The following is a 56,211-nucleotide window of genomic DNA, read 5'->3' as shown; positions in this document are numbered from 1 at the left end:
GATGATCTCGGTGAACCAGCGGCTGCCCGGCGCACCGAGAAGCGCGGGCGCCACATAGCTGCCGGCGGCCAGCATGAAGGTGAAGACGCAGCCCGTGGCGATTCCGGCCTTGGCATGCGGGATGACGACGCGCCAATGGGTACGCCAGACGGACGCGCCAAGGTCACGTGCTGCCTCGATCTGCGATTTTTCGAGCGATTCGATGGCGTTGTAGATCGGGAAGAGCATGAAGAGGATGTAGGCGTAGGTCATGCCCGCCAGCACGCCGCCGTCGCCATACCAGCGCACAGGCTCGTCGATGACGCCGAGGGCAAGGAGTGCCGCATTGAGCGGTCCACGGAAGGCGAGCAGGATGTACCAGGCGAGCGTGCGCAGCACCTCGTTGATCCAGAAGGGGATGGTGAGCGCGAGGATGGCGATGGCCGTCTGATTGGGCGTGGCGTTTTGCGCCAGCCAATAGGCAAGCGGATAGCAGACCATCAGCGTGACGAAGGCGACCAGCGCGCTCGCCCAGACGGTCTTGAAGAAGATGGCCCGGTGCACGCCCTCATTGGCAAGGTAGAGGACGTTGCTCAGCGAATAGACGTCGCGCGGGCCGCCGATGTCCGCAGGCGGCAGGTTGGGCCTCAGCGCATAGTCGATCATCATCACGTTGGGTGCCAGCACCATACCGGCGAGCCACGCGGCGACCAGCGCAAGAAAGACGGTGCCGAGCCCGCCCCCGAAGCGCTTGTAAAGCTCACCCATCGGGCAGAACCACCGCATTGACGTTTTGGAAGGCGAAGGAGGCACGCGCACCGATCTCCGGCGCCTCGCCGAGTTCCGTGCTGGCAATCGAGGCGATGAGCCGGCTGCCGTCTTCCAACGTGCCATGGGCGAGCGCGAAGGCGCCCTCGAAATCGACGCGCTCAATGGTGGCCATCAGCCGGTTCTCGCCCCGCGCCTTATGCTGCAGCGCCTCCGGGCGGACATAGAGCCTGGCTGCCGCCCCCGCGGAGAGGCCGTCGCCTGCGCGGCCGCTCAGTGGCCCGAAAGCGCTCTCTACCGTGGCGATGCCGTTCTCGATGGCTGCGACCCTGCCGGTGATCGCGTTCGTCTCGCCAACGAAACGGGCAACAAAAGGCGTGGCGGGATTGTCGTAAAGCTCGCGAGGCGCGCCCACCTGCTGCAGCACGCCTTCACTCATCACCGCCACGCGGTCGGACATGGCAAGCGCTTCCGACTGGTCGTGGGTGATGTAGATGAAGGTGACGCCCGTGCGCTTCTGCAGGGCGCGCAGCTCTGCCCGCATATGCTGGCGCAGCTTCAGGTCGAGCGCCGACAGTGGCTCGTCGAGGAGCAGCACCTGCGGCTCCACCGCGAGAGCGCGGGCAATCGCTACGCGCTGCCGCTGCCCGCCGGAAAGCTCGCCCGGCATGCGCTCGCCGAAGCCTTCGAGCGCCACCAGCTTGAGCAGGTCGTTCGCCTTCTTGCGCCGCTCCGCCTTGGCAACGCCGCGCGCCTCGAGGCCGAAGGCGATGTTTTCCCACACCGGCATGAGCGGGAAGAGGGCGAGCGACTGGAAGATCATGGCTGTGGGGCGCTGGTCGGGGCCGAGGCCCTTCATGTCGCGCCCGCCGATCAGCACCCTTCCATCGGTCGGCTCGAGGAAGCCCGCGACAATGCGCAGGATGGTTGTCTTGCCGCAGCCCGACGGCCCGAGAATGGAGAAGAACTCGCCGCCTTCCACGGTGAAGGAGACATCCATGACGGCGCGGGTCTGGCCGAAGGCCATACCGACGTTCTGCAGCTCTACCGAATGCGACATTGTTGCCCGATGAGTGAGAAGGGGCGGGCGAAGAGGTGCGCCCACCCCGGAATATGCGTCAGGCCGAGAGGAACCGGTCCTGATACTCGTTGCGCTTGGCGACGAACCAGCTCTCCTGGATCGGCCACCACCAGAGCTTCTCCAGCGCGTCGCCCGGATACGCGGCGGCGAAGAAGGCCTTGGCCTCGTCCGACGTCAGGTCGGCCGCGCCGACGGCGGTGGAGTTGATGGAGGTGGCGTTGGTGTACATGGCGCCGGCTTCCGGCGTCAGGAACCAGTTGATGAAGGCGTAGGCCTGTTCGATGTTCTCGGCGCCTGACGGGATCGCGACACCCTCCATCCAGGTGAGCGCGCCTTCCTTCGGCGCGATGAAGCCGATGGGCAGGCCCTCCTTGGCAAGGGCGGCCGCCGTCGAATCCCAGGTCTGGCCGATGGCGCAGCCATTGACGCGGAAGGCGCCCTGCGCCTCGTTCTCGTTGTTCCAGAACTGGGCGACATTAGCCTTGCGGGCGATGGCTTCCTCGAGAATGACGTCATAGATCTGCGTCATGTTCTCTTCCGACTTGAAGGCCTCGACCATGGGCATGGGAAGCTTCCCGTCGCCTTCGAGCCACAGGCCGATGCCGACGAGGCCCGAATGGCCGCGTACGGTTGCCTTCCCCGCCATCTCCGGCTTCCAGATGTCGCCGTAGGAGGCCGTGCCGTATTTCAGCGGCGCCTGCTCCTTGTCGAAGGACAGCGCTTCCGTGCCCCAGTCGGTTGGCACCTGATAACGCTTGCCTTCGATAACAGCGCCAAGATTCTCGGAGTTCGACCAGGCGCTTGGCAGGCACTTGTCGACATCGACTTTGCTCTCGTCGATCGGCTGCACGAGGCCGAACTCCACATAATTCGGCACGCGGTCGACCGTCGGCCAGATGATGTCGAAGCCGGCGCCGTTGTTGGCGCGCAGCTGGTTCAGAAGCTCGTCATTAGTGCCGTAGGGCGTATAGTTGGCCTTGATGCCGGTGGCATCCTCGAACTCCGCCAGCATCTCGTCGTTGAGATAGCCCGCCCAAGCGAAGATGTTGACGCTACCCGATGAACCCTGCGCATAGGTGCGCGAAATGAATGGTGCCGCCAGCGAAAGCCCCGCCGCGGAAGCCGCTCCCTTGATGAACGCACGCCGTTTGACCAGTCTCATGTGACTTCTCCCAGTTTCCGTTGCCCTGATTGCGCGCAGCGGTATGCCCTGCATGTTACATCTGGATGAAGGTACGGCAACGGAAAAAGGACACTGGATCAGTGGATTGCAGCCCCGGCCCGATGGCCGGGAAGAGGAGGGAGATGTTCAAACGCATGCCATATGCGCGGCCCATATGCGCGACAGGGTAAGCCGCCACGGAAGCACGAAGATCAGCTTCTCGCGGCGCCTCGCTTGGGCCGGCGGACGGTTCTCACCATCCCACTGTTTCCGCCGCCGCAGAAGAACCGATCGCCGCCATCGGACTCGAGCCCCGACACGCCTACTCCTGGCGGCATCTCGATCCTCTCCAGGACCTCTCCCGTTTGAGGGTCGATTTGCCTCAACTCGCTCTCGTCACCATCCCACGTGCCATGCCAGAGCTCGTTGTCGAGCCAGGTAACTCCGGTGACGAAGCGGTTGGACTCGATGGTGCGGAGGATCGCCCCTGTCTGGGGATCGATTTGATGGATCCTCCGATCCCTATACTGCCCCACCCAGAGCGTCCCTTCGGCCCACGCGAGCCCCGAGTCGCTGCCGCCGCCGGGCGCCGGGATGGTGGCGAGCACATGGCCGGTCTTCGGGTCGATCTTCTGGATGCGGTCCTCGGCGATCTGAAAAAGGTGCTGGCCGTCGAAGGCCGTTCCCGCATGCGCGGCGGCATCGATCGAGCGCAGTGTCCTCTCGTTCGCCGGATCGAACGTGTTCAATTTGTCGCCGGACGCGAACCAGACGTGCTGACCGTCAAAGGTAACCCCGTGCACGTTGTCGACACCGGGAAAGGGTCCGTATTCATGGAGGATTTCGGCCGCTGATCGTTTCATGCTTCCATCCTATACGCTCGGCAGTGGAGCGGGGAGTAACAATGTCGTCGGGAATCCCGGCACGGGCGGGGTCATCCAACGGCGTGCTCGCGCGCGGCCAAAGGACTGCACCTTGCCTGCTGCCGCGAGCTGCTCGAGTGCCCGCTGCACGGTTCGCTGGCTGGCGCCGAGCGCGATCGCCAGAGCCGAGCTCGACCACGACTCGCCGTCGGCGAGAAGGGCGAGCACCACCGCATGATCCTCTTCCACGGGCGGTGCCAACACGACAAACTCGCTCGCCCCGCGCGGCACCAGCTTGAATCCTCGCTTCGTCGCGCTCACCCCGGCCAGCGTCCGAAGCTCCACGCGGAGCCGCCCGATTTCGACCCGCAACCGTGCACGATGCGATTCATCGGCATGCTTGGCTCGAAATGCCCGCGCGAGGAGTGTGCCCCTCGACACATCTCCGGGCCAGGCTTCGCCCAGTGTGCGCGCGAGCGCGAACAATACAGGGCGCGTCGCGAGCGAAACCACCGTGCCAGCATTCCGCACGACATGACGGCACGCGTCTATGACGAGCGCGTTCGATGCCAGCAACGCTTCGACCTCACCAAGCAGGAGGAGCCGTTCCTCGCCGCGTGCCATCAGCCGGGCCGCGGGCGTATTCAGGACGAGGGACGCATTCTCCACTTCCGCCGCCAGCGCGGGGATACCCGCGTGCCGTGCGGCGCGCTCGGCCCGAGCGAGTGCTTCGCGCGCCGCCTTCGTTTGGAGGCGCCGCAGGGCGATCCCCGCGACGACCAACTCGTGGGCGGCCCGCGACGCGGGCGGGAAGGGCGCGGAGTTGAGCTCGGCAAGCCCACGCTCGGCCTCGTCGAGGCGCCCGATCAGGAGCAGGCGCCGGACATCGAGGTACCGCGCATACGCGGCGTTCACCGGGTCGCCGTGCGCTTCGAGCGTCGCCCGCGCCTTCTCGAGCGCCTTCTGAGGCCAGCCGAGGTCGCGCGAGACGAGCGCGATCTCGGCCTCGGCGACGACGCACCGTGCGCGGGCCACGGCCTCCTTCGCGCCGAAGGCGCGCGCCGCACGTCGCAGGAGGGCCTTCGCGCGAACGAGATCGCCGAGCTGCGCCATCGCGATACCGCGAAGCGCCAGCGCCGGCGCGTCCTCGCGCAGGGCGACCCGGTTCAGTGCGCCGAGAGGGTCACCCGCCGCGAGTGCATGTGCTGCGGCCGTGATCAGCGAGTCCATTTAACTCCCGCCACACTCGTCACTCCGACGTTGAATGTGCCGGTCCTACCGCAACTCACGACCACCACCAAGTGGTCTTGAGAACCTGCGTCAGAAGGAGAATCGCCAATGCCGAGCATCTTGCCAGGGGCGGAATCCAAGATTTCATGGCGAACTTCGGCGGCGGTTGTCCTTGAGTTGGCGAGATAAGCGCGCGCTCTGGCCGTCCGGGAACAATCGGCCTTTCGGCGGGTTCAAGCGGGCAGGGGATTCCTGCTATCTGGACCGGAGGAAAGGAGGCAGCTTCCGCAATACGAAGAGACGACCGCTGCCTTCACAAGCAAGATTGGAAGGCACTGGCATGGCCACTGGCAGAAAGGAGAAGGTACTATGAAAGTAAGCGAAGTAATGACGACCAACGTCCGCACTGTGAGCCCCGACCAATCCATCCGCGAGGCGGCGAAGATCATGGCCGAGATCGATGCGGGTGTCGTCCCGGTCGGTGGAGATGACCATCTGGTCGGCATGCTGACCGATCGCGACCTGGCGGTTCGGGCGGTGGCGCAGGGGCGCGGTTCCGACACACAGGTCCGCGAGGTGATGACCCGTGACATCAAATACTGCTTCGAAGATGAGGATACGGATCACGTCGCGCACAATATGGGCGAACAGCAGATCAGACGCATTCCGGTCGTGAATCGGGAAAAGCAGCTGGTCGGTATCCTCTCACTCGGCGACCTGGCGTTCAAGGAAGGGCCGGCACCTGCCGGCGAGGCGCTCCGGGGAGTAGCGCGACCGGGCGGTGTTCATTGCCAATCGGACGATGCGCACGCCTGAGGGATGGCTCTCACCAAGAGGGAAACACGTTCCGTGCTTGTTCTCGGCGGGACGGGATTTCTCGGCCGCCGCGTTGTTCGCCATCTGCTCAGACGCGGCTTCGAAGTCCGTTCAGGATCTCGCCATCCTGAACGGGCGCACAGCATCTTTGGAAAGGCGGCGGTCGAGGCTATCCGTGCCGATGTGACGGATGAGGTCTCGCTCAACGCCGCGCTTGCGCGTTCCGCCAATGTCATCAATGCCGTCAGCCTCTATGTCGAGCACGGCGAGCAAACCTTCGATGCGATCCACGTCAGGGCCGCTGCGCGCGTCGCGCGGGTGGCGCGTGACGTCGGTATGAGGCAACTGGTCCACATATCGGGGATCGGATCCGATCCGCTTTCCAGATCCGACTATATCAGCGCCCGGGGCAGGGGCGAGAACGCCGTGAGGGAAGCTTTCCCCGGCGCGACGATCGTCCGCCCGGCCGTCATGGTTGGGCCGGACGACGCATTCCTGACAACCATCGCCCGCCTCGTTCGGCTGTTGCCGGTCTACCCTTTGTTCGGCGACGGAAAGACGCGCCTGCAGCCGGTTCATGTGGAGGACGTGGCAGAGGCGGTGGCGCGCGTGCTGGATAGCGGGGACAGCGCTCCCTGTTATGAACTGGGCGGGCCGCGCGTCTATCTTTATCGCGATCTCGTCAAAACCGTTGCACGACAGTCTTCTGCGCACACCGTCACAGTGCCGATACCTTTCGTTTTCTGGAGCATGATCGCGCGGCTGGCCGAAGAGCTGCCGAGCGTGCCTCTTACGCGAAACCAGGTCGAGCTTATGCGGCGCGACAACGTCGCCGCCGCCGATTTGCCCGGATTTGCGCAACTCGCGATCGAACCTGCGGCGATCGAAGATGCTATTCAGGAGATGCTTGACCAAAAGTCGCAGAGGTAGGCTGGGTCCGTCTTTCCGCTGGTTCGTCTATAGCGGTCGGTAGCATCATGGTTTCTCATCTTCAGCGTCTACGGGAACATCGGCTACCGGCTGCGGTTAGGAGCGGCAGAACCTAAACCGAGCGGGAGCGGCTTATGCAAATCGCAATGATCGGCGCAGGCTACGTGGGCCTAACGACAGCAACGTGTTTTGCCGAGATGGGCCACGAGGTCGCGTGTCATGACGTGGATGGTGAACGTATCAGGCAACTCGAAGCGGGCGAACTACCCATTTATGAACCCCGTCTCGAGGAGGCCATGCGGCGAGCGGTAGCCTCCGGTAAACTGCGTTTTTCACGTTCAGGCGCTGATTGCGTAGGCGGCGCAGATATCGTGTTTCTCGCCGTCGGTACACCCGCCACGCCCGACGGACGTATAGACCTGTCGCAAGTGGAAGCCGCGGCGCGGCTCGTCAGCCGTTGGCTGAAGCCGGGCGCGGTGGTCGCTATCAAATCGACCGTCGTTGCGGGAACATGCCGGCGTGTTCGCGAGATCATGGCGGAGGAGCGCCAGTCGCTCGATTTCAGCGTTGCGGCGAATCCAGAGTTCCTGCGCGAAGGATCGGCGATGGAGGATTTCCTGTGTCCGGACAGGATCGTCATCGGCTGCGACGACCGCCGGTCCGCTTCATTGCTGTCCGAAGTCTATCGACCGTTGACGGAGCGCGGCGCACCGAAAGTGCTGTCGAGCACCCCAAATGCCGAGCTGATCAAATATGCGGCAAACGCCTTCCTGGCTCTCAAGATCGGCTTCATCAATGAGGTGGCCGACCTGTGCGCGCAGACAGGTGCGGATGTTGGCCCCGTCGCCGAAGGCATTGGCCTCGACCGGCGGATCGGCCCGAGCTTTCTACGGCCGGGGCCGGGCTACGGCGGGTCGTGCTTCCCGAAGGATACATGCATCTTCGCAGCCACCGGTCATGGGCGTGGCGCCCGGCAGTTTCTTATCGAGACCCTGATCGAAAGAAATGAAAAGCGAAAGGTTGCATTGGCAAGGCGGGTCATCGCGCAAGGCGAATTGCGGGAAGGCTCTGTCGTTGCGGTGCTCGGTCTGGCCTTCAAAGCGAACACCGACGATGTCCGCGAGGCCGCCGCCTTAACGATGGTCCCCATCCTGCAAAAGGCAGGGCTTAGGGTGAGGGCACACGACCCGAAGGCCAGGGCAAATGCGCGGCAGTGGCTGCGCGATGTCGAATGGACGGATACCCCCTATGAGGCGGCACATGGTGCGGACGCGGTCGTCATCCTCACGGAATGGGAGGAGTACAAGAACATCGACCTTGGCCGCCTCGCCTGCACGATGTCCCAGCGTGTCGTCTTCGACTATCGGAACTTGCTCGATCCACGGGCGGTCGCGGCCCACGGGTTGACCTATTTCAGCCTTGGCCGACCTCCGGTTTCTCCAGTCGGGAAAAGCACGAGAGGGCGCGTGTCGGCGTTGGCCGGCTCACGCCGACGCGTAGCCGCGCCGGCGCGCGATTAGCTTATCAGGCCAGGCTCTGCGGCCTGCGCCGGTCTCCCGCCGGGTCGCCTCAGCCACGCTCGACCAGTTTATTGAAACGGCTGATACGATCGTCGTCCGTGCGCTCCTGATAGAGGAACGCCAAGTTGCTCTCATCGAATATACGGAAGAAGTCGGCCCAGGTGATCGGTTCCAGTTCCTCTTCGGGCTCGCCGAAATCGATCCTCAATATTCCATCGGGCTTGGTCGCCTTCACACGGGCTGGCCGGCCGCCCCTGGCCTCGGCCCAGTTCCTGATCTCGTCGTGGTCGGTTGTGGTTACTGCCGCGCTCATCGCCTTCTCCTCGTGTGTTTTGGAGCGCCAAACACGCAAAAAGGCCTTCTGTTCCAAATGCCCGCACAGCCGGTAGGAACAAAAGCTTCCTGCTGCGGTTGGAAGACACTGAAGAGCCCGTCTTCGATGTAAGCAGGAGCAATAGTGAAAGATATCGTATTAATCACGGGAGGCGGCGGGTTTATCGGCCGCCGTGTAGCACGTGAACTGCTGGACGGCGGCTTCGAAGTGCGTGTTCTCGACAGCCTCGTCGATCAGGTGCACGGGGGCCGGCCCGCCGTTCTGCCCGACCGAGCAGAGTTCATATGTGGCGACATCCGCGATGCTAATGCGGTGCGGCATGCGCTGAACGGGGTGGGCCTGGTGGTGCATCTTGCGGCCGAAGTCGGTGTTGGCCAATCCATGTACGAGATCGAGCGTTACGTCGGCGCCAACGACTACGGCACGGCCGTCCTGCTTCAGGAAATAGCCGCTCAGCCCGTCCGGCGCATCGTTGTTGCCTCGTCGATGAGTGTTTACGGCGAGGGGCTCTACCGGGACGCGGCAGGCGGTATCCATGACGATGTGCGAAGGGACCGTTCGCGCATACAGGCCAGGCTGTGGGACCCGGCCACGCGCAGCGGCGATCCGCTCCTGCCAGTTCCCACGAACGAGGATAAGCCGGTCGAGCTTGCATCCATCTATGCGCTGACGAAATTCGCACAGGAGCGTGCCGTTCTCATCTTCGCCGAGGCCTATGGCATCGATGCGGTGGCGCTGCGGCTGTTCAACGTCTTCGGGCCGGGCCAGGCGCTATCGAATCCATATACAGGCGTGCTTGCCAACTTCGCCGCGCGCCTGATCAATGGCGAGCCTCCCCTCATCTTCGAGGATGGCGCGCAGCGGCGTGATTTCGTGCATGTGCAAGATGTCGCGCGCGCTTTCGCCTTGGCCCTGCGCAAACCGGAAGCGCGCGGCAACGTTATCAACATAGGCAGCGGTCGCGCGTATACGATCAGCAGCGTCGCGCGGTTGCTGGCTGAGGCGATGGAAGTGCCGGATATGAAGCCGGAGATTCTCGGCAAGGCACGAGTGGGCGACATCCGCCATTGCTTCGCCGATATTTCCCGCGCACGTGCCTTGCTCGACTTTGAGCCTGAGCACCTGCTCGAGGATTCGCTGGTGGAACTGGCCGACTGGGTGCGGCGGTCGGGGGCCGTCGACCGGGGTGCGGAAATGAAACGTCACCTCGAAGAAAGAGGGCTCGTGTCATGACCGGGGCGAAACGTCCCCCCTACAGCGAGCGCAAATTCGGGTTCGTCGAGTGGTTCCGCCCCGGCGAGTACGAGCGCACGGAAACGGTGCTTCCCGAAATTATCGCTTCCGGTGCCTCCTATCTGCGCACACACCTGTCCTGGGCGGAGTATTTCGCCCCAGGGGGGCCGGAGTGGTTCGATTGGCTCTTGCCAAGGCTGGCTGCGAAGTTGGATGTGTTGCCGTGTATCCACTACACCCCACCCTCCATTTCCCGTACGGGCAAGACGTCGGGCGCGCCGCGCCGCCTCCGCGACTATGCTGATTTCGTCGACCACGTGTTGACGCGCTACGGCCATCTCTTCCGTCATATCGAGCTGTGGAACGAACCGAACAACCTTCTCGACTGGGACTGGCGCGAAGACACCGATTTCCAGCTCTTCTGTGAGATGATTGGCGACGCCGCCCATTGGGCCCGGGAACGCGGCTGGGATCCCGTGCTCGGAGGACCGTCGCCTTTCGATCCCTACTGGCTCGACCTGATGGGCGAAAGAGGCGTCCTGGACCGCGTCAGTGCTGTTGGGTTCCATGGTTTTCCAGGTACGTGGGACAGCGAGAAGGGAAGCTGGGGCGGCTGGGATCTGCATATCGGCGAGATGCGGCGCATCGTCGACCGTTACAATAAAGCGGCGGAGATATGGATCACCGAAACCGGCTATTCGACCTGGCGCAACGACGAGGTCGAGCAGGCGCGGCGCTTCATCAGCGCACTCGATGTGCCGGCCGACCGCATGTATTGGTACAGCTGGCGCGACGTGCCGCACGACGTGGCTGTGCAGGAAGGTCTATGGTTCGACGTCCGCCACTATCATCTGGGCGCTGTCGATAATTCCGGTCGGCCGAAGTTGCTGGCGCGGCTTCTGACCGATGGCGGTGTTGAGAAGGTGGCGGAGATCGCACGCCTGGCCGCTCCCTCGATCGGCGCCAGAACAGAGCCCGTTCTGATTACGGGCGGCAGCGGTTTTATCGGCGCCAATCTTGCGGACAGCCTGCTCGAAGACGGCGAGGAGGTGATAGTTCTCGACAATCTGAGCCGTCCCGGTGTCGATGAGAATCTCGGCTGGCTGAAGGAGAGGCACGGCGATCGCGTTCATCCGTTCCTTGCCGACGTGCGCGATTATATGTCGATCTACCCCGCCGTCGCCGACGCCGGCTCGATCTTTCACCTGGCAGCTCAGACAGCCGTTACGAGCAGTCTCCTGCAGCCCTTTGACGACTTCGAGGTCAACGGCCGCGGAACGCTGAACGTGCTGGAGGCGGCCCGCCAGTCGGGGCGGCGCATACCGATCGTTTTCGCCAGCACGAACAAGGTTTACGGGTCACTCGACCACCTGGAGATGATCGAGCTGGAAGACCGTTATATGCCGGCCGACCGGCAGGTGCGCAAATACGGCATCGGCGAGGATTGCAGCCTTCGGTTCTGCACACCCTACGGCTGCTCAAAGGGGGTGGCAGATCAATATGTGCTCGACTACGCCACCTCTTATGGCTTGCCGGCGGCGGTCCTGCGCATGAGTTGCGTCTATGGCCCGCGGCAGTTCGGCACGGAGGATCAGGGTTGGGTCGCTCACTTCCTCATCCGCGCGCTGGAGGACAGTCTCATCACCGTCTTCGGCGACGGCAAGCAGGTTCGCGATGTGCTGCACGTCAGCGATGCCGTGGCCGCCTATCGCCAGATACGGGCCAGTATCGCGGAAGTCAGCGGGGAAGCTTTCAACCTTGGCGGGGGGGCCGCCAACGCGGTTAGTTTGCAGGTCGTCCTGCAGAAGATCGCTCGCCTGAAGGGCAGCAAGCCGCACGTCAGGCGCGAGGACTGGCGGGCCGGCGACCAGCTTTATTTCGTGGCCGACACGCGCTGGCTGCAACGACGCGTTGGCTGGAGCCCTAAAGTGCCCTGGAGCGATGGCCTTGAGGATCTCTTGGGTTGGTTGCGAGCGGAAAGGGTGTCAGTGCCCGTCGACCGCGTCACGGCAAGAAGGATCGCACGATGACGCAGGCTGTTTCCACAACATCGGCACATCGGCATCAGCAGCCGGGCGCATCGGCGCGCCTGCTGATGACAGTGGACGCAGTGGGCGGCGTATGGCGCTATGCGATGGGTCTGGCGCGCGCACTTGCGCCCCACGGGGTCTCCATCGTCTTCGCCGGTCTCGGACCGGGCCCGACGGCGGAGCAGCGCGCAGAAGCGCAGGTGCTTGGCGAGCTTGTCTGGCTCGATGTGCCGCTTGATTGGACGTGCAACCGCGAAACCGAGTTGGACGTCTTACCCGAGTTGCTACGGCATCTGGCAGACGAATGCCGGATTGACCTCATTCACCTCAATCTTCCCTCCCAGTCCTGCGGCCTGGACGTCGACGTTCCCATCCTCGTCGCCTCCCATTCGTGCATCCCGACCTGGTGGCGGACGATGCGCGGAGGGCCGCTGCCCGACGAGTGGCAGTGGCACATGACGCGCAACAAGTCCGGCTTCGAGGGCGCGGACGCCATAGTGGCGCCGAGCCGCAGCCACGCCAAATCTCTCGAAAGGTGTTACGGCGCACTGCCCGGCCTTACGGTGGTCCCGAATGCGCTCGCGGTCGCTCCTGAACCGGGGCCCAAGGAGGAGTTTGTATTCGCCGCGGCGCGATGGTGGGACGAGAGCAAGAACGGCGAAATCCTCGACGTTGCGGCGCGCGAGGTGTCATGGCCGCTTCTTATGGCAGGACCTCTCTCCGCTCCCGACGGCCAGCATTTCATACCCAAGCACGCCTACTATTGCGGCGAACTGAGCAACAGTGGGGTTCTCGAGCACATGCGGCGAGCCGCCGTCGTCGTCTCGCCTTCACTCTATGAGCCATTTGGGTTGGTGGCGCTCGAGGCTGCGCACGCAGGCTGCGCACTGGTTCTTTCCGATATCCCCACCTATCGCGAGCTGTGGCCGGACGCCGCACTTTTCTTCGATCCGCATAATGCCAAGAGCCTCGTTGCCGCGCTTGACCACCTGGCTGCCGATAAGGCGCTGCGGCGGGAGTTGGCGATGCGGGCCTCCCAGCGTGTACGACATTTCACCCCAAGGGCGCAGGCCGAGGCGATGATCGGGATCTATCGCTCAATGATCACCGCGAGCTGCCGGCACAGCGCGGCGGGAGCGTGACCATGCGCTTTCTTTTCCACACCCACTCGCTCGTGTCCGACTGGAACCACGGCAACGCACACTTCCTGCGTGGCGTGATGCGCGAGCTGATGGCGCTCGGGCATGAGGTGCTTGCGCTCGAGCCCGCCAATGGCTGGAGCCGCAAGAACCTGTCGGCCGACCAAGGTTCCGCCGCCTTCGGCCGCTTCGCGCGTGACTTCCCCGGTTTGCGATCAGTCACTTACGGCCCCAGCTTCCCCCATGAGGAGGTGCTGCAGGGCGCCGATATCGTGATCGTCCACGAATGGACGGAGCGCTCGCTGGTCGAACGCATCGGCCGGGCGCGTCGCGTGGGCCGCTTCACGCTTCTCTTTCACGACACGCACCACCGTGCCGTCTCGGCACGCCGGGACATAGAGGCGTTTCGCCTTGAAGATTATGACGGCGTCCTGGCATTCGGCGAATCTCTGCGTCAGCGCTATGTGGAGGCAGGGTGGGGCCGCAGCGTGTTCACCTGGCACGAGGCAGCCGACACCGCTCTCTTCAAGCCCATGCCGCATGAAGGCGACCGCCGCGATCTTATCTGGATCGGCAACTGGGGTGACAATGAGCGCACCGCCGAGCTGCGTGAATTCCTGATCGAGCCGTCGGAAAGGCTTGGCCTCTCATGCACTGTGCGTGGCGTGCGCTATCCGCGCCGCGCGTTGGATGCGCTTGCCGAGGCGGGGCTCGACTATGACGGCTGGATCGCCAACGCGGATGTTCCGGCCGCCTTCGCACGCCACCGTGTAACGATGCACATTCCCCGGCGCCCCTATGTCAAGGCGCTGCCGGGCATCCCGACGATCCGTGTCTTCGAGGCTCTTGCTTGCGGCATCCCCTTGATCTCCGCGCCTTGGGACGATGCGGAAAATCTCTTTCGGGCCGGTGAGGATTTCCTCTTTGCGCGCAACGGCGCGGAGATGTCCGCACTGCTGCGCCAGGTCCTGGCCGACCGCGACCGCGCAGACGCCCTTGCGACCTCTGGGCTGGAGACAATTCGGGCGAGGCACACCTGCCGTCACAGGGCACGTGAACTTCTGTCGATCGCATCGGTTTTGGGCGGAGCGCGCACGGAAACCTCGATACGAAAGGAGGCTGCGGAATGAAGATTGCGTTCTATGGATCAAGCCTCCTTTCCTCCTATTGGAATGGAGCGGCAACATACTACCGTGGTCTGCTGCAAGCGCTGTCCATGCTTGGCTACGACATCACCTTCTATGAGCCCAACATCCGCGAGCGGCACCAGAACCGGGACATGGAACCGCCCGACTGGTGCCGCGTCGTCGTCTACGACTGTGACGATGTCTCGATGAAGCACGCCGCGGCGCACGCGGCGGCCGCCGATGTCGTCGTCAAGGCAAGCGGCGTCGGCTTCGAAGACAACGCACTGCTGCAGCTGGTTTTGAATGCGGCCCGGTCCGAGGCGCTTACTATCTTCTGGGATGTCGATGCGCCTGCCACGCTCGCCCAGATCGACCGTGACCGCGAGCATCCGTTGCTCCACGAGCTCTCGCGGATCGATCTCATCCTCACCTATGGCGGCGGCGACCCGGTGGTCTACGGGTATCGGGCGCTCGGTGCGCCGCACTGCATCCCCGTCTATAATGCGCTCGACCCTCTCACCCATCACCCTGTCGCACCCGATCCACGCTTTGCGGCCGATCTTGCCTTCTTGGGCAACCGCTTGCCGGACCGCGAGGAAAGGGTGGAGACGTTTTTCTTCCGTGCGGCTTCGCTCCTTCCAGATCAGTTTTTTCTTCTAGGCGGGGCCGGCTGGTCCAGTCGGCGTCTCCCGGATAACGTGCGCTATCTCGGCCACGTGCCGACCTGCGACCACAATGCCTTCAACGTCTCGCCCAAGGCGGTTCTCAACGTTAACCGGCAGAGCATGGCCAGCAATGGCTACTCGCCAGCGACCCGCGTCTTCGAGGCCGCCGGCGCCGGCGCATGCCTGATCACCGATAGCTGGGCCGGGCTCGATCTTTTCCTTGCCGAAGGCAGCGAGGCGCTGGTGGCGCGCGATGGCAAGGACGTCGCCGATATACTGACTTGGTTGACGCCGGCCGAAGCCGAGAGGATCGGACGGGCGGCGCGGCAACACGTGATGCGCGAGCACACCTATGCCCATCGGGCCGAGCAGGTGCACCAGATCCTTTCAGGGTTTCTGCCCAAGCCGCAAACGGAGGCTGCCGAATGAGCCGCCGGCTTAACATCGTCGTGACCGGCCTTTCGCTGTCGTCTTCCTGGGGCAACGGCCATGCCACAACGTATCGATCGTTGCTCAAGGGCCTGCATGCCAACGGCCACGACGTTCTCTTCCTGGAGCGCGACGTGCCGTGGTACGCCGACAACCGCGACCTGGCCGCACCCGATTTCTGCCACCTCGAATACTACCGCAGCCTTGATGAGTTCGGTGCCTTCCTGCCGGAAATCCGCGAGGCCGACGCGGTCATCGTCGGTTCGTTCGTGCCGGAGGGGGTTGCGGTGATCGACCGCATCCGGGCGATGAACCCACCGCTTCTCTGCTTCTACGATATCGATACGCCCGTCACCATGGCACGGCTCGAAGCCGGCGAGGAGGACTATCTGGCACACCGTCAAGTGCCGTATTTCGACCTTTACCTCTCCTTTGCGGGCGGCCGCCTGCTTGAGCTTCTTGAAAACCGCTATGGCGCCAGGCGGGCCGTGCCGCTGTACTGCTCCGTCGATCCCGCCCTCTATTTCCCCACCGGCGAGGAGATACGCTGGGACTTCGGCTATCTAGGCACCTACAGCCCGGACCGGCAACCAGCGCTTGAACGGCTTCTGATAGAGCCCGCCCGGCGGCTGCCGGAGAAGCGCTTCGTGGTCGCCGGCCCGCAATACCCGGCGGATATCGACTGGCCGGCAAATGTCGAGCGGATCGAGCACTTGCCGCCTTCCGCGCATGCTTCCTTCTACAGCAGATCCCGCTTCACGCTGAACATCACGCGCGCCGATATGGCCGCCGCCGGTTTCTCGCCAAGCGTGCGCATCTTTGAGGCCGCCGCCTGCGCTACGCCGATCATCAGCGATCGCTGGCCGGGACTGGGCGCGCTCTTGCCCGAGGACGAGGCGGTTCTCATAGCCGATACCCCGGAAGACGTCGTGCAGACACTGACGCAGCTTCCCGGCGACGTGCGTCGCAGGGTTGCCGGAAGTGCGCGTGAGCGCGTTCTGGCAGGCCATACTGCGGTCGCACGCGCGAACGAACTTGCCAGACACATTGAAACGCTGAGCGAGACACGGATGCGGAGCGAGCGCGCCCCAATGCGGCATGCGCGCGCGGTCAGAAGCGGAGGTCAGCCATTATGAAGACCGTACTGATCGCCGGCGGCGCAGGTTTTCTCGGCTCCCACCTTTGCGAAGCGATCCTACGGGAGGGAAATCGCGTCATCTGCGTCGACAGCTTTCTTACCGGGGCGCGCGCCAACGTCGTGCCCTGGCGCGCCAACGACCGGTTCAAGCTGATCGAAAAGGACATCTGCATGCCCATCGAAATCGGCGAGAGGATCGACGAGATATACAATCTCGCCTGTGCCGCTTCGCCGCCGCGCTACCGTGCCGATCCTGTCCACACCATGATGTCCAGCGTTCTTGGTACGCACAACCTGCTTCGGCTTGCCGAGCGCAAGGGCGCTACCTTTCTCCAGGCATCGACAAGCGAGGTGTATGGCGATCCTCAAGAACACCCGCAGAACGAGGACTACTGCGGAAGCGTCAACTGCACCGGCCCGCGCGCCTGCTACGACGAGGGCAAGCGTGCAGCAGAGGCGCTGTGCTTCGATTTTCTGCGCCTCAACCGCGCCAATGTCCGCGTTGCCCGGATCTTCAACACATACGGGCCGCGCATGCAGCCGGACGACGGACGCATCGTCTCCACCTTCATCTGTCAGGCGTTGTCGGGCGCGCAGATCACCGTTCACGGCAGCGGCGAGCAGACACGTTCCTTCTGCTATGTCTCCGACCTCGTGCACGGCCTCATCCTCCTGATGCGCAAGCCGCAAAACCCAGGCCAGCCGATCAATCTCGGCAATCCGGGCGAGTTCACGGTGAAGGAGCTCATCGATCTTTTGGCGCAGCAGATCGGCACAAGGCCCGAAGTGATGCAATTGCCGATGACGGAAGACGATCCGCAGCGGCGCCGGCCGGATATCCACCGCGCACAAGCCATCCTGGGGTGGGAGCCGCGCGTGCCGCTCGAGGAAGGACTGCGCAGAACCATCTCGTGGTTCCAGCTTACGACGCGCCGGCACGGCGGGCGCCGGCCGGCCAAGCGGCCCGCAACGGAACCGCTCATCTGCTAACTCGAAGGAGAGCCGAATGAATGTAGGCTTCCATCCGAAGCGGAAGGCGTCGATCCGCCAACGCATCGAGGAGCTGGCGCCGTGGTTTCACAACATGACCATCGGCGGCATGGCGACCGCCCCCGACCATTTCCTCGGCGACTATCCGCGTTGCAAGTGGGAGAAATTCGCGCATGCCCTGCCGCAGGATATCGCCGGCTGCAGCGTCCTCGACATCGGCTGCAATGCCGGCTTCTATGCGATCGAGATGAAGCGGCGCGGCGCCGGTCTCGTCGTCGGTATCGACTCGAACCCGCGCTATCTGGCGCAGGCGGAGTTCGCCTCCACACAGGCCGGCATCGACCTCGAACTGCATCAGATGTCGGTCTACGACGTCGGAAGGCTGGGTCGCAAGTTCGATCTTGTCCTCTTTCTGGGGGTACTCTACCACCTGCGTCATCCGCTTCTGGCGCTCGACCTCATCCATGAGCATGTGGCGGGCGACCTGCTTCTCGTGCAGTCTCTCCAGCGTGGCAATGACACGGTGCCGAAGGTCCGAGACGACTACCCCTTCTCGGAATGGCAACTGTTCGAGAAAGCGGACTTCCCGCGCCTCCACTTTGTCGAGCACCGCTATGCCGGTGACCCGACGAACTGGTTCATTCCCAATCGTGCCGCTGTGGAGGCGATGTTGCGCAGTGCCGGTTTCCGCATCGAGATGCATCCGGAGCGCGAGGTCTATCTGTGCCGGCGCGGCGGGCGACCGGAGATAGTCGAGCCGCCGCCGCTTTGATGCCCTTCTTGAAACAATCTGCCCCGCTTTCCCGTTTCCGTCCGAAACAGGCACAAGGAACAGGGCAATGCAGTTTAACGATGTGCAGGTGCAGCGGCTTGACGCCGGGGACGGCTATTGGTCGCTGGTGACTTTTCGCGGCACTAAGGGCGAGACCATTGTCGTGCGCCTTCCGCAGTCGGGCGATGAGGTTGGCGAGAGCAGCAGCATGCTCGTCGGCAGCGCGCGCGCCGCCCTCCTTGATGCGGTGTCGGCAACCGAAGGCGAAAATCCGCTACCGTTGGCCGACGTCGAGGTTGATGCCTCAGGTCGCGCCTTGGGGACGCCGGTCGCGGCACCTTCGCTGGAAGAGGAAGATGACAATCCTTATCAGAGGCCGGACGAAGCACTTCCCGGCTCGGAGGAAGAGTCAGACCTTCTGCGCAATCCGTCGCGGCAGAAAGGTCGCTTCGGCGAGGGATAGCGTTTCAGCCGCAGGCGCACTTAATGGTCACGTCGACGCGCAGCCGCCGCCTTGAGGCGCTGGCGCCGGCCGATGTCACCCGTCCGTCCATAGATGCGGTCAAGAACCTCGGCTACGTCCACCAGCCTTTCGATGGAGGGATCGAAGCGATCGCTCCCTGCTAGCCGCGTCGCCCAGTCGACGGCGGCGCGTCCGCCCCACGCATCCGGCGGCCGGGCAAGCGTCTCACATGCGGTGCCGCAGTATTGTTCGGCCGTGAAATCATAGAAAGAACCATCGATATTCCTTAGCATGGCACTGCCTTCCGTCCCATGGAAAGCGGCGGAAATGACGGCATCGCAGCCCGCCGAAAGGTGCCAGGAGCAGGCAAGCCGGACCACCGTGTCTCCTTCGAGATCGATCGTCGCGACCGCATAGTCTTCAACGATTCCGGTGCCGTCGCGCAGCGGCCTCCCACGTGCGTGCAGCCTGCTCGACACGCCGTGGGCGCGCGGGAAATCCAGGACCCACAGCGCCAGGTCGACCAGATGAACGCCAAGATCCATGACACAGCCGCCGCCCGAAAGCCTGGCATCACGGAACCAGGGCTTATCCGGCCCGTAGGCATTGTGAAACGTCATTTCCACCGCATGCACGCGTCCGATCCCGTTGGAAGCGACCACATTGCGGACCCGCCGCGCAGCCTCCGTAAAGCGGTACGACATGTCGACACCAAGCAACCGGTCGACCGCACGCGCAGTATCGATGACGGAGCGCACCTCATGGGCCGTGCGTCCAAGCGGCTTCTGGCAGAAAACGGCGGCACCATGCCTGAGGGCACGGATTGTCTGAGGCGCGTGCAGGGCGCTCGGTGTGGCGATGACGAGGCCATCGACGCCCGCATCGAGCACATTATCGAGCGACGGCGCGATCTCGGCGTCCGGCGCCAGTTCGGCTGCTCTCGCGGCGATCTCCGGCGACTGATCGGCTATCGCCACGGTTTCCGCGATGCCGCTTTCGACGATCGCCTGCATCCTGTGCCGCCCTATCCATCCAACACCGAGAAAGCCGATTCGCGGTTTGGCGAGGGTGTGGCGCGGATGTTTTGCCAGCGCGTCGTTCACATGACCACCATGGCTTTGAGGAAGCCGTGCGGCCTATCCCGCGTGGCGTTCAGTGCCGCATCGAGGCGCTCCAGCGGATAGGCGTGTGTGAGCAGCGGCGCCGGATCGAGGCGCCCCCCGGCAACCACCTCCACGGCTGCATGCACGCCCTGGACATAGATCGCCGGGTCGCGCTCATGGGCATTGATCACGTCGAGACCGCGCCAGTTCCAGAGCTGCATGTTTACCTGTCTTGGCCCGTCCTGGTGATAGCCTGCAATGACGAGGCGGCCGCGTTCCATTGTCAGCTCCGCGGAAAGCTCCAGCGGGCGCGCCAGCCCCGTCGCCTCGATCACGCGGTCACACAACGTGCCGCCGGTAATCTCCGAGACCCGACCGATGACAGCAGCCGGATCATCCGTGGCAATCGTTTCGGATGCCCCCATCTCGCGTGCCACTTCCAGTGCGAACGCGCGTCGGGAGATGGCGATCACGCGCGCCCCGGCTGCCGCCGCGAGTTGCGTGAGCAGCGCGCCGAGGAAGCCGATCCCGACGATCGCCACGGTCTGACCCGGCCCGATACCGCTTCGGTGGAAGACGTTCATGGCACAGCCGAGCGGTTCGCCGGGGAAAGGCTCGCCTGCAAAGGCAGGTGGCAACGGCACCACCGAGCTTGCCGGTCCGACATCGAATTCCGCATAGCTGCGATAGAAGAGGGCGGCCACACGGTCGCCAGGTATCAGCCCCTCTACCTCCGGCCCGACTTCATCCACCACTCCCCAACCCTCATGGCCGAGGTCGCCGGGCTCAGTGGGAAACCGCATCCATTCTGGACCGGACCACGGCCCAAGATTGGAGGCGCAAACCCCGCAGCCTTCCAGACGCACACGCACTTCCCCGGTTGCGGGTTTCGGGATCGGCACCTCCTTGATCGCCACCCTGCCGGGCCCCGTCACGACAGCTCCGCGCATCGTTTGCGTGGTTCGGAGCAAAGGTGTTCGACCAGATAGCGCGGTGGGAGCGGATGCCATTTCGTTCGTTCGGTTTCTTTGATTCCGTTTCAGCCGAACAAGATGCCGCGGGATATGTTCCGGAGGCGGGGTGGCAGAAAACTGAGCACTTGTCACTGTTCTGCTCCCGGCCGCGAGAGACTGAAGGAGAGTGGCGCATGCTACCGGCGCTTTGCTGTCTCCTGGCGGCGACGTTCTGCGAGCGCCGCCTGCAGTTCAACGGCCAGGGCCAGAATCCGCTCCGGAACAGACTCCCTTTCGATCTCCGTCAGAAGAAGCTGTATGTCCCGCGGGTAGGCGTCAGGAACTATAGCCTTCTCGCCTTTGGAATCGTCCTTGCTCATGGCAGCATCTTAGAGGATCGGGCGCCTCGTCCAAATAGTCTGTGAAACGGCAATTTGCCGACAGGCGCTCCCCCGCATTGCCGCGCGAGCCAAATCGATAGGCTCTTGAGCCTAACCACGGTAGAGTTCGCGGGTGGCCTCGTCGCGTTTTCTGCGCTCTTCCCTTTTTAGTCGCCGCCGTCTCAGAAGGGCGAATATAAGTGCAGCCGCAAGGATCAAAGGGCCGCCGGCGACGACGAAAAGCCACAAGTAGTTCATCAACGGTTCCACCGTCACCTCCGTCCCCGGGGTACCTCCTGTTCAGTGTCGCCCGTCCGGACGCTTTCCTGGTAGATTGCACATCCGGCCAATACCATGAACGGCCAAGCCAAAGCTCAAACACCGCCGGGACGAGCCAGAAGCGCGGATAGCAAGGCCTTTCTCACTGACAAGGCAACCTTTCCCAGAAACTTCCAATCCAGAGCGATGTTCCCTTTCCGGTATGAATCGTGACCCAATATCGATCCCGCGAGAAACTGCCGCACGGGTTTACGGTTTGAGCACCATGGGCGCGTCAGCAACCGAATTCCCGTAATCCAAAACGCTCGCCTTCCTGCCAGCAGATGCGACCGGCTGAAACAGATTTGTCATCGAAGTGCGGTGAGGTCGGAGCCTATGACGGGAACATTCGACATGTGATTTGGTTGAGGGCTGGAAGAGGTCAGCCAAGCGGCTGAACAAGGACGCTGAAATCTACGGCGTGGCAATCGAGCCCAGCAACCCTAGTTGCGATCCACAAACACTCAAGTGTTCCTGTGATGCCACGCCCATCAAGCGCCTAAAAACGTGGGACGGGTGCGTCGCTCGCCAGCGGAGTATCGCCAACGGGGTATCGAATGGATAGCAGGCAAGACGTCGTCGTCGTCACGGGAAGTAGCGGCTTCATCGGTTCAGTTTTGATCGAGAAGCTGGCCGACCGCTTCGTGCCGGTCGGCCTCGACCTTTTCGTGCCGGAGCATCCACCGGCGGGTGCGCAGTACATCCGCATCGACCTGACATCCGACGAGAGCGTCGACGAAACGCTGGAGCAAGTGCGGAGGCGCTATGGCGACCGCATCGCCTCAGTGATCCACCTGGCCGCCTATTTCGACCTGACCGGAGAACCGAACCCGAAATATGAAGCGGTGACAGTGCGCGGCACGGAGCGGCTCTTGCGGGCGCTGCAGGATTTCGAGGTCGAACAATTCGTCTTCTCGAGCACCATGCTCGTCCACGCTCCGGGTATGAAGGGCCAGCCGATCGACGAGGACTGGCCGCTCGATCCGAAACTCCCCTACCGTGCCTCAAAAATTCAGACGGAAACGCTCATCCGCGAGCAGCGAGGCGACATACCGGCCGTCATGATGCGACCGGCCGGCGTCTATGACGACATGTGCCGCGCGACTTTTCTGGCGCATCAGATCGCCCGCATCCACGAGCGCCTGCCCGTCAGCCATGTCTATCCTGGCGACTTGGACACCGGGCAGCCGTTCATCCATCTCAACGATCTCTTGGACGCGCTTCTTGCGATCGTGGAACGCAGGAAAGAGCTGCCGGCGGAGCTGCCGCTTCTCATCGGCGAGACGGACACGCCGACCTTTGGCGAATTGCAGCGCGAGCTAGGTCGTCTGATCCATGGCAAGGCGTGGGAGACGCGGCGGATTCCAAAGAGCCTCGCCCGCATCGGGGCGTGGGTGCAGGGCGAGGTGCTGGACCAGGATCCCTTTATTCGACCATGGATGGTCAACATCTCGGACGACCATTACGAGCTGGACATTTCGCGTGCCAGAAACCTTCTGGGCTGGGAACCGAAGCATTCCCTGCGCGACACCCTGCCGAGGATGATCGACGCGCTGAAGGCCGACCCAGCGCGCTGGTACAAGACCAACAAGCTCAATCCGGCCTCGGTGGCGGCAGAGCAGGTTCAGACGGAGGAGCGCGAAGAAGAGGAGAAGGAAGACCCTAAGCGGCATCAGGCGGCCATGCGCGAGCATATGCAGCACATGCGCATGATGCATTTCGACATGCTCTGGGTGCACTTCCTCAACATGCTGCTTGGCCTCTGGCTGGCAACAAGCCCCTTCGTCTTCGGCACCTTCGGCGCCGACACCTTCAGCGAAGCAGTTATACGCGTAACAGAGGAGCGCGGCCTTTGGGCCCCCTCTTTGCGCAATTCGCTCACGGCCTGGAGCGACCTCTTGAGCGGCATTCTCATCATGGGGTTCTCCGCGCTTGCACTCTCGCCACGCCTGAGCTGGGCGCCATGGGCCAACACGGCGGTCGGCATATGGCTTCTATTCGCGCCACTCTTCTTCTGGGCGCCGAGTGCAGCCGTCTACGCCAACGATACCATCGTCGGCGCGCTCGTCATCACCTTCTCCATTCTGGTGCCGATGATGCCGGGCATGAGTCACGAGGGCATGATGGATGAGTCCGACATGCCGCCCGGCTGGACCTATTGCCCGTCCACCTATCTGCAGCGCCTGCCCATCATCGCGCTTGGCGCCATCGGCTTCGTTATCGCACGCGCGCTCGCCGCCTATCAGCTTGGGCACATCGATTATGTATGGGAGCCGTTTTTCTCCGGCGAGGGCGACCGAAACGGCACCGAATTCATCATCACCTCTGACGTGTCAAGGGCCTGGCCGATCGCCGATGGCGGTCTGGGCGCGACCAGCTACATGTTCGAGATCCTGATGGGAGTGATGGGCGGACGATCGCGCTGGCGCACCATGCCTTGGATGGTGCTTCTATTCGGCATCGTCGTGGTGCCGCTCGGCGTCATCTCCATCTATTTCATCATCATCCAGCCGATGATGATCGGCACCTATTGCACACTGTGTCTGGCGGCGGCGCTCGCCATGCTGATCATGATCCCCTTCGCGCTCGACGAGTTGGTGGCAATGGGGCAGTTCCAGATCGCTAACACCCGCCGCGGCCGCCCCTTCTGGCGCTCCTTCTTCATGGGTGACGCACTGCCGGGAAGCAGCAAGGACGCGGATCGACCGGGCTTCGACGTGCCGATTGACGAGCTTGTCCGTTCGGCCTCCCGCGGCATTACAGTGCCCTGGACTCTGGTCGCGAGTTCAGTGCTCGGCGCCTGGCTGATGTTCAGCCGACTGGTCTTCGGAACCGAACCGCCGATGGCCGATAGCGATCACTTGGTGGGTGCGTTGGTCATCACCATCGCCGTCACGGCCATGGCCGAGGTGGCGCGGCCGCTGCGCTTCATCAACGCGGCCTTCGGACTCTGGCTGATCGCTGCCCCCTGGCTCCTGGCCGGCGGCGGCCCGCTGGCGGCGGCGCACGGCGGCGTCGCCGGCCTTATCCTGATCGTGCTAAGTTTGCCACGCGGCGCTCGGAGCCAAGAACATTATGGCGGCTGGGATCGCTACGTCTTCTAGGCGCATACCGAGGAACGCGGGGTCATGTGCAGGCCCTCAGGGAGAAGGCCGTTAGACCGGTCCAGATGACCGCCGCCATGCTGAGACCTGCCGGGCGAGCAGTCCCCGCTCGAAATCCAGATGCCGCCGAGAAGAATGACTTCCGAAGGAAATGTCGCAAGCACTCTCATTCATCGTGGTGGGGGGAACATTTTTCCGGCCCGGATATTCATTCAATGCGCAGGCGCGTGAGAAATCCTGGGCCTTGGGCGCGTCCGTCACAGAGGGACAGAAGGCGAGTTGACATGGCTATCGGCAGCGAGGGCGATTCTCTCAAGACCTACCGCGCCAAGCGCCGCTTCGACGTGACCCCTGAACCAAATGGCAAGGCACGAGGCCGCCCGAAACGGCGCAAAGGCGGAATCTATGCGGTCCAGAAACACGCGGCTAGAAGTCTGCACTATGATTTGCGGCTCGAGCTCGACGGTGTGCTGAAAAGCTGGGCGATCACGCGAGGGCCAAGTCTCGACCCGGCCGAAAAGCGGCTCGCGGTATCCACCGAGGATCACCCGCTGGAGTATGCAACATTTGAAGGCAATATCCCCAAGGACAGCTACGGTGCCGGGACTGTGCTGTTGTGGGACGAGGGGACGTGGATGCCGCGTAACGATCCCTACGAGGGGCTGAACAAGGGCAAGCTCACCTTCGAAATCTACGGCAAAAGGCTGCGGGGCCGCTGGGCACTTGTCCGTCTTCGAGGCAAGAAATCAGGTCACCGTGAAGACTGGCTGCTCATCAAGGCGGACGATGAGGAAGCCGACGACCGGCGCGACGTGACCTCACAACATAAGACCAGCATTGCGTCAGGCCGCAGAGTTGAAGACATCGCTGCCACGGCCGGACCGGACCGGACCGGTAGCGAAACAAGAACCGGGGAGGATCAAGTTCTCGGCAAAACTCCCCACGTGGCGACCGCGTCTCGGGCATGCCTCATTTCGTGAAACCTGCGCTTGCAACGCTGGTGGACGATGTGCCGAGCGGCGGAAATTGGCTCTTCGAGACCAAGTTCGACGGCTACCGTGCCCTTTCGGCGGTTTCAGGCAGCAAGGTACGCATATACACGCGCAGCGGCCTTGACTGGACCGACAGGTTCCATGCAATCGCCGACGCCCTGGCCGAGCTTGATTTGCGTGGCGTGCTCCTGGATGGAGAGGTCGTGGCGCTGGATTCGGCCGGCCGATCCAGCTTCTCTGACCTGCAGAAGGGCTTGAGAAGCGGCGGGAAGAATCTCTCCTATTTTGTCTTCGACCTCCTTGCCGTGCGCAACAAGAGCATCCGATCCGAGCCCCTGAGCAAGAGGAAGGCGCGGTTGAAATCTCTATTGAAGGAGGCGGGTCGGGAGGGACCAATATTCTACACGGATCATGTCAACCAAGACGGAGCGGCAATGCTGGAGATGGTATGCCGCTCCGGCTATGAAGGCATCATCGCCAAGCGCGCGAGCGCGCGATACCGTTCGGGGCGGGGGCGAATCTGGCTGAAGATAAAGTGCGGGCACGAGCAGGAGTTTGTCGTTGTCGGCTGGTCTCCATCGCAAAAGAACAGGCCCTTCGCCTCGCTGCTGCTCGGCGTCTATGAGAAGGGAGACTTGCAGTATGCTGGCCGCGTCGGCACCGGTTTCTCGCAGGATGAATTGCAGCAGCTTGGCGCGCGGCTCAACAGATTGTCACGAAGGACCCCGCCGGTGACCGGTGGAGTACCGCGCGCCATCGCAAAGGATGCGCGTTGGGTGACGCCGCAGCTCGTCGCCCAAGTGGCATTCACGGAACTGACAGCCGACGGGCTTGTTCGCCAAGCACGCTTTCTCGGCCTGCGCGAGGATAAGCCGGCGGAGAATGTTAGCTGGGAGGAGTCCGAAGCCGAGTAGCGCACGAATGCCGACAGCACCACACTCAACGAACTGTCGCCACCCGTGGGTGCGGATGTGGAATGTGACGGGCTATTTCTTGGCCATTGATGCATAAGTATGCATTTCACTGACACGGTGGCGCGCAGGGCGACCCGCTGCAGAAATTCCTGAAACGCCGCCATGTCAGCTATTCGTGCTTTGACCCAGTGGCCGGGCGCCGGACAAAATGGGCCGGGGTATTCGCTTTCACGCCGTGACTGGAGCACTCCGCAGGGCGGTGAACTGCAAGGCTGCGAAGAGGGCGACGGCGAGCGCCTGAGCGGTGATGAACAACACGCCGAGCGTGTTCGGCGTGACAAGGCCGATCGCCATGATACTGAAACTCGCAACGACCCACAGCGCGTTGACGAGCACGATATCCAGCATGAGCAAACGTGGTGCCGCTTCTCGTCGAGCAAGCACAAAGAGCAGCCCTACGAATGGGATAAGCGCGAGGCCGGCCCAGAACAGAAGTGCGGCTGGCAGGTCCAGAAACGGGCCAAGCAGCCCAGCCCCTGCTATCATCAGGATCGCGGCAGCGCCGCTCACAAACGCATCCGCCAGAAAGGCCTTGCGCAGGAAGGGTGAGATGGCAAGCGTCATTTTTCGAACTCCTTCGTCTCTATCGGACCGGTTGATTGCCGCCGGACGGTAGGAGAATGACGCGTACTGCTCAGTGCGGCGATTACCTCGAAGGTAATCGTTGGTTTCACCTTGTCAGGCTATAAGACTGCTCATGCAAAATACAATCACAGCAAACAAATCCGGAGACGGCGTGGGTGACCTCTTGCGCGAATGGCGTCAGCGCCGTCGCATCAGCCAGCTTCACCTAGCGCTGGAGGCCGGCATTTCCCAGCGGCATTTGAGCTTCGTCGAGAGCGGCCGCGCCGCGCCTTCGCGCGAAATGGTGCTGAATCTGGCCGAAACGCTCGCGGTCCCGCTGAGGGAGCGCAATCGCCTGCTTTTGGCTGCTGGTTACGCGCCATCCTTTGCCGAACGCTCGCTTGGAGATCCCGTCCTCAAGCCGGCGATGGAGGCCGTGCAGCTGCTTCTCGATGGCCATGCGCCCAATCCGGCGCTGGCCATCGACCGGTACTGGACAATGCTGCTTGCCAATGGCGCGGTCGCTCCGCTGTTGGCGGAAATTCAAGACAAGTCGCTGCTTGAGCCGCCCGTTAACGCGCTGCGCCTAAGCTTGCACCCTAAGGGACTTGCGCCGAACATTCTCAATCTCACGGAATGGCGCGCCCATGTTCTGGTGCGCCTTCGGGATCTCAACGATCTCGTGGCGGATCCCGTGTTGGCCGACCTGGAGAAGGAACTCGCGTCCTATCCGGGCGGGCCGAGCAGCCACCGCCCCAAGGTCAATCACTCTGGCAGCATCGCCGTGCCGTTCCAGATGCGGCTCGGCGGAGCCGAGCTTTCCTTCATCACGACGACGACCGTGTTCGGCGCGCCACTCGACATCACGCTTTCAGAACTCGCCATCGAGGGCTTCTTTCCGGCGAATCAAGCTACGGCACGGTTTTTGAGAGAGGCGCAGGCCGACGTGCGGATCGGTTGAGACGTTGGGGTATCCGGTGGCTTTGTCTGGCTGAGTGGAAGAGGGTCACTGGCGTTCCTCCTTCCACCGGATCTCCGCCAACGAAGGTGTGCCGGATCATTATCTGCTGATCATTACTTCCGAGGTAATCGACCGCTCCTCGCTCCCCTGAGAGGATCGAACACATCGACGGCCCCGGTCCGACCGCAGCAACAAGGAGAGCGCCATGTCCGCAATGTCCATCGCCATCATGGAGACTTCAACCATCACGGGCTCCGTCGCCGAGACCACCCGGGCTGTCGTGCAGGAGTTCCTTGCCGCCCGGCTGGCCGGGGACACCGGGCGGCTCGTCGCGCTCTTCGCCGATGAGGTCGACTGGCTGCTGGCCGAGAACCCGGCCGCCCCGTGGATCCGTCCGCGGTCCACCGCCGCCGAATGTGCTGCCCAGTTCACGGAATTGATGGAGTATACCGTGCCCGAGGATGCGCGCGCCTCCGTCGACACCTTCCTCGTCGACGGTACCGACGCCATCTTGATGGGGCACCTGGCGGGGACCGTGCGCGCAACAGGAAAGTCCTTCGAGGGCCCGTTCGCGCTCCGCCTTACCGTCGAGGACGGCCGGATCACCCGCCACCACCTCTACGAGAACAGCCTGTCGATCGCCGAGGCGTGTATCCCGTGAGGGCGCAGGCGGTCACTTCCACTGCCCCAGGCCGCCTGGGCAAACTGATCCGGTGCCTGATGGTGGCGAGTTGGACGGACCTGAGGAAGCTGATCCAGAAGATGTCGTGCAGGACCTGGCGGTGGTCCTGTGGCCGCCGCCCACCTCCGCCCGAGCGGTTCTCCGCCAGGAATGGCGCGAAGAACGCCCATTCCTCATCGCTCATCAGTCCTCGAATGCTGCCCTCCTTAAAGAGCAGCGTTGAAACATGCGTCAGGCGAAACAGGAATACGTTTGTCCACGCAACCTGGAGGAGGCATCGCTTTCGCAGCAGCTCGAACAGATGGCGGACCGTCCGATCAAAGCTGCCGTCATTCGTAAGGTAGGGCCCCAAGCGAAGAATAGCGCTCGTTCAGACCATCCAGAACCTTCATATCCCTAGCGCTGATCTCGAAGTCGAAAATGTCGATATTCTCCCGTTGGTGCTGGGGTTGATGGGCCTTCGGTAGCGGCACAGTACCTCTCTGGAGATTCCAGCGCAGCAGAACCTGTGCCGGTGTCTTGCCATATTCACCCGCAATACCCTGCAACCTTTCGTCGGCCAGCCGCTTTGTCCGCGTAAGCGGGCTATAAGCCTGAATGATAATGCTGTTGTCCTTGGCGTAGTGAAACATCTTCTCGCTGTGGCCGAACGGGCTCCACTCGATCTGGTTCACCACCGGCACTTCCCCCAGCGCATCGATGAGTGCGTTCATCTGCTCGGCGGAATAGTTACTGACACCGATATCGCGAGTGAGACCCTCTGCCTTCGCTTTGATCAAGCCGCCCCACAGTTCTTCGCCAGCACCTGATGCTGGTGGCCGATGGATAAGCATCAAGTCCACATAGTCGAGACCCAACTCGTTGAGGTTTTGTATTGTGGCCTCATAGGCGTCATCCGTTTCTTCGATCTTTGTTACGACGTAGATTGCGGAGCGCTCGATACCGTTGCGACGAATGCCTTCGCCGACGCCCGGCTGCGTTCCGTAGTCCCCCGACGTATCGATCATGCGATAGCCGGCCTGAAGCGCATTGGCGACAGCCACGGCTGTATCGACGGTCAATTGCCAGGTACCAAGACCGATCACCGGCATCTTTCGGCCGGTATGAAGAGTGACCTCACTGTTCGTACCCATAGCTGAAACTCCCCGAATTGGTTAGCTCCCAGCCCGCTGCAACATTAACGATCGCGGCGACCAAAATTTCCGAAAGACCGGCGCCAGTTCTTGCGATCATCGGCTAGTCAGATGGCTATCTTCTCGGGGTGAACTTTTGGCCTGAGGACTTCGGCAGCCTCGCTCATTGATGGTCTCCATCGGAGTTTGTACTGCGCTTATTCTATCGGGATGTCCCGAGAAGGTTCGGTTTCGACCGGCTGTGTCTTGTCCAGGTAGATTCCGTAGATTTCCACGCCCCCCCAGATGATCATGGACAGGATCAGTGCTGCAACCAGCACCACCAGAACAGGGATGCCCCGCCGTCCCTGTCGGGCCTTCTTCGGCGGAACTTCGTTCTGCATAGACCAATCTCCGGCCTCTAAATCCCGTGTCTTTCAGGAATGCCTTGTCGGGCCGAATGTTCCAATATTGTGCAGACGCGCTCTCAATCTGCGCCATCCTTCTCGCGATTGGTGGCCGCACGTCGGTTCTCCCGATAGATCACCCAGCCTGCAAGGGCGACCAGCGGTACCAGGAGCGTCTGCGTTCCTCCCTTGTTGGCGAGCAGTGAGGGAAGTAGCGTGAGTACGGCTGCCTCCGTGAGCAAACGCTCATGTGACGCGTTTTGCAATTCGGCCCTACGCGTTCGCCTGCGCAGGAGAAATTTGCAGAGACCGAAAATCCCGGCGGCCAGAGCTAAGAACCCAAGGGCGAAATAGAGTGCCGCAATCTCTGCGGTCCAACGTTCCACAGCAACGACGAACATCGCGCCGATCAAAAACGCGCATCCGCATAGGAAGGCGAGGGCGGACAGCAGGTAAAGCACCACGGCGACACGTATGCGCCTCAGCCTGTCCGAGATCTCCCCAGTGGCCACCGCTAGCGCACGCATCGGTAACATGTTCATCTAGCGCCGCGACATCAATGCCAACAAGTACCCGACACCTACAGCGATCGCCAGCGACGTGACCGGGCGCTCACGCAGCGTCTCGGCAAGTTCGTGTTCGAAATCATTGGCGCCGCTTTTAAGGCTCCTTATCGCGGTTTTGCCCTGCTGGCGCATCTGCTCCATGCCCTCGGAAGCCGCATGACGCGCAACGCTGGCTGAATGTCCGCTTGCCTGCCGCATATGCTGAGTTAGCCGCGCGACATCCTCGCGGAGTTGGCGGATATCCTCTTCCAGATCCCGCGTCGCCTCCTTCCCGCCAGTCCTTGATGTAGTCGCTGCCATTTTGTGCTCCCTTCAATTCACTTTACGTGTTGCCAACGTCTGATCGACCATGATGTTCCTTTCGTATCTCGTTCTGCATCCGGCGGATTTGGCGGGTAGTCGAAGGCCACATCCGGTTTGCCGCGTGGATGGGGCGCCGCGAGACGGTGCTTCCCTTTCCCGGGGCACCAGCGGACATAGCTAAAATCCTGATGTATCCCCTATGGCCGTGTTCGACCGACAGGCTGCCGGCATCGGGGAGTTGTATTCGCTATGTTGCTAGGTGTGGGGCTGGCTCACTGCTGAGCAAAGAGAGTCAACGAAAGGAACAAAGCAGGCTCCTATTTCGTAGAATCCAGGTCAGCCCGTTGAGAATGCAGAGACCAGCGATGGCTCACGCGCACTCTCAATTCATCGCAGCAATCGTCAGGGGCCGGATCTATTCAACGCCCATCCAGTTCCTCGGCACCGGCAAGCTCGTTTGCCCGTTAAGCTCTTCGCAACGACGCGCGCCGGCAGATCAATTTTCATCAGGTTCATGAGCCATCCAGCAAGCGCATACGGTATCAGAAGACGGTGCCGGGAGTCGGACCGGTCGATACGGGCGAAATCGTCAAGGGTTTCGAACTCGAGAAGGGGCAGTATGTACTCTTCGATCCTGAGGAAATCGCGGCGGTACAGCTTGAGGCGAAGAGAACACTCGACCTTGTCCAGTTCGTCAATCAGGGCGAGATTGATCCGATCTGGTTTAACTGCCCTTACTACATCGCGAGTTGAGTTGGCCGGTTGCGCTCGGCATACTCCTTTCATGGTGGAATAAAGCATGGCGCGAAACAATGACACGGCCGTGGTGGCCGGTATCCGGCTGACCCATCCTGAACGGGTGCTCTATGCTGAGCAGGGCGTCACCAAGCGTGATCTTGCGGCCTATTTCGAGGCAATGGCCGACCATATACTGCCTTATGTGGCCGGCCGCCTCATAAGCCTTGTCCGTTGCCCGCAAGGTCACGAAAAGGCGTGCTTCTTCCAGCGCCACGCCAGCGCCGGCTTTCCCGCCGAGCTTCGCCGTCTTTCTGTGCGCGAGAAAGATGGCGGTGAAGGCGAGTATCTTTATATCGAGGACGTCGGTGGGCTTGTTGCGGCCGCGCAAATGGGTGTGCTGGAGTTGCACGTCTGGGGCTCGCGGATTGACGATATCGAGCGCCCCGACCGCCTTGTCTTCGATCTGGATCCGGATCCAGCGGTCGATTTCGGCAAGGTCAAGGATGCCGCCGTCCTCGTGCGTGATCTCTTAGAGGAACTTGGCCTGGAGAGTTTTGCGCTGGTCACAGGCGGAAAGGGGATTCACGTGGTCGCGCCGCTCATGCGTCAGCACGAATGGCCGGTTGTCAAAGCCTTTGCCGAAGCCGTGGCCAAGCGCATCGCACAGGACGATCCGGAGCACTTCATAGCGACCGCCGCCAAGGAAAAGCGCAAGGGGCGTATCTTCATCGACTATCTGCGCAACGAGCGCGGCGCCTCGGCGATCGCACCCTATTCGCTCCGTGCCCGTGAGGGCGCGCCGCTTGCCTGGCCTGTTCGCTGGGACGAACTGCATTCGATCCGTGCGGCCGGCCAGTTTTGCCTGGCAGACGCATCACCGTCTTCACACGAAGCCTGGGCAAACTACGGTGACGTGCGCCAGAGCATCAAGAAAGCAAGCCTCCGTACACTGGGAATTGCTGCAGGCGGGTAGCAGAACGGGCGCATCCGGCGCGATCGCAAGCGAGGGTTTCAGCGGCGGGAAGGATCATGCCCATTTGCCCTCGAAGAGGGGCTCGACCGGATGGCGCAACTTCACCATTTTTAGCTCGCGGATGACCTCCGCCCGATCATAGCTTTCCTCCTGCGCCGGCAAGTCGATGTCGTATACCCTCTCCGGATCAGTGCGGGCTCCAATGAGCAGGAACTCCGCTCCCTCGTAGTCCAGCAGGCCTCGGGCTCGGTGGTCGAGGCATGCGGTTCGTTCGTCCGTTTCTGGCCGTGAAAGTCCGCCTCTGCGCTGCGTCCGCGGCCGCCGCATCGGGTTCAAGACAGCAACCAGCGAATATTTACCCCTGCACCTCCTCTCGGAACATTTCGTGGGAGGGCGGTGTTTTGCGACCGTGATCGTGGAGCGAGGCCTGTGAGTGGATCGCGCGCAAATTCGGTGGAGCCTTATGACGGCACCGTCGCGGCGAAGTTCTCAGCAGCAACCCGCGACCACAGCGGCGTCCAAGTGACCACCCGTGAGGCCCAGTGCACTGGACGTCGAGCGGAAGCGGTCGCCTGAACGGGAAAGCAGTAGAGGAGCGACCATGACAGACAGGGAACGTGAAGCGCGCCAGACAGCTGATACCCAACGCGAAGTGCAACAAGAGATCGACAGCACCAAGGAAGGCAGGGCTCCCGAAGGTGGTGCGATGCAAGCCGGCGCCCGCGAATATCCGGAACCGCCATTTCCACGCCAGCATCTGCAAAAGCCCGGCGATGAAGTGCTGGTGGAGCCACCACCCATGTACGACGCGCCCTACTACCGCGGGTCGCATAAACTCGAGGGGAAGACGGCCCTTGTGACGGGTGGAGATTCCGGAATCGGAAGAGCGGTTGCGGTGCTTTTTGCGCGCGAGGGCGCCAACGTCGCACTTTCCTATCTCACCGAACACTTCGATGCTGAGGAAACCGCAAACGCAGTAAGGAATGAAGGCCGCCGCTGCCTGTTGATACCGGGTGATATCAGCCGCAAAGAGGTCTGCGAAGAGACAGTTGCAAGAGTGATCGCCGAATTCGGTTCTCTCGATGTGCTGGTCAACAACGCCGCATTTCAATACCACGCACTCGCGTTAGAGGATCTTAGCCCGCAGCATTTCGATACGACGCTCAGGACCAATCTCTATAGCTGCTTCTATATGAGTCAAATTGCAGTGCGCCATATGAAGCCTGGCTCGGCCATCATCAACAGCGGCTCGATCACCGGCATTGAAGGCAGTGGCCACCTTCTGGATTACTCGATGACGAAAGGAGGCATCCACGCCTTCACGCGAGCTCTTTCCGCCACCCTGATTTCGCGGGGAATCCGTGTCAATGCGGTAGCTCCGGGACCCGTCTGGACACCGCTCAACCCCTCGGATCGTTCCGCCGACAAGATCGTTGACTTCGGGAAGAACACGCCGATGAAAAGACCGGCGCAACCGGAAGAGATCGCGCCGGCATATGTGTTTTTCGCCTCTTCGCACTGCTCCAGCTACATCACCGGGGAGATTCTTCCGATCATAGGGGGCTACTGATCGAAGGTACTCCGTTGAGAGCGACAGCTATTGCTTTGCCATAGTGCTTAAGCTGGAAGGCGCAAGGTGTCCCACAACCATCAAACCGGACAAAAGGAGCAGCGTGAGCGCTGGTATCATCTTGCCTGTTGGTTTTCCGTTCTCGTCGCCCTGATCCTTGTGGTTACCGCATTGCGGGCCACCTCTTGGCTGTCATCGACGATCGCCTTCTCATTTTTCACTGCGCTTGCCGTTTGGCCCGTGGATGCCTTTGTGAGAGATCGTATGCCTCGCTCGCTGCGCTGGCTCGGGCATGTGGCGGCACTGTTGCTCATGCTCCTCGTCTTCGGACTGTTCCTGGTCGGCCTTGCTGTTGCAGCACGCCAGATCACCGCGGGCTTGCCGAAATACGAGCCTGTTTTTCAGGTCTGGCAGGATAGGCTCTATGCTTGGGTAGAATCCGCCGGGTTGACCGGTGGCCAGAACGACGCGGTGTCAGGCGGATTGATCAATTCAGTCGTCGGCTATGCGTCAACGGTCATTCAATCGATCTGGAGTGCTGCCGGGATCATATCACTGATCTTCTTTCTCGTGCTCCTGCTGTTGCTTGAAGCCCCTTCTCTCGAAGCAAAGTTGCGGGCTACAACAGCGCGAAACGAGGATAAGCTATACCATTCTGCGCTGTCCACGATTGCTGTGCGCATTCGATGGTACCTGGCAGTGAGAACGGCGTTAGGCCTAGCCACTGCTCTTTTGTACGCCTTATGGAGTTGGGGGTGGCAACTCGATTTTATCCTCGTCTGGGCGGTTCTTGCGTTTTTGCTCAACTATATTCCTACGGTAGGGTCAATCGTGGCAGGAATATTGCCGGCCGCGTTTGCTTTCCTTCAACTTTCCCCTTTATCGGCGGCTCTGTATGGCGTCGGGTTGCTGATCATTGAACAAATTATGGGAAATTATATCGATCCGAAATTGCAAGGAGAGCAGCTTGCACTATCGCCTCTCGCAATTCTCATCGCGTTGATGTTCTGGTCGTGGGTCTGGGGCATCTTGGGTGCCTTGGTAGCTGTGCCGACAATGCTCGCCATAGTCGTCGTCTGTGCGCGCATACCAGCGCTACAGCCAGTCGCTCTATTTCTTTCCGATAGCAAGAATATTGAGCAACTGAAGACCGTGACGCGAGTGTGAAAGAAAGGACAGCCACCACGCACGTTCTTGTTCGTCGATCGGCAAAAACCGTGGCTTATCCCGTGTATTGAAAGCTTGTCAGGTCGAGGGAGGCCATGTTGGATGATCTCGAACGGTAGCTATGGGACACTTTGTGATCCTTCTAAGGCGTCATGGCTGCGCCGAACCTAGGTTCCCGGACCAAATTGGCCCCCCGTTTGTTTAGCCCTCATGGCTGCTGTCGAAACTCTGCCGTTGCCGATCATTGCTGCCGTCTTCTTCGGCGCAACCGTGGTGATCGTGCTCGCCGGTACTCGGCTCGCCTGGGTATCGGACCGGCTGGCAGATCGCACCGGCCTGGGGGAAATTGTCGCCGGAGCACTGTTCGTCGGCGCCAGCACATCGCTGCCTGGCGCCATCGCGTCGGTGACCGCCGCCGCCCAGGATCACCCAAGCCTGGCCATCGGCAACGCCCTGGGCGGCCTCACCGCACAGACGACTTTTCTTGCCGTGGCCGATCTCACCTATCGCCAGGCAAATCTGGAGCATGCTGCCGCGAGCGTCACCGGCCTCGTTCAAGGTGTGCTGCTTGTAACGTTGCTGACGATTCCGCTGATCGCTGCCTCCGAACCGCAGGTCATCATATGGGGCATCCATCCCGCCTCATTCCTGACCCTTGTCGTCTACGCGTTCGGCATCAGATTACTCGGCCGTATCCGCGACGAGCCCATGTGGCGGCCAGTCCGGACGGCACAAACGCGGGAGGAGATCTCAGCCGTCGAGGAGGATCGAGAAGCGGAGACAATGGCTTCCCTGTGGGGGCGCTTCGCTTTCCATGCCGTCGTGACGGCAGTGGCCGGCTACGCCGTTGCGGAGGCCGGGATTGCCATCATTGCGCGGACCGGTCTTTCGGCAACGGTGGTCGGCACGGTCTTCACGGCAATCGCGACTTCGCTTCCCGAACTCGTCACGGCCATTGCTGCCGTGCGGATCGGCGCTGTCAGTCTCGCAGTTGGCGACGTCATCGGTGGTAATGCCTTCGAGGTCCTGTTCTTAAGCCTGTCCGATGTTGTCTACAATGGCTCGATCTACGCTGCTTTTACCCCCGACGACTTTACCACCGCCTTGATCGCGATTCTGATGACAGGTGTGATCGTGCTTGGGTTGCTTCGGCGCGAGCGCAGCGGCGTAGCCGGAATCGGCTTTGAAAGCGCCATTGTGTTAATTCTTTACGCTAGCTCCGTGGTTCTGGTGACGATATGAGCCTCGCCGCCAGCAAGACGCCGTTAATACTAGCTACCTCCCCGTACAGGGTTGGATGTAAAGAACCTCGGAGTGCGCGAAAACCAGGAGCGGACCCACTTCGGCTCCTACCTCGATCGCCCGCGCGAAGCGGGCAAGGCGAAGGCCGTGGGGGAGGTGCAGCGCCGGCCGGCACTACCCTTTTCTCATCATCGTCTTCACCTTGCGCATGTCCTCGGCAAAGCGCTCGCGCGCGGTATGCCGAGCCTCCCGGTCGGGAATGCGCAAGAGCGATGACGGGTGCACGGTGATGAAAACGGGCACGCCCTCCGCGCTCTCCACCACGCTGCCGCGCAATGTATTCACCGCAAGCGCCTTGCCGGTGAGCGCGCGCACCGCTGTGGCACCCAGCGCCACCGCCAAATCCGGCTGGATCATCGTCAGTTCTTGGCCGAGCCACCAGCGGCAGGCGCGGATTTCACCGGCATTGGGCTTGGAGTGGATGCGACGCTTACCGCGCGACTGGAATTTGAAATGCTTTACAGCATTGGTCACGTAAGTCTTCTTGCGATCAATGCCCGTTTCCTCGAGGATGGTGTCGAAAAGCCGGCCGGCCGGGCCGACGAAGGGTCGCCCCTCTATATCCTCCCTGTCACCTGGCTGCTCACCGACGAAAACGACACTGGCCTTTGCGCCGCCCTCGCCGAAGACGGTCTGGGTGGCGTTCTTGTAGAGGTCGCAGCGTGTGCAATCCGCCGCCTCCTCACGCGCCGTTTTAAGCGGTCCGAGCTTCCCTTCCTTTGCCGCGTCCATGGCAACCTAGCTCATTTTCCGCTTCTTCTCCTGCATGAGAAAATTACTCCATTTTTCCTGAAGTTATTAATTTGAATAGGTACGATAGTGAAGTGTAGGGTGAATAAGATATAAATTAATATTGGCGAATGCCTTATAATAATTTACTTATCCAGCGGATGTTACTTCACTAAGTTGACAGGATTCTCATCTGCCAACTCAATTGTTGAGTGAGGTGATTCTTCTCTTAACTCATCGACAAGACGCAGGCGGGCGCGATTCAGGCGACTCTTGATCGTTCCTATCGCGCAACCGCAAATTTCTGCCGCCTCCTCATAGCTAGCGCCGAGAACACCGACAAGCACAAGCACCTGCCGCTGCTGGCTCGGTAGTCGCTGGACAGCCTCGCGCAGCTCGCTGCCGCGGATAGACCATTCTTGTGTTGGATCTACTGTTGGTCGCGTGGACGCGCAGTCCTCTGCGCCGGGCAGTTCACGCCGCGTGATCTTTGTGCGGGTGCAGAAGGTGTTGCGCATGATCGTGAAGAGCCAGGACTTCATGCTCGTGCCGGGCTGAAACTGGTGAATGTTTGCCAGTCCTTTGGTCAGCGTTTCCTGGACAAGGTCGTCAGCATCATGTCGGTCACGACAGAATGTACGTGCAAAAGCTCTTAGCGCTGGAATTAAGGCAACGATCTCGCCATCCGGGTGATATGGGGTACCGTTCTTCGAGTTGGGTGACGGCGGCATGCCGCGTCTCCTTCGATTGAGGTCGCTCCGATTCCCTCCTTCCCCGATTTTCCTGTCGGTTAATGCATTGTCGGCCATAGTGTTCCAACGAGGTAACAACACGTGACACTGCCGCGGCTCGGTATATCGCGGTGACCGGAACGCATAAGGACAGCGGGACGGGGGCCACGCTTTACCCGCCGCCGTGGCAAACCCTGTCGTCTCGCTCTTCTGTTATCCGCGTGTGATCGGGCCGATCAATTCTGCAGCTCCCGGGGGCCTACGACCGCTAGGCTGGGAACTTTGACGATGACGGCGACTGTGCTGGCACATCAGCCCTTCTCGTCTTCGGCATGGCTGCTGAGTTCGCTCTGGGTGTCTTTGCGAACTTGCAAATGCTGCCTTGATGGACCAGCAGTCGCAACGGCGTGCATACGCGCGGGGGCGGCAAGCTCTGTCGTTTGCGCGGTGACTATCCGCCGCCGCTTTCCGCCACCACCACCGTCTTGATATTGACGAACTCCTTGATCCCGTAGTGCGAAAGTTCGCGGCCGTAGCCGCTCTCCTTTACACCGCCAAACGGAAGCTTCGGGTGGGATTGAACGGTGGCATTCACGAATACTGAACCGGCCTCCATCCCAGCGGTCGCAAGACGTTCGCCACGCTCGAGGTCGCGTGTGAAAACCCCGCCGCCGAGGCCGAAGACCGAATCGTTTGCTTTTGTGACTGCGTCAACATCGTCGACGGCGGATATGATGGCAGCGACGGGCCCGAAGATTTCCTCTTCATAGGCCGGCATTCCGCGTTTCACGTCGGTCAGCACGGTTGCGGGATAATAGGCGCCGGGTCCCTCAGGAATAGTGCCGCCAAGAAGGCAGCGCGCCCCCATACGAACGCTTTCCTCGACCTGGCGGTGCAGGTCGTCGCGCAGATCGTGGCGCGCCATGGGGCCGATCGCCGTGTCCTCCGATAATGGATCACCCATCCTGGCTTCTTGCATCTCCGCAACAAGCGCTTCCTCGAATTGGAAGCGTACACTATCGATGACGATGAAGCGCTTGGCTGCGATGCAACTCTGGCCGGAGTTCACCAGGCGACCTTCAGCCGCCACCTTCGCGGCAAAGGAAATGTCGGCGTCTTCGAGGATGAGATAGGCATCGCTACCGCCCAGTTCGAGCACGGTTTTCTTCAGCGCTTCGCCGGCTTGGCTCGCCACCGCCCGGCCGGCCGGCACGCTGCCAGTGAGCGTAATGGCCCGGACAAGCGGGTTCTCAATGACAGAGGAGACGGCATCCGAACCGATCAAAAGCGTGCGGAAGAGATTCTCCGGAAAGCCCGCCTTGCGGAAGATCTCTTCCACCGCTAGCGCCGAGGAAGGCACATTCGCTGCATGCTTTAAAACCACAGCGTTGCCCGCCATCATGGCGGGCGCGGCAAAACGGAAGACCTGCCAGAATGGAAAGTTCCAGGGCATGATCGCCAGAACGCAACCGAGGGGATGGAAGCTCACATAGCTTTTGCGGCGCCCGATATCGACCATCTCCGGCGCGAGGAAGTCCGCCGCGTTGTCGGCGAAGTACTCGCAACTCCAGGCGCATTTCTCGGCCTCCGCGACAGCCTGCTTGATAGGCTTGCCCATCTCCTCCGTCATCAGGTGCCCATAGTCCCGCGCGCCATCCCGCAGGATGCGTGCGGCTTCCCACATCAGCGTGGCGCGATCGGCGAAGTCGCGCTCGCGCCACTCCTGCCAGGCTGCATGCACCTGCTCGATGATGGCCCGCGTATCGGCGGGGGACATCTCCTCGAAGCGTGCGCGGGTCTCGCCAGTCGCAGGATTGATCGAAGCAATGGTCATCGGCTTGTCCTCGGTGCCTGAGTGGTGTCGACATCTATTGACGCCCCGCACCATATCGGCCCTCAGCAACCGATGGATGGGTTCCCCGGCGGCAGGCATCGACCGCCCAATCCCGGGGTGCGCAGGTATGTTCCAATACTTTGATGAGCGAGGGGAGAAAGGTCGTTGACCGCCCCAATCCATGGCCTCAGGACTTCGACTTCAGGTTTGGCTCGCCCGTTCGTTTGCGTGGAGGCCATTTCCTCCAGTTCCGACGGAAAAATATTCTTGGTATGCGCTCGATTCCCAACCGGATCGTCGAGCGCGCTGGTCATCGCTTCTGGTTCTGGACAACGGGGTGGAACACCAACGCGACACAATGAGTTTGGCTGAAAAGCTCGCGATGGAGATATCAATGAAGGGTGCCACTCGAATTGCCGGCGTATCAGGAAGCCTGCGAAAGGGCTCCTACAATACAGCTGCGCTGAGAGCCGCTGCCAATCTGGCCCCTGAGGACATCGAAATCGATATCATCACACTTGAGGATATTCCGCTGTTCAACGAGGACGTCGAGGCCAAGGGGTTTCCCGATCCGGTCGTCCGTCTGCATGAGACAATCAGGCCGGTGGATGGCGTGCTGTTTTCAACACCAGAGTACAACTACAGTATCCCAGGCGTGCTCAAGAACGCGATCGATTGGCTGTCTCGCCCAGAGCGCAAATCGTCGATCTACAAGAAGCCCGCGGCGATCATGGGCGCCACTCCCAGCATGATAGGCACGGCCCGCGCGCAGGCGCATCTACGTCAGGTCGCTTACTATAATGCAATGCCGCTTCTGGCCAGTTCGGAGGTGTTGATATTCCGGGCCGGCGAAAAATTCGACGACGATGGCCGGTTGCAGGACGAAGAGACCAAGAAGTTCTTGGCGGACATGATTATCGATTTCCGCGATTGGATACGCAGGCTCAGAACTTGATTGAAGGAGCATGGCGACGACCGGAAGGTCGCGTGGCACATATTGAGCGCAGCGCTGCATACCTTGCGCGACAGTCCGTGCAGCCTCGACTTCCGCGTCAGCCGCGTTTTGCGGACAGACAACCTTAGCACATCCACGGGTTGCGGCGAGAAGGCGCCTACTCCGCTTTCCCACGCTGCACTTGTCGGCTGGCGAAATAGGCCGCGAGGCTTTCGATCTCCTTTCGCTCGAGCCGGGAGGCGAATTCCGTCATCAGATGAGCGTAGTCCGTCCCGCCGCGCTCGCCTTCTGCGAACAGGCGCAGCTGATTTTCGAGATAAGGGCGCTTCTGTCCGTCGAGCTGCGGATAGACGGGATTGCGGTCCGGCCGCCCATGGCAGCCGAGGCAGGCGGGGATGTCGCGCCGAGGCACACCGTATTGCGCTATCCGGCGTCCGCGCGCGATGCGTTCGGCATCTGCGGCACTCTGCTCGTCCTCGGTGGCAGGCAGTGAAGCGTAGTACTCTGCCAGGCGCTGCCACAGTTTCCTGTCAGCCTCCGTCGCTGCCAGTTCCATGATCCCGCTTGCCCGTTCGCCCGCTGCATAAGCGCGAAGGCTTTCCACGAAGTAGGCCCGATGTTGTCCGGCGATCACCGGCACGAATGCGCTCCTGCCGAGGCCGTCCATTCCGTGACAGCGAGCACAGCCCGCAAGGGCCGCATCGAAGGAGCCGTTGAAGCCGCTCGCCCGCGATCGCTTGGCTGGTCCGTAGGCGAGATTACGGTACTCCTCAGGATCAAGGTCCGGCAACCGGCGCAGGAAGGCCACCATTCCCCAGACCTCGTCGTCGCGCATCTGTGTGGGCCAGGCTGGCATCCCGGTGAAGCGGATGCCGCGCTTCACGATACGGAAAAGCTGGGCATCGTCCCATGCGTGTACGGCGCGCTCAAGCCTCGGCGGCCTGGGCAGCATGGCCTTCACCATGGCAGGGCGCGGCTCGCCCGGCGCGCCGTGGCAGGTGGCGCAGCCTCTGGCGAAGTGCCCGGCGGCAGGCAGAATGGCGCCTCTGTCGAACGCTTCCGGTTCCTCAATCCCGATCGCGTAGGTCCTGACAGCGGAACGCATCGCCAACTGCAGGAACAGTTCGGTAATCCTCCAGTGGCCGCTTGCAGCGCCGATGTTGAAGAAGCCGAGCCAAGCAACGAACACTGCCGCAAAGGGGAGGACCGCGAGCCCAATTGCAATATACTTCCAGTTGATACGGACGGCGATGCGGTGCCGATTGACGTTTAGCTTCATCGTGCGGCGCCCTCCACCGGTTCCGGACGCCTCAGTACCCGAGCGAGCAGAGCCAGGCCGCCCGCCGTATAGACAACCGCCCCGATGAACAGCATGACGGCTCCACCGAGCTGCTGGTCCTGCGCCCCTGACAATGGGACTCCGAAGCAGGTCACGGTGTCGAAACCGTAGAGCGGCCGCGGCGCAAGCGCGAGGAGGGCACCGAGCAGGGTCATATGCACCGATGTCAGGAGCAAGCCGAACGCGCCGGCGGCGCGGCGCCTGTCGCTATCGGCCGCATTTCGGCTGCCAAGGCAGGCGAGCCAGAGAACCAGGCCCGCGACGAGAAAACTCGCCTGCTCTGCGACAGCGGCGAGTGGCGATGCCGCGACCAGCATCCGCATCGCCGGAACATGCCACAGCCACACCACGACAAGGTCGAGAAGGGAGGCGACGACCGGCGAGAGGAGAACCGGTAGATGATCGGATGCGTCGAGACGGGTTCCCGAAAGACCGATGCCCAGCAGTGGTGCTGCCACAGCCACGACACCCATATGGGTGAGCATATGGCGTGTGAAGGAGGCCTCGAGCAGGCCCGTGAAAGGCACGCCCCAGACAACGGCAAGGACGGCGACCCCAGCGATCAAAGCGATGCGCTTCATGGGTTGCACTCCGCGATCACCAGTGCCGGCATGGCGGTATAGATGACCGCCACAAAACTCAGCCCTGAAAGCAGCAAGGTCGCAAGTCCCTGGAAACTGCGCCTGTCATGTCCGGTCGGGCGGTCGTGCGGCGGGTCTTGCGCGCCGAATCCCCATTGCCGCCATGCCAGCCAGGCCGACACGAGGATCATCGTAAGGGCCAGCAGTGTCGCAACGCCTATCCCGACGCGCACCCACTCGAAACCGAAACCCCACGAGGAGCGCTTGGCACAATAGACGGCCGCCCCGACGTAGCAGAGCAGAAAATGCGCTGCCCAGACAGCCGGCGCGGTGAAGAGCGTCCAAAGGCTTTCGATCTCTTTCGGAACAAGCCGCATCACCGCCTCACAAGGCCAGAGGAAAGAGGCCGACGACGACAAATGTCAGGACCGCCGAGACGAGCATGAAGTGCCAGTAGAGCACGACATTCCGCAGGTCTATGTCGTGGTCGCGCGTAAGCCGTCCCGCCAGGCTGCGTGCCAGGCAATACCCCTGCATTACGGCCCCGACCGCGCCGTGAACCGCGACCCAGATGACCAGCGTCCACACGATTGCGGGATATGCATGGCTGGAAGGTGTCATCGCGTGCGTCCACGGACCGGCGAGACCGGCAAGGCTGCCCAACACAGCCATAAGCAGCGAAAGGATCAGCAGAAGCCGCTGACCCGACGCGGAGCCGCGCGTGTTGGCAGCCAGTGCGCCGAGCATCGCGCCCCACGTCGCCGCAAACAGCGCAATGCCGACAATGGGCCAGAAGGCACCCGGACCGGCTGCCGCCGCGATGAAGCCCCGATGCACCGTCCAATAGAAAAAGTAACCGAAGATGAGGCTGGCGAGCGCAGTGCCGTCGCCGACCATTGTGATGAACATCGCCCACCAGCCGACGGAACGTGGCCCCGAGACATAGAGCGGCAGCGTCAGGCCGAGGCCGACATTCTTCTCACGCTTCTCGGGGATTTCCGCGGTTCCGGTCCAAAGCCAGTAAAGAATGCAGACTGCACAGATCGCGCCGCTGACAAGGGCGGCGATCCACCAGTGATAGGTGAGGAAGATGAAGACACCGCCGAGGGAGAAGGCTGCTAGGATCGTGACATAGGCCGGACCTGGTAAGCGCAGGCATTGGACCGGATCGCCGTCGAGGACGCTGGTCACGAGCGTTTCACGCCGACCTTCCGCGGCATCCGCCAGGTAGAAGCGGCCGGCGTCGACGTCGCGCATCAGATTCTTCTGGTCCCAGAGCGGATAGCGGCTTTCGATGATCGGTACCGAACGCACACCCCAGTCCTCGCCCGGCATCTCGATCAGCCATTCGAGCGTTCCGGCGTTCCAGGGATTGCGCCCGGCATATGGCTCGTTGCGTTTCGGGCGAGCGATCGCCCAGATGACAACGAGCACGCCGCTCGCGAAGACGAAGGCGCCGATGGTCGAGACAAGATTGAGGACGTTAAAGCCGATCTCGTCGGGATAGGTGAAGACCCGTCGCGGCATGCCGCGCAGGCCGGCGATATGCATGGGAAAGAAGGCCACGTTGAAGCCGACGAACATCAGCCAGAAGCCGGTCTTTCCGAGCCGTGCCGACAGCATGCGGCCCCTCATTACGGGATAGAAATAGTAGAGCCCGGCGAAGGTCGGAAACAGCATGCCGCCGATCAGTGTGTAGTGCAGATGTGCGACGACGAAATAGGTGTCGTGAGCCTGCCAGTCGAACGGCGCCAACGCGACCATGACGCCGGTCAGGCCGCCGATGACGAAGATCGCGAGGGCGCCGGCCGCAAACAGCATCGGTACTGAAAAGACGACGCGTCCGGCAAGCAGGGTGGCCAGGAAGACGAAGATTTGGACGCCGGTGGGGATCGCGACTGCTTCGGAGGCGGCGGAGAAGAAGCCGAGCGAGATCGAGGGCAGACCGGTCGTGAACATGTGGTGTACCCACAAGCCGAAGCTCAAGAACCCGGTGCCGACGGCGGCGAGCACGATCCAGGAGTAGCCAACGATGGGATGTTGCGCGAAGGTCGGCACGATCATCGCCAGAAGCGCGATGGCCGGCAAAAAGATAATGTAGACCTCCGGATGGCCGAAGATCCAGAACAGGTGCTGCCACAGCAGCGGATCGCCGCCGCGCTCAGGATCGAAGAACGGCCAGTCGAACATCCGTTCCAGCTCGAACAGGATGTCACCGGCGATCAGCGGCGGAAACGCGAACAGGATCATGCCGGCCACCACCAGAACGTACCAGCCGTAAAGCGGTGTCAGGTTGATGCGCATACCGGGAGGGCGACACTTCAGGAAACCCACAATGAGTTCCACGGCTGCAGCAATCGAGGCGACCTCGATGAAGGAGAGCCCAAGCAGCCAGATGTCGGCGCCGATACCGGAATATTCCGGATCGGTGGCGAGGGGCGGATACATGAACCAGCCCGTATCGGGTGCGGCGCCGAAGAAGATCGAGCCGCAGACGAACACGCCACCGAGCGCGAAACTCCAGTAGCCGAAGGCCGAAAGACGCGGGAAGGGCAAGTCGCGCGCGCCCAACATCTGTGGCAGGACAGTGATTGCCACCGCCTCAAAGATCGGCACGGCAAAGAGGAACATCATCACCGTGCCGTGCAGCGTGAAGGTTTGGTTGAAGAAGTCGGCCGATAGGAAGCTGTTGTTCGGCACCGCGAGCTGAACGCGCATCAAGAGTGCCAGCACGCCTGCGAACAGCATGAAGGTGAAGGCCGTGACGATGTACCAGAGGCCGACCCGTGTGTTGTTCACGGCCGTGAAGTATCGCCAGCCGCGCGGCGCCATCCAGGCTGCGCGCAGGCGCTCTTCCTGCGCCTTGCGCGTGTTGTCTTCGTGCATATCGGCTGCGCTCATTCGAGCCTCGCCAGATAAGCTGCGATCGCATCAATCTCATCCTGCGGGAGCATGCCGAAGGCGGGCATTCTGACGCCGGGCTTCACCTCGTCCGGCTCGGCGATGAAGCGTGCGATCGCGTCTTCGGTATTGGGAAGGCTTCCTGCCGCCAGGGTCTTTCGCGAAGCCAAATGCGTCAGGTCGGGCCCGACCGCTCCGTCTGCTTCCGTCCCTCGGATTGCATGGCACGCGCCGCAGCCATTGGCGAGGAATGGCTTAAGGCCCGGTTTCCCGTTTACCGCTTCCTTTCCCTCGTTCGCGAGCCAGCGGTCGAACCTGCCTGGTTTCATCGCCACGGCTGTGAAGGCCATCAGCGCATGCGAGGGTCCGCAGAATTCCGTACAAGGACTGCGGAAGATCCCGGCTTTCGTCGCCTTGAGCGAAAAGGTGTTGGTACGGCCCGGGATCATATCCATCTTGCCGCCGAGCGGCGGAATCCAGAAGGAATGGATGACATCAGTGCTCTTGAGGCTGAAGGTGACGCGCTCGCCCACCGGCAGGCGCACCTCGTTTGCCGAAACCACCGGCTGGCCGTCGGGCGGATGGTAGATGACGCGCCACCAGAACTGCTCGCCGATCACCTCGATGTGAAGCCGGTCGTCGTCCGCGCTTGCCGCCAATGGCCGCAGGTCGGGGATCAGAGCGAGCGCGTAGCCCAGAAGAACGGCGAGCAGGATGCTCGGTACAACCGCCCCGGCCCACAGAACCAGTCGAGCTGCCGAGGCCTGGCTGTAGGGCTTTCTGTGGCGCCGACCCGCGTAGATCAGTGCACCGACGACGGCAAGCCAGATCAGGGCCCCACCGATCGCCGTTATCCAGAACAGCAGCGCGATGGACTCGGCTTCAGCGCCATGCGGGTTCAGCACCGACTGCGCATCAGAGCAGCCAGCCACAAGGCAGCCTACAGGCAAAAGATAGGCAGCAACACTCTGCGCCTTCATAACGTCACGACCCGTCCGCACCTTTGCGAGCTGCCGCGCAGTACTGGAGCGCGCTTTTCTCTCAAGCGCGCGCCCGGCGGTTCTCCACCTATGGCTTCCTCTACCGCGGCAGCGCATAGGCGATTATGGAGTCGCCCGGCTTCGTTCCCGTGGAGCCGTGGCCGCCGGCTACGACAACCAGATATTGGCGCCCGTCCGCCCCTTCATAGGTGGAGGGTGTAGCTTGGCCACCCGCTGGCAGTCGAGAACGCCAGATTTCCTCACCGGTGCGCAGGTCGTAGCCTCGTACATAGTAGTCCAAGGCGCCGCTGAGAAAGGCGACGCCACCGGCTGTGACGATCGGCCCGCCAATACCCGGGACGCCCATCTCGAAGGGCATCGGAAATGGTGCAAGGTCGCGCACCGTACCGTTGACGTGCTTGTAAACCGTCTTTCCGTTTCCAAGATCAACCCCCGCAACGTAGCCCCAGGGCGGTTGTTGGCAAGGCAGGTCGAGGGGCGAATAAAACGGGCCCATCTTGGCTGCGTAGGGGGCGCCGAAATTTTCGTTGATGATCGGTTCGCCCTCTTCCGTCACTACGCGCGAAGTATCATCCGGCCGCGGCACGAGTTCCACGGTGAATGCGAGATAGACGGGCATGCCGAACATGATGTCGCGTTCGGGGTCGACCGCCACGCCTCCCCAGTTGAAAGTGCCGAAATTGCCGGGGTAGACGATCGTCTCCCGGGTTGAAGGGGGGGTGAACATGCCCTGGTATCGCAGCTGATGGAAGCGGATACGGCAATAGAGCTGGTCGATGGGCGTCGCGCCCCACATCATTGCTTCCGTCAGAGGCTCTGGCCGGAAAGACAGGCTGGAAGCCGGCTGCGTAGGCGCTACGCTGTCTCCTTCGACCGCATCCCCACCAGCGGAACGTTCTTCAACAGGAAGCACGGGCTCGCCGGTCTCTCTGTTGAGCACGAAGATATCGCCTTGTTTGGTCGGCGCTACCAGCGCCGGCACCTCTTCACCGTCGACAGCGAGTTCAACTAAGCTCGGCTGGGCCGGCACGTCGTAGTCCCACAGGTCATGGTGCACCGTCTGGAAGACCCAGGCGACCTCGCCTGTTGCGGTGTGAAGCGCCAGGATTGAGGAGGAGAAGCGCTCGGAGTTCTCACCCCGGTTGGCGCCGAACTGGTCCGGCGATTCGTTGCCCATGGGGATGAAGACCAGCTCTCGTTCGGGGTCGTAGCTTGCGACGCTCCAGAAATTAGGCGCGTTCTGGCTGTAGGTCTCTCCAGCGGGAATCGGTTCCGTCGCCTCGGGCCTCTTGCTGTCGAAGTTCCAAACGAGCGCGCCCGTATAGGCATCATAGGCCCGAATGACGCCAGATGGCGAGGTGGCCGAGGCGTTGTCGTTGATCGCGCCGCCGATGATCACGAGGTCGTCTTCCGTGATGATCGGTGGTGAAGTCGAGTAGAACGAGCCCGGCGTTACGTTCGGCATGTTGGCCCACAGATTGACGGTCCCATCGCGACCGCCGAAGCCTGGGCAGATTTCGCCCGTCTCGGCGCTGATCGCGATCAGTCGTCCATCCGAAGTCGGCACGAACAACCTGTTCATACATTGCTCGGTAAGGGTTACGGAGCCGGGCGGCTCTTCCCGCTCGACGGCCGGCGTTGGCGCATCCGGTCGCGCTTGCCCGGTGACGATGTTCTGCGGCACGGGCGCAGCCTGTGTCGTCACTTCGCCGGCTCCGGCATTTGCTTGCCCCGGTTCGGGCGCGGCATCCGTTGTAGCAGCCGTACCGTCGGCTTCGCGCGCCGCCTGTGCGGGCGCCTGACTCACGGATGGCGAGCCCTCTTCATTGGGTGGAGCGGCTGCCTGCGGCGAGCTCGCCCCAGGCGGTGTGGCGGGGAGGTCGTCGGGCGAGGCGGCGTGAAATGAAACGCCGCGGCAGGTCATGTGTTGCGTGGTCTGGGTCGGAGGTTGCCTGAGCTGCGGATCGAAGCGCCATTTCTCCTTGCCGGTGACCGGGTCCAGAGCAATCACCGTACTGAACGGCGTGCAGACAAAGAGCGACTCGCCGATCTTCAGCGGCGTCACCTCATAGGTGGTCTCGTCAGGGTCGTCTTCTCCGCGTATCTGGCCGGTTTGATACTGCCAGGCCACCTCGAGGTCCGAGACGTTCTCGGGCGTGATCTGCGCCAGCGGCGAGTAGCGCCTGCCATGAGAGGTGCGACCGTAGGCTGGCCATTCACCGGGGGGAATGTCGGCGTCAAGCTGACTTTCGGACGCCATCTTCTCTTCGGAGAACATCTCCGTGACCTCGTGTGGCGACTGGAATATCGAGTAAATCCCCACCGACGCCGCGATGAGAATCGATAAGCCGAGCACCACGCTGTTTGCATCATAGCGGGCCAGCGGGGCGCCCGGCGGATGCATCGCCCGCACCAGCGGCGGCAACAGCAGAAGGATGCCGATCACCATAACCAGGCTGCCGCGGGCGGTGAGCGCCCACCAGTCAAAGCCGACTTCCCACAACGCCCATCCCAATGCGATCAGAACCGAGATGCCGTAAACCGTAAGGCCGACGGCGCGTCGCACCAGGATAAGAGCGCCGGAAACGACGAGCAGCACGCCCCAAAGGAGGTAAAACCACGATCCGCCCAGTGCGGCGAGCCAAACGCCACCTGCAGCCAAGACCGCACCCAATAGCAGAACAATCCAGGAAATGATGATGCGATACACGATAGTAGCCCGTTACGTTTTGGGAGGCGTGGGTTCAGCGGTCGTCGGGGCAAAACGCGACATCAGAGGAACGGGAACCGTCGTCGCTTGCTCGCCCCTGTCGAGCGACCGCAACTTTCAGGTCGGCGAAATGTTCCTCCGGCTTCGGCCTCATTTGTGCAGATCAGGCAGGCGACGGATTACGGGACCTGGAGGCAGTGCCGGAGAAAGTGAAGGCGTAGCTCAAGACGGCGGCGTCAAATGCCGTGCTTCTGGCGCGCCTTTTAAAGGTTGAGAGCTATCCGCGTGTTCTCTCCTGAGTGCACCCGTCGGTATGCCTCCGGCTACACTCGCCCGCAGTTCATCGACAGGCCAAATAATCGAGGACGTCGCAGGAAAAACGGCCGGGGCGTCTCAGCTTGGAACAGACGGCAGCGCTCCGAGTTGGTTGGGGTGTCCACATGGACCACCGAACCGATTCTTCCACCGCAAAAATAGAGGAACCCACCATGGGACTTTTCAGCAAGGACATCAAGTCGATGGACGATCTCTTCGCTCACTCGCTGCGCGACATCTATTATGCTGAGAAGCAAATCACCAAGGCGCTGCCGAAGATGCGTGAGAAGGCCGACGATGCGCAGTTGAAGCAGGCCTTCGAAAAGCACCTGGAGGAGACGGAGAACCACATCCGGAACCTGGAGGAGGTGTTCCGCCTGATGGACCTTCAGCCTGGGGGCGTGGATTGCCCCGCCATCGACGGTATCATCAAAGAGGCCAACGATGTTGCCGGTGAAGTCGAAGACAAGCAGGTGCTGGACGCCGCGCTGATTGCTGCAGCCCAAGCTGTGGAACACTACGAAATCACACGATACGGGACGTTGATTACCTGGGCCAACGAGCTCGATTGCGACGACTGGGCTGAGGTCCTGAAACGCAACCTCGCTGATGAAAAGGCCGCCGACGAAAAGCTCACACAACTTGCCGAAAATAGGGTCAACGTGGCAGCAATCGGATAATCGGGGTTATTTGATCGCGTTGCTCGCGAGCTGGCGACCTTCACCTCAGGGGCCGTTCGCGACAATGCGCGCTTTCGGGATCATCACCAACGTCGCCGAATAGCGAGATGATGGTTTCCGTAAGGGTTATGAGCGTTGTCAAGCGATCGGCGTTCTCGGCCTCGGTGGACAACTCTGGCAGCGCCATCTCATGGGCGCCCAAGCAAGCTCACCCACCGGCTCGAATCCGGCTTCTTCAAACTGTAGGTGATATCGTTGAAAACCCCATTTGAAGTCATGATGGAGCAATTCAGTTTTCCTTACCGATTTGGGAGACTGATGCCGATGATAGCCCTACGCCAGGAAGCCGCGTGCGCGGCGGAGGGAGGTTAGTTCCCCTCGGCAGCCCGCAGCCAGTGCAGGACGAGCGACTCGTCGCGTGACAGACCTTTGAGCGGCTTGGGATGGCGGCGCCGAAGGGCCCTGAAGTCACCGGCGAGCCGCCATTGCCGCCAGCGTTCGAGAATGGCCGGATGAATGTAGCCTTGCCGGCAGATGGCGCGCGTGTTGCGAAGTTTCCGTGCGACGTGATCGATGATGGAATTGAGAACCCGTGTCGCCTTGCGCTTGCTGTCAGGTGGAGCCTCCTGCGCCAGGAGGAAAGCGGCGGCGGTCGTGCCGCCCCAGGTGCGGAAGTGCTTTGACGTGAACTGCGATCCAATCGTCTCGCGGATGTACTCATTCACATCGTGTGAATGGATCGGTTGTCGCGTCCGGTCGGCGTCGAGGTACTGGAACAGGTGCTGGCCGGGCAGTTCCTGGATCGTGCGCACAATGCTGGCGATGCGGCGGTCGACCAGCTTCACCTTCCACTCGCGTCCGGATTTCCCGATAAAGCTGAATCGCAGTTGCGGACCATCGATCCTAAGATGGCGCGTCTCCAGCGTCGTCAGCCCGAAGCTCTTGTTTCGGCGCGCATAGATGTCGTTGCCGATGCGCATCATAGTATGATCGAGCAGCCAGACCACGGCTGCGACGACGCGTTCGCGGGGGAGGCCATGCCTGGCAAGGTCGGCACGAACCCGCGCGCGTAGCCTCGGCAGCGCTTCCGCGAAGGCGACAAGGCTGGAGAACTTGGCTTCGTCACGGCAGGCGAGCCAGGCGGGATGGTAACGGTATTGCTTGCGCCCTGCCTGATCTCGGCCCGTCGCTTGAATGTGGCCCGACGGGTCCGGCGATATCCATACGTCTGTCCAGGCCGGGGGAATGGCGAGTGACCGGATTCGCGCCAGTGTGGCCCTATCGGCTATACGCTGGCCAGTGGGCGAGACGTAGGCTAAGCCGCGACCTGCCTTGCGCCGGCGGATTCCAGGCTCGGTGTCGATGACATAGGAAAGGTTGGCGCCCCCAGCGGCAACCGAGCCGCCCGGTGCGCCTGCTTCGGGTCTGTGTTTTTCGGCGAGCGTCAGCGTGGCTGTCTCCGGCGGTGGTTGAGGGGTGCCGTGTCACAATCCTCATGGCGGCTTCGTTGTTCCCCGCGTCGAGGTGAGGTGAGAAAGGGAGCAACTCTTGAGAAATACGGGTGCGCCATCTTCTCCTTGGAGAACATCCTCTGACCTCGTGTGGCGATCGGAATACCCAGTGTGATCAGAACCGAGATGCCGTAAACCGTAAGGCCGACGGCGCATCGCACCTCCAAGCGCAGGGCGGCGGGCTGAGCATGATTCCGACGATGATGGCGAGCGAGACCGGCGCGAGCAGGAAGCGCCTTGCCTGAAGCGCCACGACAAAGCCGAGGAAGCCGAGAAACAGAAGTGGTCGCTGACAGGCGTGAGGGTTTGCGCAAGTTTTTTGACCGATCGGGCGCCCTAGCGCGCGCCCAGGATCATCTCAATCGTCCAGCCGATGAGGATGGCGCTGTAGGCCTCGCGGCAGATGCGTCAATCGCTCGTGCTCAGGCTGCCCATGACTATTGCGCAGGGCGTAGACCGTGCGTTGCCTACCGTTTCCCGTTGCAGTTCCGTGTCTTCCAATCGCCACTTGTTCTCCTGGCTTTAGCGTCGACCGGCCCGTACCTGTCCTTCGAGGCTCCAGTCGCGGACAAGCCAGTTCCTTTCGCTGGGAGCGACAGACGATGCCCGTACGTTACTGCTTCGGCGATAGCGGAAGCCGCGCCGGACCGTGGATGACTGCGCCATCGGGAGCGAAGATCGAGCCATGGCATGGGCAGTCCCACGTCCGATCGGCATTGTTCCAGGTGACGGTGCACCCCTTGTGGGTGCAGTGAGCGGAGAAGGTGTGCAACTCGCCGGCCTCATCCCGCCAGGCGGCAACATGCCCCTCGTCTGTAACAAGCACGCCGCCGTGGCCGGGGACGATGTCGCCCACGCGCTCCACCACCGACTGGCTTTCGCCGCTCGTGTGAAAGTCCTGCGGGTACGGCCGCGTGGGATCGTAGAGCGCTTTCCAGGGTGTGGGCCGCCCCATGATCGCGTCGGCGATCATCATGCCGACAGCCGTCCCATTGCTGATGCCCCAGGCGTTGAAGCCGGTGGCGATATAGAAGCCGGGCGCCTTTTCCGGGGCCGGCTCGCCCGCATACGGCACCCGGTCGGCGGTGTCGTAATCCTCGTTGCACCAGCGCCAGACCGTCTCGCCGACCGGCAGGTGCCCACGCGTCCAGTCTTCGAGCTCCGCGAAGCGGCTTGCCACGTCGCCCTCCTGCCCGGTGTTGAAGCGCGGGCCGAGGGCAAGAAGCAGCGGGCCATCCGCGTCCCGCCCGGTCCGCAAGGAACGCGACTGCTCCTCTTCCACGGTGATGAACATGCCGTCGATCACCGCCGGATCTTTGACGCGGAAGGCCATGACTGTGTGGCTGCCCGGCTGCGTGCGGTTCGCCATGCCGACCGGGCTCTTCACGGTCATGTTGGTGGCCACTACCACGTTTTCGGCGTGCACCGTCCCGCCATCGGTGACGACGCGCCACCGGCTCGCCTCGCCGATGAACCGCACGCGGCTTTCCTCGAAGATGCGGCCGCCGCGATCCCCTACCGTGCGGGCGAGCTTGGTCAAATACATGGCCGGGTTGAACTGCGCCTGGTCGCGGAAAAGGAGCGCGCCTGCATTGTCGAAGGGAAGCGGCGCTCGATCGATCGCCTCCGCATGCAGGCCCAGGCTGCGAACGGCCTCGGCCTCCGCCTCGATGGCGGAGCGGAGGCTGGGATCCTGCGTATAGGTGTAGGCGGGCTTGGGCTCCAGGTCGCAGGCGATGCCATAATCCGCAATCCAGTCCTTGATGCAGTCTACTCCGGCCTTATTCGCCTCAGCATAGGCACGCGCCCGCTCGGTGCCGAGCTTTTCGAGCAGCTCGCGGTAGATCAGCCGGTGCTGCGTGGTGATCTTGGCCGTCGACCGCCCGGTCACCTGCCGTCCAACCCGAAGCCCTTCCAAGACGATGACCGAGCGCCCCGCCTCTGCGAGCCGCAAGGCGACAGTGAGGCCGAAGATGCCGGCACCGACCACGACCGTCTCGGCGTGGACGGATCCCTCGAGCGCCGGGTAGCCGGTGGGCTCGGCGGTGGCGACCCAGCAGCTTCCGGGTTTTCCGGAAAGTGCCCGCATCGGACTATTCGCTCTCATAGGTGTCGCCGAGCTCCGCCGCGGCGATGATATGGGGCTTCGCCTGCTCCAGCATCTCCCCGACCTTGGCCTTGCCGTCACAATGCAGCGTCACCACGTCGAGCGCGGCGAGACGGAAGTGGTAGTCGTGAGCGCCGTAGCCCTTCGGCGGCTGCGGGCCGCCATGGTTCGGATTCCCCAAATCGTTGACACAATGGCCGAGGCTTTCGGTCTTGGCGCCTGCCGTCGTTCGCTCCGGCAGGTACACGCTCCGATAGTGGAAGGTGGCCATAGGGGCGCCTGGACCCTCCACCACCAGCATGAAGTTCTTGGTCTGCGGGGATGCATCCCTCCAGACCGGTGGTGGCAAGACGTTTTTTCCATCGCGCACGTACTTGTCCGGAATTCTCTCTATGTTGCCAAAGGCCAGGTTCGAAAAAGCAAACGCCATCCATTCGTCTCCTCATCTTTGTCTGAGCCCAAACTCGGCAAGCGCCCGGAGTGTTCCGACGCTGGAAGGGAGTTCGGCGGAGGCATCGCAAAGGCCTCCGGAAGGCTCAAGGCAACGCCCTCTGAGACCCGAAACAGGCAGGGCAAATATGGGACATATGAGATGAGACAAAACAGCCATCGCTGAAAACACCTCCACCAAGGGTTGCCACGCACTTCGGTGCAGGGTGTCCCGAGGCGAACCGCCAGTGTCAGCCATTTTCCAGATTTGCAGCGGTCCATCGAACAAAGGGCCATCTTAGCCGTTTTAGCGGACAATTGCAGGTCAGGACCGTCCGCTATGTGGGAAGTCATCAACGAGAATCATGGTGGCATAAGCGCAGCCGCGGCTGTCGTGACGGTGGTGATATGGGCGCTCTACTTCCAACTTCTGCTGAATAGCTATCGCCACCGGATCCGCCCGAAGATCAATATCAACCGGGGCGGTGGGCGGTCGAGCAGTTCCAGATGCGTTATAAGCAACATGAGCGCGGAGGCGGTCTATGTGGAGGCAATTATCCTGACCCTCCGGGATGGTGACAAGCAGCTCGTCTTTCACCTGAGCGACCTCGACGTCACATTGTCGGCGGATGGTGACCTGCGCCCGCAGCTGTTCCAGGGCCCACTTGCAAGCGGCGAATTCATCGACATTGGATCCTTCAATAGTCTGATCGAGCGCGCTGAAAACACTTTCGAAACGGGGCAGACGCTGGCTGGCAGCGCCGAAAGCCTCGAGGTAATGGTGGTCTGCACCTACACTGCCGACGACGGCTTGATAGCAGCAGAGCGCCGTTTTGATCTGCCTTGCAAGGATGGAGAACGCCTTCTGAACCCGACGATGTTGTCCACGCGCCAGATCCGCTCGCGGAGGGAACGGCGAGATATCGAGAAGTTCATGCTCGACTGGTACGAAAGTGGAGCGAGCGCCCGCTGACCCATCGCAACTCCTATCGCTTGGATGCGCTTGATCCAGAAGATTCCCGCTGAAGATAGGCGATGACTACAGAGTCGATGTGATCGGCCAGCCACTCAGCCATCTCCTCTTCCTCACGGCAAATCTCGTCGCAAGTCTGCGCCGTATCCTGATCACCGAGCTGTCTCGCAGCAGCTGCCAAAATCTTGTAGGAGGCGATCTCCATGTGTTCGAAGGCGTAGCTTGCAAGCGCCCCTTTCACCACCTCATCGCCTGCGAACACACCGCCCAGGCCCTGCATGAACGCCGTCGCCTTTCCGGCCACATCCTTCGTGCCCGAGCTGGCTGTGCCTCGAGCCTTCAGGCAAGCCTCAAGCCGCACCTTCTGCGAGCGGGTCTCGCCGACATGCTGTTCGATCCGCGCCTTCAGTTGCGGGTAGTTCTCGATCGTGCCCCCAGGCGTGGTGTAGGTGACGGCATTGGTCGCCATGCTCTCCGGCATGGGCCGGACTGATCAGCGTGCCACTGCCGGCAGGCTGATGAGTGGATCATCGCTCATCTGGCTGATGGTTTCCAGTGTCATGTAGCGGGCGCGTTG

At 62.0% G+C, this 56,211-nt stretch carries 52 protein-coding genes (1 of these 52 only partly in view); 25 read left to right on the top strand and 27 right to left on the bottom strand.

The window, feature by feature from the left end:
* The 5 genes from GPJ75_RS18330 to GPJ75_RS18310 form a co-directional block, all read right to left on the bottom strand.
* Positions 1–747, bottom strand: the 5' portion of a protein-coding gene (locus GPJ75_RS18330; RefSeq protein WP_163269965.1) for an ABC transporter permease. It extends 135 nt beyond the left edge of the window; only the first 747 of its 882 coding nucleotides appear in the window; the start codon lies at positions 745–747; its stop codon lies off the left edge, out of view.
* Positions 740–1,807, bottom strand: a complete 1,068-nt coding sequence (locus GPJ75_RS18325; protein ID WP_163269963.1) for an ABC transporter ATP-binding protein — start codon at positions 1,805–1,807, stop codon at positions 740–742. The genes GPJ75_RS18330 and GPJ75_RS18325 overlap by 8 nt, the downstream gene beginning before the upstream one ends.
* A gap of 58 nt (positions 1,808–1,865) precedes the next feature.
* Entirely contained in the window at positions 1,866–2,990 is a 1,125-nt protein-coding gene (locus GPJ75_RS18320; protein WP_163269961.1) for an extracellular solute-binding protein, read from the bottom strand.
* A gap of 212 nt (positions 2,991–3,202) precedes the next feature.
* Entirely contained in the window at positions 3,203–3,853 is a 651-nt protein-coding gene (locus tag GPJ75_RS18315; RefSeq protein ID WP_163269959.1) for a Vgb family protein, read from the bottom strand.
* Positions 3,854–3,862: 9 nt separating this feature from the next.
* Positions 3,863–5,083 carry a helix-turn-helix domain-containing protein gene (locus GPJ75_RS18310; RefSeq protein WP_163269957.1) on the bottom strand — a complete coding sequence of 407 codons (1,221 nt, stop codon included), beginning with the start codon at positions 5,081–5,083 and terminating at the stop codon, positions 3,863–3,865.
* Between the two features lie 369 nt (positions 5,084–5,452).
* Between GPJ75_RS18310 and GPJ75_RS18305 the strand changes: the two genes are divergently transcribed.
* The 3 genes from GPJ75_RS18305 (at position 5,453) to GPJ75_RS18295 (ending at position 8,349) form a co-directional block, all read left to right on the top strand.
* A complete protein-coding gene (locus tag GPJ75_RS18305) occupies positions 5,453–5,899 on the top strand; it encodes a CBS domain-containing protein (protein ID WP_163269956.1) in 447 nt (148 codons plus the stop codon).
* A gap of 33 nt (positions 5,900–5,932) precedes the next feature.
* Entirely contained in the window at positions 5,933–6,829 is an 897-nt protein-coding gene (locus GPJ75_RS18300; RefSeq protein ID WP_246249118.1) for a complex I NDUFA9 subunit family protein, read from the top strand.
* Positions 6,830–6,975: 146 nt separating this feature from the next.
* Positions 6,976–8,349, top strand: a complete 1,374-nt coding sequence (locus GPJ75_RS18295; RefSeq protein WP_343036274.1) for a UDP-glucose dehydrogenase family protein — start codon at positions 6,976–6,978, stop codon at positions 8,347–8,349.
* 49 nt (positions 8,350–8,398) lie between these two features.
* Here GPJ75_RS18295 and GPJ75_RS18290 read toward each other — a convergent pair whose 3' ends face one another.
* Positions 8,399–8,662, bottom strand: a complete 264-nt coding sequence (locus GPJ75_RS18290; RefSeq protein WP_163269950.1) for a hypothetical protein — start codon at positions 8,660–8,662, stop codon at positions 8,399–8,401.
* A gap of 144 nt (positions 8,663–8,806) precedes the next feature.
* On the opposite strand from GPJ75_RS18290, the gene GPJ75_RS18285 reads away from it, so the two are divergent.
* From GPJ75_RS18285 to GPJ75_RS18245, 9 genes are all read left to right on the top strand, one after another.
* Positions 8,807–9,916, top strand: a complete 1,110-nt coding sequence (locus GPJ75_RS18285) for an NAD-dependent epimerase/dehydratase family protein (protein ID WP_163269948.1) — start codon at positions 8,807–8,809, stop codon at positions 9,914–9,916.
* Positions 9,913–11,946: an NAD-dependent epimerase/dehydratase family protein gene (locus GPJ75_RS18280; RefSeq protein ID WP_163269946.1), complete on the top strand. Its 2,034-nt coding sequence runs from the start codon at positions 9,913–9,915 to the stop codon at positions 11,944–11,946. The genes GPJ75_RS18285 and GPJ75_RS18280 overlap by 4 nt, the downstream gene beginning before the upstream one ends.
* Positions 11,943–13,088, top strand: coding sequence for a glycosyltransferase family 4 protein (locus tag GPJ75_RS18275; RefSeq protein ID WP_246249117.1), 1,146 nt, complete (start codon positions 11,943–11,945; stop codon positions 13,086–13,088). Before GPJ75_RS18280 ends, GPJ75_RS18275 begins: the two co-directional genes overlap by 4 nt.
* Positions 13,089–13,090: 2 nt before the next feature.
* A complete protein-coding gene (locus GPJ75_RS18270; RefSeq protein ID WP_163269944.1) occupies positions 13,091–14,215 on the top strand; it encodes a CgeB family protein in 1,125 nt (374 codons plus the stop codon).
* Positions 14,212–15,306 (top strand): CgeB family protein, encoded by a 1,095-nt coding sequence (locus tag GPJ75_RS18265; protein WP_163269942.1) that lies wholly within the window; start codon positions 14,212–14,214, stop codon positions 15,304–15,306. The genes GPJ75_RS18270 and GPJ75_RS18265 overlap by 4 nt, the downstream gene beginning before the upstream one ends.
* The gene (locus tag GPJ75_RS18260) at positions 15,303–16,442 is read left to right on the top strand and encodes a CgeB family protein (RefSeq protein WP_163269940.1); all 1,140 of its coding nucleotides are present in this window, start codon (positions 15,303–15,305) and stop codon (positions 16,440–16,442) included. Before GPJ75_RS18265 ends, GPJ75_RS18260 begins: the two co-directional genes overlap by 4 nt.
* The gene (locus GPJ75_RS18255) at positions 16,439–17,434 is read left to right on the top strand and encodes a UDP-glucuronic acid decarboxylase family protein (protein WP_163269938.1); all 996 of its coding nucleotides are present in this window, start codon (positions 16,439–16,441) and stop codon (positions 17,432–17,434) included. The genes GPJ75_RS18260 and GPJ75_RS18255 overlap by 4 nt, the downstream gene beginning before the upstream one ends.
* A 16-nt stretch (positions 17,435–17,450) precedes the next feature.
* Positions 17,451–18,206: a TIGR04290 family methyltransferase gene (locus tag GPJ75_RS18250; protein ID WP_163269936.1), complete on the top strand. Its 756-nt coding sequence runs from the start codon at positions 17,451–17,453 to the stop codon at positions 18,204–18,206.
* Between the two features lie 67 nt (positions 18,207–18,273).
* A complete protein-coding gene (locus GPJ75_RS18245) occupies positions 18,274–18,669 on the top strand; it encodes a hypothetical protein (protein ID WP_163269934.1) in 396 nt (131 codons plus the stop codon).
* Between the two features lie 20 nt (positions 18,670–18,689).
* Here the strand turns inward: GPJ75_RS18245 and GPJ75_RS18240 are convergent, their stop codons facing one another.
* The 3 genes from GPJ75_RS18240 to GPJ75_RS18230 form a co-directional block, all read right to left on the bottom strand.
* Positions 18,690–19,772: a Gfo/Idh/MocA family protein gene (locus GPJ75_RS18240; protein WP_163269932.1), complete on the bottom strand. Its 1,083-nt coding sequence runs from the start codon at positions 19,770–19,772 to the stop codon at positions 18,690–18,692.
* Entirely contained in the window at positions 19,769–20,722 is a 954-nt protein-coding gene (locus tag GPJ75_RS18235; RefSeq protein WP_163269930.1) for an MDR/zinc-dependent alcohol dehydrogenase-like family protein, read from the bottom strand. The genes GPJ75_RS18240 and GPJ75_RS18235 overlap by 4 nt, the downstream gene beginning before the upstream one ends.
* A 200-nt stretch (positions 20,723–20,922) precedes the next feature.
* Entirely contained in the window at positions 20,923–21,105 is a 183-nt protein-coding gene (locus tag GPJ75_RS18230) for a hypothetical protein (RefSeq protein ID WP_163269928.1), read from the bottom strand.
* An 875-nt stretch (positions 21,106–21,980) separates the two neighbouring features.
* On the opposite strand from GPJ75_RS18230, the gene GPJ75_RS18225 reads away from it, so the two are divergent.
* The 3 genes from GPJ75_RS18225 (at position 21,981) to ligD (GPJ75_RS18215) (ending at position 26,433) form a co-directional block, all read left to right on the top strand.
* The gene (locus GPJ75_RS18225) at positions 21,981–24,527 is read left to right on the top strand and encodes an NAD-dependent epimerase/dehydratase family protein (protein ID WP_163269926.1); all 2,547 of its coding nucleotides are present in this window, start codon (positions 21,981–21,983) and stop codon (positions 24,525–24,527) included.
* 284 nt (positions 24,528–24,811) lie between these two features.
* The gene (locus tag GPJ75_RS18220) at positions 24,812–25,507 is read left to right on the top strand and encodes a DNA polymerase ligase N-terminal domain-containing protein (RefSeq protein WP_163269924.1); all 696 of its coding nucleotides are present in this window, start codon (positions 24,812–24,814) and stop codon (positions 25,505–25,507) included.
* Positions 25,504–26,433 (top strand): non-homologous end-joining DNA ligase, encoded by a 930-nt coding sequence (gene ligD / locus GPJ75_RS18215; protein ID WP_205602575.1) that lies wholly within the window; start codon positions 25,504–25,506, stop codon positions 26,431–26,433. Before GPJ75_RS18220 ends, ligD (GPJ75_RS18215) begins: the two co-directional genes overlap by 4 nt.
* A 228-nt stretch (positions 26,434–26,661) precedes the next feature.
* Here the strand turns inward: ligD (GPJ75_RS18215) and GPJ75_RS18210 are convergent, their stop codons facing one another.
* Positions 26,662–27,057 (bottom strand): hypothetical protein, encoded by a 396-nt coding sequence (locus GPJ75_RS18210; RefSeq protein WP_163269920.1) that lies wholly within the window; start codon positions 27,055–27,057, stop codon positions 26,662–26,664.
* Between the two features lie 133 nt (positions 27,058–27,190).
* Between GPJ75_RS18210 and GPJ75_RS18205 the strand changes: the two genes are divergently transcribed.
* Positions 27,191–28,018, top strand: coding sequence for a helix-turn-helix domain-containing protein (locus GPJ75_RS18205; protein WP_163269918.1), 828 nt, complete (start codon positions 27,191–27,193; stop codon positions 28,016–28,018).
* A gap of 205 nt (positions 28,019–28,223) precedes the next feature.
* Positions 28,224–28,679, top strand: a complete 456-nt coding sequence (locus tag GPJ75_RS18200; protein WP_205602574.1) for a nuclear transport factor 2 family protein — start codon at positions 28,224–28,226, stop codon at positions 28,677–28,679.
* Positions 28,680–29,029: 350 nt separating this feature from the next.
* Here GPJ75_RS18200 and GPJ75_RS18195 read toward each other — a convergent pair whose 3' ends face one another.
* From GPJ75_RS18195 to GPJ75_RS18180, 4 genes are all read right to left on the bottom strand, one after another.
* Positions 29,030–29,833: an aldo/keto reductase gene (locus GPJ75_RS18195; RefSeq protein WP_163269916.1), complete on the bottom strand. Its 804-nt coding sequence runs from the start codon at positions 29,831–29,833 to the stop codon at positions 29,030–29,032.
* Positions 29,834–30,030: 197 nt separating this feature from the next.
* Positions 30,031–30,216 (bottom strand): hypothetical protein, encoded by a 186-nt coding sequence (locus GPJ75_RS18190; protein ID WP_163269914.1) that lies wholly within the window; start codon positions 30,214–30,216, stop codon positions 30,031–30,033.
* 83 nt (positions 30,217–30,299) lie between these two features.
* Positions 30,300–30,683: a hypothetical protein gene (locus tag GPJ75_RS18185; protein ID WP_163269912.1), complete on the bottom strand. Its 384-nt coding sequence runs from the start codon at positions 30,681–30,683 to the stop codon at positions 30,300–30,302.
* 78 nt (positions 30,684–30,761) lie between these two features.
* Positions 30,762–31,085 (bottom strand): ElaB/YgaM/YqjD family protein, encoded by a 324-nt coding sequence (locus tag GPJ75_RS18180; RefSeq protein ID WP_163269911.1) that lies wholly within the window; start codon positions 31,083–31,085, stop codon positions 30,762–30,764.
* A 498-nt stretch (positions 31,086–31,583) separates the two neighbouring features.
* Here GPJ75_RS18180 and GPJ75_RS18175 point away from each other — a divergent pair, with 498 nt between their 5' ends.
* From GPJ75_RS18175 to GPJ75_RS18155, 5 genes are all read left to right on the top strand, one after another.
* Positions 31,584–31,841 (top strand): Ku protein, encoded by a 258-nt coding sequence (locus GPJ75_RS18175; protein WP_163270166.1) that lies wholly within the window; start codon positions 31,584–31,586, stop codon positions 31,839–31,841.
* 46 nt (positions 31,842–31,887) lie between these two features.
* Positions 31,888–32,799 (top strand): non-homologous end-joining DNA ligase, encoded by a 912-nt coding sequence (gene ligD / locus GPJ75_RS18170; RefSeq protein ID WP_163269909.1) that lies wholly within the window; start codon positions 31,888–31,890, stop codon positions 32,797–32,799.
* Between the two features lie 601 nt (positions 32,800–33,400).
* Positions 33,401–34,369, top strand: coding sequence for an SDR family oxidoreductase (locus GPJ75_RS18165; protein ID WP_163269907.1), 969 nt, complete (start codon positions 33,401–33,403; stop codon positions 34,367–34,369).
* Positions 34,370–34,435: 66 nt separating this feature from the next.
* Entirely contained in the window at positions 34,436–35,536 is a 1,101-nt protein-coding gene (locus GPJ75_RS18160) for an AI-2E family transporter (protein ID WP_163269905.1), read from the top strand.
* Between the two features lie 210 nt (positions 35,537–35,746).
* The gene (locus GPJ75_RS18155; RefSeq protein ID WP_163269903.1) at positions 35,747–36,778 is read left to right on the top strand and encodes a sodium:calcium antiporter; all 1,032 of its coding nucleotides are present in this window, start codon (positions 35,747–35,749) and stop codon (positions 36,776–36,778) included.
* A 174-nt stretch (positions 36,779–36,952) separates the two neighbouring features.
* On the opposite strand, the gene GPJ75_RS18150 is transcribed toward GPJ75_RS18155, so the two are convergent.
* The 3 genes from GPJ75_RS18150 to GPJ75_RS18140 form a co-directional block, all read right to left on the bottom strand.
* Positions 36,953–37,570, bottom strand: coding sequence for a UdgX family uracil-DNA binding protein (locus GPJ75_RS18150; protein ID WP_163269901.1), 618 nt, complete (start codon positions 37,568–37,570; stop codon positions 36,953–36,955).
* Positions 37,571–37,731: 161 nt separating this feature from the next.
* Positions 37,732–38,298 carry a sigma-70 family RNA polymerase sigma factor gene (locus GPJ75_RS18145; protein WP_163269899.1) on the bottom strand — a complete coding sequence of 189 codons (567 nt, stop codon included), beginning with the start codon at positions 38,296–38,298 and terminating at the stop codon, positions 37,732–37,734.
* A gap of 451 nt (positions 38,299–38,749) precedes the next feature.
* Positions 38,750–40,132, bottom strand: a complete 1,383-nt coding sequence (locus GPJ75_RS18140; RefSeq protein WP_163269897.1) for an NAD-dependent succinate-semialdehyde dehydrogenase — start codon at positions 40,130–40,132, stop codon at positions 38,750–38,752.
* A 394-nt stretch (positions 40,133–40,526) separates the two neighbouring features.
* Here GPJ75_RS18140 and GPJ75_RS18135 point away from each other — a divergent pair, with 394 nt between their 5' ends.
* Positions 40,527–41,087 carry an NADPH-dependent FMN reductase gene (locus GPJ75_RS18135; RefSeq protein WP_163269895.1) on the top strand — a complete coding sequence of 187 codons (561 nt, stop codon included), beginning with the start codon at positions 40,527–40,529 and terminating at the stop codon, positions 41,085–41,087.
* 157 nt (positions 41,088–41,244) lie between these two features.
* Here the strand turns inward: GPJ75_RS18135 and GPJ75_RS18130 are convergent, their stop codons facing one another.
* The 6 genes from GPJ75_RS18130 to GPJ75_RS18105 form a co-directional block, all read right to left on the bottom strand.
* On the bottom strand, positions 41,245–42,366 hold the full coding sequence (locus GPJ75_RS18130) for a c-type cytochrome (protein ID WP_163269893.1): 1,122 nt from the start codon (positions 42,364–42,366) through the stop codon (positions 41,245–41,247).
* Positions 42,363–43,007: a cytochrome c oxidase assembly protein gene (locus GPJ75_RS18125; protein ID WP_163269891.1), complete on the bottom strand. Its 645-nt coding sequence runs from the start codon at positions 43,005–43,007 to the stop codon at positions 42,363–42,365. The genes GPJ75_RS18130 and GPJ75_RS18125 overlap by 4 nt, the downstream gene beginning before the upstream one ends.
* A complete protein-coding gene (locus GPJ75_RS18120; protein ID WP_163269889.1) occupies positions 43,004–43,384 on the bottom strand; it encodes a hypothetical protein in 381 nt (126 codons plus the stop codon). The genes GPJ75_RS18125 and GPJ75_RS18120 overlap by 4 nt, the downstream gene beginning before the upstream one ends.
* A gap of 7 nt (positions 43,385–43,391) precedes the next feature.
* Positions 43,392–45,908 (bottom strand): cytochrome c oxidase subunit I, encoded by a 2,517-nt coding sequence (ctaD, locus tag GPJ75_RS18115; protein WP_163269887.1) that lies wholly within the window; start codon positions 45,906–45,908, stop codon positions 43,392–43,394.
* On the bottom strand, positions 45,905–46,840 hold the full coding sequence (gene coxB / locus GPJ75_RS18110; protein ID WP_246249116.1) for a cytochrome c oxidase subunit II: 936 nt from the start codon (positions 46,838–46,840) through the stop codon (positions 45,905–45,907). Before coxB ends, ctaD begins: the two co-directional genes overlap by 4 nt.
* 148 nt (positions 46,841–46,988) lie before the next feature.
* Positions 46,989–49,619 (bottom strand): PQQ-binding-like beta-propeller repeat protein, encoded by a 2,631-nt coding sequence (locus tag GPJ75_RS18105; RefSeq protein WP_163269883.1) that lies wholly within the window; start codon positions 49,617–49,619, stop codon positions 46,989–46,991.
* 488 nt (positions 49,620–50,107) lie between these two features.
* Here GPJ75_RS18105 and GPJ75_RS18100 point away from each other — a divergent pair, with 488 nt between their 5' ends.
* Complete coding sequence (locus GPJ75_RS18100; protein ID WP_163269881.1) at positions 50,108–50,614, top strand: YciE/YciF ferroxidase family protein; 507 nt, start codon at positions 50,108–50,110, stop codon at positions 50,612–50,614.
* Positions 50,615–50,982: 368 nt separating this feature from the next.
* Here the strand turns inward: GPJ75_RS18100 and GPJ75_RS18095 are convergent, their stop codons facing one another.
* The 3 genes from GPJ75_RS18095 to GPJ75_RS18085 form a co-directional block, all read right to left on the bottom strand.
* Entirely contained in the window at positions 50,983–51,960 is a 978-nt protein-coding gene (locus GPJ75_RS18095; RefSeq protein WP_343036284.1) for a DNA topoisomerase IB, read from the bottom strand.
* A gap of 778 nt (positions 51,961–52,738) precedes the next feature.
* The gene (locus tag GPJ75_RS18090; protein ID WP_163270163.1) at positions 52,739–54,214 is read right to left on the bottom strand and encodes an FAD-dependent oxidoreductase; all 1,476 of its coding nucleotides are present in this window, start codon (positions 54,212–54,214) and stop codon (positions 52,739–52,741) included.
* A 4-nt stretch (positions 54,215–54,218) separates the two neighbouring features.
* Positions 54,219–54,662, bottom strand: a complete 444-nt coding sequence (locus GPJ75_RS18085; protein ID WP_163269879.1) for a YbhB/YbcL family Raf kinase inhibitor-like protein — start codon at positions 54,660–54,662, stop codon at positions 54,219–54,221.
* Positions 54,663–55,001: 339 nt separating this feature from the next.
* On the opposite strand from GPJ75_RS18085, the gene GPJ75_RS18080 reads away from it, so the two are divergent.
* Positions 55,002–55,634 carry a hypothetical protein gene (locus GPJ75_RS18080; RefSeq protein WP_163269877.1) on the top strand — a complete coding sequence of 211 codons (633 nt, stop codon included), beginning with the start codon at positions 55,002–55,004 and terminating at the stop codon, positions 55,632–55,634.
* A 13-nt stretch (positions 55,635–55,647) separates the two neighbouring features.
* Here GPJ75_RS18080 and GPJ75_RS18075 read toward each other — a convergent pair whose 3' ends face one another.
* Positions 55,648–56,103 (bottom strand): ferritin-like domain-containing protein, encoded by a 456-nt coding sequence (locus GPJ75_RS18075; RefSeq protein ID WP_246249114.1) that lies wholly within the window; start codon positions 56,101–56,103, stop codon positions 55,648–55,650.
* Between the last annotated feature and the right edge of the window lie 108 nt (positions 56,104–56,211).

Origin of the sequence: Chelativorans alearensis, assembly GCF_010993735.1 — a bacterium.
Classification (GTDB): domain Bacteria; phylum Pseudomonadota; class Alphaproteobacteria; order Rhizobiales; family Rhizobiaceae; genus Chelativorans; species Chelativorans alearense.
This window is presented reverse-complemented; position numbering and strand designations above follow the sequence as displayed.

Excerpts from the sequence above, each read along its gene's own strand:
- GPJ75_RS18295 (WP_343036274.1), top strand. The coding sequence starts at position 6,976 with ATGATCGGCGCAGGCTACGTGGGCCTAACGACAGCAACGTGTTTTGCC.
- ligD (WP_163269909.1), top strand. The coding sequence starts at position 31,888 with ATGGCGCGAAACAATGACACGGCCGTGGTGGCCGGTATCCGGCTGACC.
- GPJ75_RS18255 (WP_163269938.1), top strand. The coding sequence starts at position 16,439 with ATGAAGACCGTACTGATCGCCGGCGGCGCAGGTTTTCTCGGCTCCCAC.
- GPJ75_RS18085 (WP_163269879.1), bottom strand. The coding sequence starts at position 54,662 with ATGGCGTTTGCTTTTTCGAACCTGGCCTTTGGCAACATAGAGAGAATT.
- GPJ75_RS18125 (WP_163269891.1), bottom strand. The coding sequence starts at position 43,007 with ATGAAGCGCATCGCTTTGATCGCTGGGGTCGCCGTCCTTGCCGTTGTC.
- GPJ75_RS18080 (WP_163269877.1), top strand. The coding sequence starts at position 55,002 with ATGTGGGAAGTCATCAACGAGAATCATGGTGGCATAAGCGCAGCCGCG.
- GPJ75_RS18250 (WP_163269936.1), top strand. The coding sequence starts at position 17,451 with ATGAATGTAGGCTTCCATCCGAAGCGGAAGGCGTCGATCCGCCAACGC.
- GPJ75_RS18305 (WP_163269956.1), top strand. The coding sequence starts at position 5,453 with ATGAAAGTAAGCGAAGTAATGACGACCAACGTCCGCACTGTGAGCCCC.
- GPJ75_RS18190 (WP_163269914.1), bottom strand. The coding sequence starts at position 30,216 with ATGCAGAACGAAGTTCCGCCGAAGAAGGCCCGACAGGGACGGCGGGGC.
- GPJ75_RS18155 (WP_163269903.1), top strand. The coding sequence starts at position 35,747 with ATGGCTGCTGTCGAAACTCTGCCGTTGCCGATCATTGCTGCCGTCTTC.
- GPJ75_RS18325 (WP_163269963.1), bottom strand. The coding sequence starts at position 1,807 with ATGTCGCATTCGGTAGAGCTGCAGAACGTCGGTATGGCCTTCGGCCAG.
- GPJ75_RS18245 (WP_163269934.1), top strand. The coding sequence starts at position 18,274 with ATGCAGTTTAACGATGTGCAGGTGCAGCGGCTTGACGCCGGGGACGGC.
- GPJ75_RS18270 (WP_163269944.1), top strand. The coding sequence starts at position 13,091 with ATGCGCTTTCTTTTCCACACCCACTCGCTCGTGTCCGACTGGAACCAC.
- GPJ75_RS18235 (WP_163269930.1), bottom strand. The coding sequence starts at position 20,722 with ATGCGCGGAGCTGTCGTGACGGGGCCCGGCAGGGTGGCGATCAAGGAG.
- ctaD (WP_163269887.1), bottom strand. The coding sequence starts at position 45,908 with ATGAGCGCAGCCGATATGCACGAAGACAACACGCGCAAGGCGCAGGAA.
- GPJ75_RS18130 (WP_163269893.1), bottom strand. The coding sequence starts at position 42,366 with ATGAAGCTAAACGTCAATCGGCACCGCATCGCCGTCCGTATCAACTGG.
- GPJ75_RS18260 (WP_163269940.1), top strand. The coding sequence starts at position 15,303 with ATGAGCCGCCGGCTTAACATCGTCGTGACCGGCCTTTCGCTGTCGTCT.
- GPJ75_RS18315 (WP_163269959.1), bottom strand. The coding sequence starts at position 3,853 with ATGAAACGATCAGCGGCCGAAATCCTCCATGAATACGGACCCTTTCCC.
- GPJ75_RS18100 (WP_163269881.1), top strand. The coding sequence starts at position 50,108 with ATGGGACTTTTCAGCAAGGACATCAAGTCGATGGACGATCTCTTCGCT.
- GPJ75_RS18210 (WP_163269920.1), bottom strand. The coding sequence starts at position 27,057 with ATGACGCTTGCCATCTCACCCTTCCTGCGCAAGGCCTTTCTGGCGGAT.
- GPJ75_RS18180 (WP_163269911.1), bottom strand. The coding sequence starts at position 31,085 with ATGGCAGCGACTACATCAAGGACTGGCGGGAAGGAGGCGACGCGGGAT.
- GPJ75_RS18195 (WP_163269916.1), bottom strand. The coding sequence starts at position 29,833 with ATGGGTACGAACAGTGAGGTCACTCTTCATACCGGCCGAAAGATGCCG.
- GPJ75_RS18220 (WP_163269924.1), top strand. The coding sequence starts at position 24,812 with ATGGCTATCGGCAGCGAGGGCGATTCTCTCAAGACCTACCGCGCCAAG.
- GPJ75_RS18200 (WP_205602574.1), top strand. The coding sequence starts at position 28,224 with ATGTCCGCAATGTCCATCGCCATCATGGAGACTTCAACCATCACGGGC.
- GPJ75_RS18120 (WP_163269889.1), bottom strand. The coding sequence starts at position 43,384 with ATGCGGCTTGTTCCGAAAGAGATCGAAAGCCTTTGGACGCTCTTCACC.
- GPJ75_RS18150 (WP_163269901.1), bottom strand. The coding sequence starts at position 37,570 with ATGGACGCGGCAAAGGAAGGGAAGCTCGGACCGCTTAAAACGGCGCGT.
- GPJ75_RS18290 (WP_163269950.1), bottom strand. The coding sequence starts at position 8,662 with ATGAGCGCGGCAGTAACCACAACCGACCACGACGAGATCAGGAACTGG.
- GPJ75_RS18075 (WP_246249114.1), bottom strand. The coding sequence starts at position 56,103 with ATGGCGACCAATGCCGTCACCTACACCACGCCTGGGGGCACGATCGAG.
- GPJ75_RS18275 (WP_246249117.1), top strand. The coding sequence starts at position 11,943 with ATGACGCAGGCTGTTTCCACAACATCGGCACATCGGCATCAGCAGCCG.
- GPJ75_RS18225 (WP_163269926.1), top strand. The coding sequence starts at position 21,981 with ATGGATAGCAGGCAAGACGTCGTCGTCGTCACGGGAAGTAGCGGCTTC.
- GPJ75_RS18140 (WP_163269897.1), bottom strand. The coding sequence starts at position 40,132 with ATGACCATTGCTTCGATCAATCCTGCGACTGGCGAGACCCGCGCACGC.
- GPJ75_RS18090 (WP_163270163.1), bottom strand. The coding sequence starts at position 54,214 with ATGCGGGCACTTTCCGGAAAACCCGGAAGCTGCTGGGTCGCCACCGCC.
- GPJ75_RS18135 (WP_163269895.1), top strand. The coding sequence starts at position 40,527 with ATGAAGGGTGCCACTCGAATTGCCGGCGTATCAGGAAGCCTGCGAAAG.
- GPJ75_RS18165 (WP_163269907.1), top strand. The coding sequence starts at position 33,401 with ATGACAGACAGGGAACGTGAAGCGCGCCAGACAGCTGATACCCAACGC.
- GPJ75_RS18265 (WP_163269942.1), top strand. The coding sequence starts at position 14,212 with ATGAAGATTGCGTTCTATGGATCAAGCCTCCTTTCCTCCTATTGGAAT.
- GPJ75_RS18145 (WP_163269899.1), bottom strand. The coding sequence starts at position 38,298 with ATGCCGCCGTCACCCAACTCGAAGAACGGTACCCCATATCACCCGGAT.
- GPJ75_RS18310 (WP_163269957.1), bottom strand. The coding sequence starts at position 5,083 with ATGGACTCGCTGATCACGGCCGCAGCACATGCACTCGCGGCGGGTGAC.
- GPJ75_RS18205 (WP_163269918.1), top strand. The coding sequence starts at position 27,191 with ATGCAAAATACAATCACAGCAAACAAATCCGGAGACGGCGTGGGTGAC.
- GPJ75_RS18280 (WP_163269946.1), top strand. The coding sequence starts at position 9,913 with ATGACCGGGGCGAAACGTCCCCCCTACAGCGAGCGCAAATTCGGGTTC.
- GPJ75_RS18320 (WP_163269961.1), bottom strand. The coding sequence starts at position 2,990 with ATGAGACTGGTCAAACGGCGTGCGTTCATCAAGGGAGCGGCTTCCGCG.
- GPJ75_RS18230 (WP_163269928.1), bottom strand. The coding sequence starts at position 21,105 with ATGAGCAAGGACGATTCCAAAGGCGAGAAGGCTATAGTTCCTGACGCC.